This is a genomic window from Catenulispora sp. MAP12-49, assembly GCF_041262705.1.
Classification (GTDB): Bacteria; Actinomycetota; Actinomycetes; order Streptomycetales; family Catenulisporaceae; genus Catenulispora.
Genome location: NZ_JBGCCP010000027.1, coordinates 1 through 57,671, shown reverse-complemented (window position 1 = coordinate 57,671; position 57,671 = coordinate 1). Strand labels below are relative to the sequence as shown.

Genomic DNA, 57,671 nt, shown 5'->3' with positions numbered 1-57,671 from the left:
CAACAGGTCCGCGCGCAGCTCGGAGTGGCCGAAGCCGGGCAGGTCCACGGCGGTGAGGTGGGCGTGCTCGGCCAGGCGGGACCAGGTGGCGTCGTAGGCGAGCAGGTTCTCGGGCCAGGGGGCCAGCAGCAGCGCCTCGGCGTCGCGGGGTTCGGTGCTCTGCGCGTAGCGGACGGACAGTCCGTCGATGGTGCGGAAGGCGGTCTTGATCTCACTCATGGTCGCTCTCTTGCTTTCTGTGTTTCTTTGCTTCGGTGCTTCTTCGTGCTCTGATGACGGTGCGGTGTAGCGGGCTTGCTCAGCCGGCCAGGAAGTCCTCAACATCGGCGGCGAACTCCTGGTGGTGCTGGAAGAGGAAGCCGTGGGCGGCGTCGGGGTAGATCTTGATCCGGGCGTCGGGCAGCAGCCCGGCGAGCAGATGCGAGTAGCGCGGCAGGATCATCGGGTCGCTGTCGCCGTTGGCGACGAAAACCGGATGGGTGATGCCCTGGAGGCGCTGGAGCCGCGCGTGGTCGGGGATGCCCCAGCGGGTGACGGCGTCGTACTGGGCCTGGCGGGTCTGCCAGGTCGTCGGGGCGTCGTGCCTTTGATCGACGCCCTGGCGCGGGACCGGGAGCTGATCACGTTCGACAACACCGGCGTCGGCGCGAGCACCGGCCGTACCCCGGGCACCGTCGCGGCGATGGCCGATGACGCCATCGCCTTCCTCGACGCGCTGGATCTGGAGCGGGTGGACCTCGGGTCCCAGTTGTCGAGGTTGCCGCGGAAGTGCTGCAGGAGCAGCAATGGGGCGCCGCTGCCGATGCGGCGGTACGCGTAATCGATGCCGTTGGCCGCGTGCGCGACCTGGGTCGGGGCGGTGGAGTAGGTGTCCATGAGATTTAGATTATGACTACCATCTATTTAGGTCAAGCGGACACGCCGACGACCGGTCGTGAACCCTTTTATACGTGCACTGGCATCGCCGGAAGCCGAGCCGGAAGCCGACCGCGCCCCAGCCGGCCGCCCCTCAACCGACAGCCTTCCTCGCCGCGTCGAGAAAGCGCTCCGACAGCTCGGTCCCCTCGGTCGAGCGCGCGAGCAGCAGCGCCCCGACCATCGTCGCGAGCCGCGCCAGGCCGCCGTCCCCGCCTTCGTCCTCACCCTCGCCCTCGGCGGCGATCCATGCGGCGAAGTCGCGCACGCCGTCGGCGTACACGCGGCGTGCCGCGGTGTCGGGCTCGCCGCGGGCCATGTCGACGGCCAGGGCCGCGGTGGGGCAGCCTTCGCCGGGGTTGTCGCGGTGCTCGGGTGACAGGTACCAGTCGGTGAGGGCTCGGCGGGCTTCGGCGTGGTCGCCGTCGTGGTCCGCCTCGGTGCGGGCGCGTAGCCGTTCCTGGTTCGCGAAGGCCAGGGCCGTCGCCTCGGCGACCAGGGCCTCCTTTGAGTCGAACTGCTTGTAGAAGCCGCCGTGGGTCAGGCCCACCGCCTTCATCATGTCCGCGACGCTGACGTCGGTGCCGCGTTCGCGCAGCAGGCGGGCGGCGGCGGCCACCACGTTGGCGCGGTTCTCCTGGGCCTGAGCCTGCGATACGCGACCCATCGGCGGCCTCCGTCGGGTTAGATGATGAGTGTCACCTATTGTAGGCGGTGTTCCCCGCGCCGGTCTCCTCCTTCTCCAGGGTGGCCCGCAGGTCGATCAGCCGGATGCTCCCGATCTCGTCGACCAGCGCCGCGGCCTCGTTCCAGATCGCCGCGGCGTCCTCCGTGCGGCCGAGGTGGGCCAGGGCCCGGCTGAGCCGCAGCAGGCTCTCGGCCTGCCCGGGGCGGTCGTCGATCGAGGCGCGCAGTTGCGCGGCGTCGGTCAGCAGCGACACGGCCTCGGCGGCGCTGCCGTTGGCGTCGTGGGCGACGCCCATCGCGTTCAGCACGTACGCCTCGATGTAGGGCGTGGCCGCCTTGCGGGCCTGCGGCAGCGCCTCCTCCAGACACGCCGCGGCCGCGCCGTGCCGGCCGTCGGCGGCCAGCGCCTCGGCGAGGTCGGCCAGGCCCGCGGCCAGACGTTCGGGCATGTCGATGGTGCGCAGGACGTCGACCATCTTCTGCTGGACGCGCACCGCCTCCCGGGTGTCCCCCGCCTTCAGCAGGACCCAGCCATGCGCGTTGTACGCGATGATCAGCAGCTTCGGCTCGCCGACCTGCTCGGCGGCCTCGACCCCGAGCCGAGCCGACTCCAGCGCCTCCTCGTGGCGCTCGAGGTGGCCCAGGGCGTAGGCATGGATGCTGAGCATCCGGGCCCGCGCCAGCGGATCCGCGTCGCGCTTGGCGGACTTCAACGCGACGCCGAAGGTCGCCGCCGCCTCGGCCCAGCGGCTGCCCTGGGTGAAGAACAGCACCAGCTGGGAGGCGAGCACCCAGGCCTCCGGGCCGGACAGGTACGCCTCGGCGGAGGCCACGGCGGCCTGCAGGTTGGCGAGTTCGTCCACGAACCACTGCCAGGCCACGTCGCGGCCGGCGAAGCCCGACACCTTCTCCACCGCCGGGATCCGGGACAGCAGGCCCCACTTCGCGGTCCGGGGCGCGAGCTGGTCGGCGGCCGCCGAGGCCGTGTGGCAGTACCAGTGCAGCAGCCGGCCGAGCGCCGACAGGTGGTCCGAGAGGTACTCAGGGCTCTGATCCGCGGGCATCGCGAGCTCGCGGGCGAAGTCCCGCAACAGGTCGTGCAGGTAGTAGCGGCCGTGGCTGACGCTGTCCACCAGGTGCGAGTCCAGAAGGACCTCCAGCGCGTCCTCCACGTCGTCCAGCGAAACACCGGCCAGGGCGGCGACCGCCTCGCCGGTGATGTCCGGGCCGCCGACGAGTCCCAGGAGCGTGAACACCCGGGCCGGTGACGTTTCCGGGCGGGTCCCGGACGGCAGGCCGTGGAAGCTCACCTCGAAACTGGCGCGGGCCGCCAGATCGCCGATGCTCAGCTCGTCCAGCCGCTGGTGCTCGTCCGCCAGCCGGGTCGCCAGCGTGCGCACCGGCCAGGAACGCCGGGCCTGGAGCCGGGCCCCGACGATGCGCAGCGCCAGCGGCAGGCCGGCGCACACCCGCAGGATGTCGCCGGTCGCCTGCGGCTCGGCCCGCAGACGCTCGGCGCCGACCAGTTCCTCCAGCATGCTCAGCGCCTCGGAGGCGGACAACGGCTGCAGGTCCAGGCGCGCCGTGGCCGGCAGATCGGCCAGGCGGGAGCGGCTGGTGACCAGGACGGCGCAGCCGGGCGAGGCCGGCAGCAGCGGGAGCACCTGCGCCGCGGTGCGCGCGTTGTCGACGACGACCAGGAACCGTTTGGCGTGTGTCAGGCTGCGGAAACGCGCTTGGCGGGACTCGGCGTCCACCGGCACCGAATCCGAGGGGATCCCGAGGTCCACCAGCCACTGCCGCAGCACCTCGCCGGGATCGCGGGTCGCGGCGTCCATCCCGTGCAGGTCCACGAACAGGCTTCCGTCGGGGAACAGGCCGGACACGGTGTGGGCCGCGGCGATCGCCAGCGACGTCTTGCCCAGACCACCGCCGCCGGTGATCACCGCGACCGGGACCTGGCCGGCCCGGCCCGACCGGACGGTGACCGCGTCGCGCAGGAGCCGGATCTGCTCGTCGCGGCCGGTGAAATCGCCGATGAGCGCGGGGAGTTGTGCGACGGCGGTAGTGACCGTGACAGGGGCCGGGGCCGTTTCGGCAGCCGATGAGGCAGGAGCCGCCTCGCCGCCTGTATCAGTATCTGTATTCGCCGCACCCGCCGCACCCGCCCTGCCCGCCGTGCTCGAGCCGGAAGGAGAGCTCCAGTCCAACGCAGGATCCTGTTTCAGCATCCGCTGATACAGCTCCCGCAGCTCCGCCGAGGGCTCGACGCCCAGCTGCTCGTCCAGCAGCGACCGCAACCGCTGGAAGGCGTCCAGCGCGTCCGCCTGCCGTCCCGAGCGGTACAACGCCAGGCCCAGCTGCCGCCACACCGGCTCGTGCAGTGGCTGCGTCGCGGTCAGGTCCAGCAGCTCGCCGACCAGTTCGCGGTGCCGTCCCAGGTGCAGGTCCGCGTCGATGCGGACGGTCTGCGCCAGCAATCGTTCCTCGCGCAGCGTGTGCAGCCGGGTCGCCAGATCCAGGCCGACCATCCGGCCGGCCAGCGGTTCGCCCCGCCACAGTTCCTGCGCGGCGGTCAGGGCTTCCGACGCCTCGGCCCACTCCCCCGAGCCCGCCTGCCGCCTGCCCTGCCGCGACAGATCCAAGAACTCTGCGACGTCGAACTCGGCGCCGTCCAGATCGATGAGGTAGCCCGACGGCCGCGTGGCCAGGCGCTCGGCGGCCACCGGTCCCAGGAAGCGCCGCAGCCGGCTCAGATGGTTTCTCAACGAGTCCACGGCCGCCATCGGCGGGCGCTCGGGCCACACCGCGTCGATGAGGACGTCGAGCTGGACCGTGCGCGGGCTGTTCAACAACAACACGACCAGCACCGTCTCGGGGATGCCCGGCGGCAGCGCCGCCACCCCGCCCCCGTCGTCGACCGTTGTCGGTCCCAGTATGGCGAAACGCACGACTGTGCCTCCCGTTGTGCCAACAAGCCGCCTGCCCCACAGTCTTGACAGCGCTCACAGGGTACGCCGTGGCCGCCCCCGCCGTTTGCTCATTCGTTCAGTCGCCGGTCATTCCCCGCCCCGTCGTGCGTGCTCAACAACCCGTTAAGCCAGCTGGATTCTGATTTCTCCGATCACCGAGTCAGGGAGTTCCATGTCCAAGCAGCACCACCACCCGTCCATAGCCGCCCGGACCCGCCGGCGCGGCGCACTCACGGCCGCGGCCGTTCTAGTCCTGGCCGGGCCGCTCGGGGCGTACACCGCCGCCTCGGCCCAGGCGCACACCGCCCCGAACGGCGACTCCGCCTCGGCAGCCCTGGCCGGTCTGGCCGCTCCGGCCGGCTCGGCCTTCGTCAGGGGTCTGGGTCAGGAGCAGTGGACCACCAAGAGCGTCGCGCCCGGCGTCCGGGTGAGCACCATGACCATCAAGAACGCCGGTGTGACGCCGTTCTGGACCGTGACCGTCGAGCAGCCGACCACCAGCGCGATCACCGGCAACCCGGCCAACGCCGAGGTCGAGTCGCAGTCCTGGGCCCAGAACGCCGCGGCGCAGCTCCAGACCAAGGGCATCCAGGCGCGCGTCGAGGCGGTGCGCTGGCCCGGCTACGCGGACACGCAGCACGGGCTGATGGGCTACCGAGTGCGGGTCGGGCAGTTCCCGACCCAGGCCGCCGCCGGGACCGAGCTGGCCGCGGTGAAGGCGGCCGGGTTCACCGCCATCAGCGAGTGGACCGGGTACGACGTCCAGACGCCCGCGGACGTGGAGAACATCCACGTCGCCGTGATCAACCCGCACACGTTCGGCGGCACCGTCGAGGCCACCCACGACGGCAACGTCGCCCAGCGCCTGACCACGTCCTCGGTCGCGGCGCAGCTGGGGTCGCTGGTCGGGGTGAACGGCGGGTTCTTCATCACCTCCAACGCCGACGGCGTCCAGGGCACGCAGTCCGGGCTCGGCGTCTACGACGGCAAGCTCGAATCCCTGTCCTCCGGCGCACGCGGCGCGCTGGTGATCCAGGACGGCGGCAAGCGCGTCCAGGTGGCGAACCTGAGCAGCACGGCGGCGGTCCGCTCCGGGGCGTCGTCGCTCCAGATCCAGGGCGTGAACCGGGTTCCGGGGCTGCTGCGCGACTGCGGCCGTACCGGCTCGCTGCCCACGACGCATCCTGTGCAGGACATCACCTGCACCGAGGCCGACGACCTGGTGCTGTTCACGCCGGAGTTCGCGGCCGCGCTGCCCGGCGGCGCCGGCACGCAGGTCGTGCTCGACGGCTCCGGCAAGGTCCTCTCTGTCGGCGCCCGCGGCGGCTCGGTCCCGGCCGGCGGCAGTGTGCTGCAGGGCATCGGCAGCTCGGCCGGCTGGCTGAGCGCGCACGCCGTGGTCGGGCACCGGCTCACCGTGGACGAGTCGGTGACCGACGCCTCGACCGGCCGGCGGCTGCACCTGGGCGCCGGGGACAGCGTCGTCAGCGCCGCGCCGGCGCTGGTGCGCGACGGACGGATCGACATCGACGCGGCCACCGAGGGCGTCGTCGACCCGCGCGACCTGTCGTACAACTACCAGTGGGCCAACGCGCGCCAGCCGCGCACGATCGCAGGCGTCGACGCCTGCGGCGACCTGATCCTGGTGACCGTCGACGGCCGGCTGACCGCCGGCAGCGAGGGCTTCACGCTGTACGAGGAGGCCGAGTTCATGCGCTCGCTGGGCGCGGTGCAGGCGTTGAACCTGGACGGCGGCGGTTCCACCGCGATGGCCGTGGACGGTCAGCTGGTCAACAACACCTCGGACGCGACCGGCGAGCGGCCGGTCGGGGACACGGTCCAGGTGCTTCCGTAACACCGGCGGGGGGCGAGGCTGGGCTTCCGGCTTTGGGCTTCCGGCTTCCGGCCTCCGCTCCTGGCTCGTCAGAGTTCAGAGTCCTGCTTCAGTCAACACCGCCGCGACGGTCTCCTCGACCGTCGCGGCGGTGTCCTGATGCAGGAACCTGATTCCGAACCGCGGGGCCGCCTCCGACTGGCTTGCCGCGTCCGCGACGAGGTCCCGCACCGCGCGGTGGCCGGAGACGACGATCGTCGTGCTGTTCGCGAGCAGGCCCGTGAACACCTCGCGGCACCACAGGAAGGCGGCCTGCGCCGCGGCGGTCTCGTCCGCGCCGGCGAGCAGGACAAGAAGGTCCGGGCGGTACTCCCCGATGGCCCAGTCCGCCAGCGCCGGGTTGTCGGCGTGGCCGAGCAGCGGCTCGAAAGCATCGCCGTGGACCGGCGTGAAAGCCGCCCTGGCCTCGTCCAGCACGGCCGGCTCGTCCGCCGAGGCCGCGACCCGGTAGCCGGCCGCGAGCAGCGCGCAGGCCAACTCGCGGCCGACGGGTTCGCCTATGCCGACGACCACGGCGGTCCCGGACGTTCCGATCGCTCGGCTCATACGGAACGTTATATCAGGACCATGCGAAAAGGCCCGGCACCGGGGTTCTCCCCGCCTATTGCACTCGGGGTTCCATCCGGGCGGGCCCGGCCGACAATCGGCTCGCAGAAGGCGACAACAGGGTCGATTATTTCGCGTCATTCATCGGGGATATCCCCGTTCGCCATGCGCCCTCTAAGTTGTTCAGGCCTTGCTGTTCAGGCCTCGCTGTTCAGGCCTCGATGAGCGAACCGATGCGCTTGAGCTCGTGCCGGGCCAGGGCCAGGTTCGCGCGGGAGCGGTCCAGCGCCAGGTACAGGAACAACGTGCCGCCGCTGCTCTGGAGCAGGCGGATCACGTGGTACTGGCCGGACAGGGTGATGAGGATGTCCTCGACCGTCTCGTTGAGCCCGAGCCGGGCCAGCGTGCGCATCTTGGCTCGCACCACCTCGGTGTTCCCCGCGGCGGCGACCTCCAGGTCCAGCGCCGGGCCGCCGCCCAGGAAGCCGAGCGCCATGCCGCTCTCGTAGTCGACCAGGGCCACCCCGAGGGCACCGTCGACCGTCATGGCTTCTTTCAGTGCGCCTTCGATGTTCATGGGACTTCCTCACTCCGGAATTCTGTTCACGGCCGTTGATCACGATCTCGCACGCATAAGGATCCGAGCTCGCCCGTCGCGCTTGCGGACGACTAAAGTAACGTGGCACATATCGCGAAGTGAAGGGGTTCCGGTGCCCAGACTCGAAATGTCGCTCTCCGCAGCGTGTGAATCTCCTGGAGTGATCGGGGCTGCATTGGTGGATGAGGTCACGGGTCTGGCATACCGCTCGGCGGGGGACTTCTCAGGAGTCGGCCGGCCCCACGAGATCGCCGAACTCATCGCCCTGATCACCGAGGGTCTGCACGGGGCCGGGGCACCCGGTGAGCTGGAGAGCGTCGTGGTCACCGGCAGCCGGCTGCACGAGGTGCTGCACCCGGTGCCCAGCCGCGCGCCGATGAACACCGCCGTCGTGGTGCTGGCCCTGGACCGCGAGCGGTCGAACCTCGCCCTGGCCGTCCGGGAGGCCGCCGACCTCGCGGGGAGCATCCTGATATGAGCGTCCCGGCTTCGGCGTCCGGTGTCGCCGCGCCTGCGCACGCGACCGCGCCCGCGCCTTCGCCCGCGCCGCGGAACGTCCCGGCACTGCTGGTGAAGCTCCTGGCCGAGGACTTCACGGGCGCGGTCGAGGTGTCGGGGTCGCCGGGCGGAACGATCCATCTGCGGCTCGGGCTGGTCATCGCGGTGGACACGCCGAACGCCCCGTCCGTCGAGACGCTTCTCATCCGCTCGGGGCGTATCGACGAGGCGGGCTGGGCCGCTGCCGTCACGCAGCGCGCGACGGCAGGAGAGGCCGCCGACGTCGATCTGAACGCCGTCCTCACCGGACGCGGCCTGATCGGCCACGGGGAACTCGAGGCCGTGTGCATCGCGGCCGTGTACGACGCCGCCTTCGCCATGGCGCTCAGTCCGGCGGAGGGCTGGACGGTGCACGAGGCCGCGGTACCACCGGAATTGGTGACCTGTCCCGGGGAGTCGCCGCGCACGCTCGCGGAGGAGACCACCCGCCGCATCAACGCCCTGACTCAGGCCTGGGGCGCGCCCCTGGCCGAGCTGGCCGCGGTCCGGTGCCGGCCGGCCGCGCGGATCGATCCGGGAGCACTCAGCACGCGCCGGCAGGCCGTCCTGCTGGCCGCCAACGGCCGGCGGACGCCGCGGGACATCGCGTTCTTCCTGGGCTGCGGCGTCTTCCCGGCCATGCAGGACATCGCCCGCCTGCGGGCGCGGCGCCTCGTGGAATGGGAGGCGCCCCGCACCGCGGCACTGCCGATCACCGCACGCGTCACGACGCCGGCGGAGGTCCAGGTGGGCGGGACGCACATACTGCCGCGCCGGACGCGCCGCGACCGGCACGGCGAGAACGGGGCAGGAAGTGAAACCACAGAAGGGAAGGACAGTTCATGAGTGACACGGACCACGAAGCCGACGACACAGACCCGCTTGCGACACGCGATCCCCTCCTGCCACGCCGCGTACCGCGCACGGCCGAGAAACCGGGCCTCGGCATGCACAGCGTGACACCGCCGACCGACCAGACGGTGCGCCATCTCCTGGACGTCCTCAAACGTCTTCCCTGACCGTTTCCGAACCTGTCACCCGCCGACCGCCACATCGGCCGCGCGACGTTCAGCCGCACGGCTGCACATGCCGAGGAGCATGCTGTGAAGCCACCGTCATCGTCCACCGCCCTCGTCAGCGAACTCCAAGCTCTGCGCGAGAAGGTCGTGGGCATCACCGACAGCATCATCTCCACCGCCGACGGACTGCTCGTCGCCTCCGACAGCGATTCCGGCGAGCAGGAATCGCTCGCGGCGCTGTGCGCGGCGAGCATGGCGCTGGGCTCGCGCACCGCCGCGCATCTCGGGCTCGGGGGTCTGCGGGAATCGGTCGTCCGCGCGGCCGGCGGGCACGTCGTGTTCGCCGCGGTCGGGGACCACACGCTGCTGGCCGTCGTCGGCGACCAGGGACTGGATCTGGTGAGCCTGCGGCGGGAGCTGCCGGGGGCCGTCGACGTGCTCGGGAAGCTGCTGGCGGGGTCGGCCGCGGGCTGAGGAGGGCGGCGGGGTCGCCGTACGGGCCGCGGGGCCGCGGGGCCGCCGGGCTGCCGGGCTGCTGAAGTCGGGCAGGCTTGAGTAGACGCAACGTTGCGTCTACTCTGAAGCCATCGCCCGGGCTTCCGCCTGGCCCCGTACAGAAGGCACCACGCATGATCGACAAGCCACACCGCAGCAAAGCCCTGCTGGTCGCCGGGTGCTTCTTCATGGAGATGCTCGACGGCACCATCGTCACCACCGCCGCCCCGCGGATGGCGCGCTCGCTGCACGTCAGCTCCGCCGCCATCGGACTGGTCATCACCTCCTTCCTGCTCACTTTCGCCGCGCTGATACCGCTGAGCGGCTGGCTCACCCGGCGCTGGGGCACCCGGCCGGTGTTCCTGACCGCGATCGCCGTGTTCACCGCCGCCTCGCTGGGATGCGCGCTGAGCACCACCCTGCCGGTGCTGATCGCCATGCGGGTGCTGCAGGGCTTCGGCGGGGCGATGATGGTCCCGGTGGGCCGGCTGATCGTGCTGGCCGGCGCCGAGAAGTCCGACCTGATGCGGCTCATGGCCTACATCGTGTGGCCCGGGCTGATGGCGCCGGTCGTGGCCCCGCTGGCCGGCGGACTGATCACCACCTACGCGTCCTGGCCCTGGATGTTCGGCATCAACATCCCGCTGGGCGTCGTCGCCTTCGCCGTCGCCTGGCGCCTCGTCGAGACCACGCCGACGCAGCACCCGCCGCGCCTGGACCGGCTCGGCGTCGTCCTCACCTGCGCTGGCCTCGGCGGCCTCACCTACGCCGCGCACCTGTTCTCCGACGCCCACATCTCCTGGGGCACGGCCACCGCCACCGCCGTGGTGTCGGCCGCACTGCTCGCCGCGGCCACCCGGCACCTGCTGCGCACCGAGGCGCCGCTCGTGAATCTCAGGGTCCTGCGCATCGCCACGCTGCGCGCCTCGGTCAGCGGCGGCTCGCTGTTCTGGATCGTCGTCGGCGCCGGCCCCTTCCTGATGCCGCTGCTGTTCCAGAACGTCTTCGGCTGGAGCGCGGTCAAGTCCGGCGCGGTGGTGCTGTTCATCTTCGTGGGCAACATCGGCATCAAGCCGGCCACCACACCCCTGCTCAACCGGTTCGGCTTCCGACCGGTACTGGTGGTCTCCACGCTGGTGATGGCTGTGGCGATGGCCGCGGTCGGCCTGCTCACGGCCGGGACGCCGATCGTGCTGACCTGCGCGCTGGTACTGGTCACCGGGATCGCACGCTCGGTGGCGCTCACCGCCTTCAGCACCGTCGCCTTCAGCGATGTGGCACCGCAGGAGATGCCGGACGCCAACGCCATCAGCGCCACCGCGTTCCAGATGTCCGCGGGCCTGGCGATCGCGGTGAGCACCATCGCGCTGCGCGCCGGCGGCCCGCTGGGACATCTGCTGCCGGGGACGCCGAGTGCGCGAACCGCCTACACCGTCGCGTTTTTGATCCTCGCGCTGTTCTCGTTGAGCGTGACCATCACGGCTCTGCGAATGCATCGCGATGCCGGTGCACGCGTGCGAAGCGTGCGCGCGGCCGTCGCACGCCCCTGACCCCGCGTCCTAGATGTACTGACCCCGGCGTCCGGATGTCGGAAACCCTCTCTACGATGAGCGCGAGTTTGATCGAAGACGGGCGTGGAGGGGAATCGGTGAACGTGGACCAGCCGGACATGGATGTGCTCGCTGAACAGCTCATGCCATATATCCGCCTCGCGCTCAGTGCGCACGGCTCGGACCCAGACGCGGACGGCACGAAGGCAGCGCGGCTGGGACAGCTGCTTCTGACCGGGCTGCTGCGTCACGAGCCCGGCCGTGGGCAGTTCGAGCAAGCAGTCGCCGGGCTCGCAGAGGACTGCGACGACCTGGAAGCGCAGTCCGTGCTGAGCGCACACGTCATACGCATCCTGAGCGAGGACGCCGAGCTGGCAGCGGAGCTGGCCGGACTGGTGCCCGAGGCTGCCGGCTTCACCCCGAAGGTCATGACCGAGGTCGTCGACGCCGACCTCGTCGCGCGGGGAACCAGCCCGTTCGCCGTCACCGCCGAGGAGGACGGCTCAGCCTGCACCGTGGTCGCGCTGACGGACCCGGAGAGCGGCTTCGCGGCCCTCGCGTCAGTGACGCCCGCTGCCGGCGTGATCGGGCTGTCCGCTGAGGGCGAGCGATCGTTCGTGGGACGGCAAGAGCAGATACGTGCCATGGCCGCCGCGCTGGAAGTCGGCGCCGCCGTGGGCCTCACCGGTCTGGGCGGAACGGGCAAGTCCTCCCTCGCCGAGCACTATGCCCTGTCCCGGCAGGAGGAATTCGACCTTGTCTGCCGGATCGCCGCGCCTGATCCTCAGGCGCTTGAGACGGGCTTGGCGACTCTGGCGGCACAGATCTACCCGGCCATCGCCGACGTGCCGATGGCGGTGGCGGCCCAGTGGTCCCGGGGGTGGCTGGCCACTCACGACAGGTGGCTCGTGGTGCTCGACGACGTGACGGACCCGGAGCACGTGGCCCGGCTCGTGCGCGACCACGATCGCGGCCGGTTCCTGCTGACCAGTCGGCACGCGGAGGGCTGGAACGGCGTCGCCGAGCCGGTGCGGCTGGGAGCCCTGGACCCGGCCGAGGCGATCGAGCTTTTCACCCGGGTCGCCGGCGGCCGTACTACGGATCTCGATGGCGTATCCGAGCTCTGCGAAGAACTCGGCCGCCTGGCGCTCGCCGCTCCTCGCCGTTGAGACGGATGCTGTCGGACACCCTGAGACACGGCGGTTGCGGGACTTTCTGGCAACCCGGCCGGACGGCGACTGACGCCTCGCCGCGAGGATGCCCGAACGACGGTCCCCCGTCCCGGTGAACTGTGAATTGATGCCCGCTATGGGTGCATATGCCGGGTACACCCCGTTCGTGGCAGGCAAGGGGCCTGCCGGGGAACGGGAGGGAATCCATGGCCGATGTGTTCACCGTGTGCTTCAGCGGGACATCCTGCACACGGGACGAAGGGGAGGTGTCGCGCCCGGGCAGCGACAAGAGGATATACAGCCCTGATACGGGCTACATCCCGGTCCGCATCCACCTGGAGCTGACCGGCAGCCTGACGGCGACCAGCCCCAGTATCACCGTGCGGGGCTGCGGGGAGAACGACTGGGCGGTGCCGCGCGACAACAGCGAGCCGCTGGTCCTGACCGGTCCGCTCAATGTTCCCGCCGATCTGCTCAAGGCCACGCAGAAGTACTCCGGCGGCAATCAGCACTCGACGGTGACCGCGCTGTCGGGCAAGGACGCTCCCGCGCTCGCGCTGCACGCGGCGAACCTCGCCGCACGCAGCGGCGCGAAGGCGTTCAACTTCATCGGGCACAGCCGCGGTGCCATGGAGTGCGTCATGGCCGCCTGGTTCCTGCAGGCGTACGGCTCGGCGGAAGTGCAGAAGATCCCGGTGCGGATCGTCGCGATCGACGCCGTTCCGGGGCCGGGCGACTGGTATGGGATCATCACCCAGCTGCCCCCGAACGTCGCCGACTATGTCGGCGTCACGGCGTGGGACATGCTCGACAACGGATTCACCGGGTTGGTGCCGCGGCCCAACGCCAAGATGGCCGGCACCTCGCAGACCCTGAGGCTGGGCAGCGGCTGGCAGGACCTGGCCGACAACTACCAGCTCACCGATCCGCTGGCGGCGGCCAAGAACGGCATGCGCCAGCCCACGAACTACCAGCTGTTCGCCTGCCGGGGCCGGCACGCGACCGTCGCGGGCAACATGACCAGCAACGGCGCGTACGACCCGGCCGACGTCAACGCCAGCGCCGAGCGGGTGCCGGAGCTGGTCTACCGGCTGGCCCGGGCCTACCTGACCAAGTGGGGCTCGGACTTCCGGGTGGCGTCGGCGGTCGACACCTACTCGCTGCCGCTGCGGCAGGAGATCAACCTCGACCAGGCGGTGTTCGACAACATGGCCGGCGGTCCGCTGCGGGACAGCGTCCGGCCCAGACGCCCTTACGTACGTCAGGTCTCGTCGATCTCCGGGAGTAACCCGTTCAACACGTACTACCTCGAGGACGTCGTGGGCGACCCGCCGTATCGGCAGACGTATCCCGTGACGGCGGCGCGCACCGGCGCCGGCTGGGTCGACTGGACTTTTCTGTAGAGAGGGGGGAAGTCATGAGTGAGATCGACAACGTCGAAGCGCAGATCCGGAACTACTACCACCAGCGCTCCGGACGCAACTACCTGCGCCTCATGGACACGCCGCGGGTGTGGGGGCTGCCGTTCGGGCAGGCCATCATGCCGCAGGCGTGGAACCGGCAGGGCGACTTCGAGACAGCGCTGGAGGAGGTCGTCCAGAACGCCCGGTACCGGTGCGACATCTCGTCGCTGAACACTCCAGACCCGGCGTGGGCCGGCATCGTCCTGGGCGCCATGGACACCGCGCTGAGCACGCGGATGGGCCGGACCGCGCCGACGCAGTTCCGGTTCCTGTTCGGCCAGACCCCGCTGTATCCGATCACCGAGACGCCGTACTACACGCTGTTCAAGCAGGCGCTCATCCGTCTGGTGCGGGACCGCGGCCACGCCTGGGAGCGAATGCCGGACATCTGGCTGGGCCGGTTCTACTCGCTGCGGGAAGGGTTCCTGGACGCGCTGCAGCTGAAGGTCTTCGGCAACGACAGCATGTTCGCCGGCGACGGGTCGAAGATGACCTGGAACCACTCCAAGATCGTGGTCTGCGACAGCATCACGACCCTGGCCGGCGGCCACAACCTGAACATGGACCTGTTCCGCAGCTACCCGCCGGTCCACGACGTGTCCGCGGTCGTGCACGGCCCGGGGGCGGCCGGCACGCAGGGTCTGCTGGACCAGCTGTGGGCGGCCGGCGGCGACCTGCTCTCGCAGGAGCAGCTGGACACCGCGAAGCTGACGTGGAACAGCCGCGATCCCGCCAAGGTCCGGCCGGCCAATCCGCTCGCCGCCAAGGACGTGGCGGCGTGGGTGACCGCCCAGCAGGCGGCGCTCGTGCGGTGGCACGAGTCCAACCCCACTCCCCCGCCGACCCCGCCGCCTCCGCCGCCGCCGCCGAGCGACTTCCACACGCGGGATCTGCAGCAGCTCCCGGAGCTGGTTCAGGACTGCTTCCCGCTGCGGGTCGTGCATCCGCCGTACGCCGGGCTCACGGAGTACAAGGCGGCCACCGGGATGCTGGCGCTGGGCAAGTACTGGCGCACTACCTCGGACTACCAGGACGCGTCCGAGATCATGAAGAAGGAGCTGATCCTGGGTGCCAAGCGGTCGATCAAGATGTCGCAGATGGACCTGGTCAGCGCGTGGAAGAAGAACTGGTCGGACCACCATGTCTGCCAGTGGGTTCTGCAGGCACTGCTGGCGAACAAGGAACTGACCGTGCAGGTGGTCGTCTCGCCGCTGGACGCCGGCGCCGGCGCGGAGGGCGACCAGTACTCGTTCGGGTCCGGGGCGGTCCGCACCTTCGACCTGATGAAGTACTACATGACGCACGACGTCGCGACCGACCGCCTGCTGCCGGACCCCGGCGGCCTGCGCGCCAAGGCGTTGCAGCGGTTGTTCGTGGCACCGTTCTACTACACCGACCAGGTGCCCGCGGCGAACACCATCGAGGGCGACACCTACAAGTGGCCCAACCTGCCCAAGGAGGGGTACACGGCCACCCTCAAGCAGCCGCCGCTCAGCGAGGAGCCGCCGAGCCACGGCGTGATCGGCAGCGCGGCGATGTCGGTACTCAACGCGAGCGGCTACATCTACAACAAGGTCCCGTCCGCCCCGGGCAACCACGCCAAGGTGATGATCATCGACGACGAGGCCTACGTCGTCGGATCGGACAACCTCTACCCGGGCTCGCTGGCGGAGTTCGACTACCTCGTCGAGGGCGCGGACGCGGTGGCCGAACTGCTGAAGGTGTACTGGGAGCCGCTGTGGAAGTACGCCGGTCCGCACGCGCGGACGGCGGACAACGACCCGCCGGCGCCGGTGTTCCGGCTGGGGCCTGCGGGAGCCAGCGGCACCGGCACCCCGTTCGACGACACGTCGTCGACGCAGCGGATCTCCAGCATCGACGTGTACTCCGGCGAGATCGTCGACGGAATCCGCGCCACGCACGCGGACGGCAAGGTCGACCCGCTGCGCGGTGGCAACGGCGTGCCGCCCGGCAGCGCGACGAAGACGACGGTCAGCTTCAGCGAGACGGACCCGCTGGTGGGGGTCTCTGGTGAGTGGGGTACTTGGTACGGCGGGAGGTACATCACGAAGATCCGGTTCCATCAGCGCAGCGGTGCGGTGAGCCAGGTGTTCGGTAGTGGGACGAGTACGTCGGACACGCAGGCGTTCGCCTTGCAGGCGCCGAGTCCGCAGAGCCAGGAGGCTACGGGGTTGTTCGGGGCTGTTGCGGCGGCGGACAACAATACGGCGGTGTGTTTGGGGGCGATTGGGATCGTGGTGCGGTAGGGGGTTGATTCGGTTGTGACTGGTTCGGGCGCCGCGTATGCGACGGCGGCGCCCGGGCTGGGTGGGGTTCGGGCTGGGTGGGGTTCGGGCGGTGTGAGTTCGGGCGGTGTGGGGTTCGGGCGGTGTGGGGTTCGGGTGCGGTCTGCTTGTGGTTTTTGAAGCTTTTTACGGCTTCGCACATGGTTTGCGGGATCCGCTGGTGGCGCGGTTTGGTTGAGGCAGGTCGTGTCGCGCTGGCGGCCGGCGGTCGTGGCCGGGCAAGGGCGCGCGTCGGTCCGAGTCACTGCGCACGCGTTTGGTCTGGCGGGCGGCGGCCGCGTTTGGTGGGCACCGAAGATCAAGATCAAAGGCAGGTGCCTCCGGCGGGCCTCTACAGCGGGGGGCGCCCCCTGCGGACCTCCTGAAGGCGGCGGCCCGCGACTGTTCGGCTTTGTCTTCGTGCGTGGGCGCGCCGGGTTGCCTGCTGGCGGTGTTGCTTGTGGTCGCCGTGTTCCGGGTCCCCCGCCGCGTCGTCGCCTGAAGGAAGCAGACCGGTCCGGTGGTATCAAGTCGGATCACACGCTGCTGTGGTCCGATTTCGTCCGACTTGACACCACCGGACCGGCCAGCTTGGCTGCGCCCGCCGACGCGGCGGGGGACCCGGAACAAAGACCCCTCTATGGTGTGCGGGATCCACCTGTCACACGGTGGTCGGCCGCGACTGGCCTGCTTGCGTGAGCACGGTGTGACACGTGGATCCTGTTTCCCATACAGGTGGGGTTGTCTCGGTTCCCTCGTCGCTGTCGGCGGGCTCTGCCAACCATTCCGGACTGGCGGTGTCAAGTCGGACGAAACCGCACCACAGCAGCGTATGATCCGACTTGATACCGCCAGGCCGGGATGGTTCCGTTTACGGCGACGACAGCGACGAGGGAACCGAGACAGTGGCGACCAACACTCGGACCGCCACCTGCGCGGGGTCTGGTGATCCCTCAGAGCCGAGGCCCCGGCCGGAGGCCCCTGCCTTTGACTTCAGGCGCCCACCAAACGCGGCCGCCGCCCGCCAGACCAAACGTATGCGCAGTGACTCGGACCGGTGCGCGGTCGTGGACACGCCAACTGCCGGCCGCCAACGCGAAAACAAGTGGCACTACCGAACCGCGCCACCAGCGGATCCTTCTTCAACCCGCGCGAAGCCGTCAGAAAACGCCGTTGACTGTCACCCACCAACAAACCGCACCCACACCTCAAAGAAATGCGCGGCCCGTATCAGCGCACCCTGACACCGATCAGACAGGTGTCGTCGTCAGTGTCGGCGTTGCTGTGCAGCAGCAGATGCTCCAGCTGCTCCTCTAGCGAGCCCATGGCCGGCTGGACGATGGTCAGCAGGTCCTGTAGCGACTCCTCTATGTCCCGGTCCCGGCGTTCGATCAGGCCGTCGGTGTACAGCAGGAGGGTGTCGCCCGGTTGTAGGTGCAGTGTCTGCTCCTCGTAGCGGGCGTCGCCCAGGGCTCCCAGGAGGACTCCCTCGGGCATTGGTGGGACCGTCGTTTTGCCGTCGCGGACCAGGAGGAGGGGTGGGTGGCCGGCTCGTGACCAGCGGAGGGTGCGGTCTTCGGGGTCGTAGATGCCGCAGATGACGGTTGCGGTGACTACGCTGCCCGACATGTGGTGGGCTACTGTGCCCAGCCAGTTGAGCATTTGGGCCGAGGTCGCTCCGGTTGCTGCCAGGCCGCGTAGGGCGTTGCGGAGGGCGACCATTTCGGTGGCGGCGTCGATGCCGTGGCCGGCTACGTCTCCCACCACGAGGAGGACGCGCTGGTTCGGTAGGACGACGGCGTCGTACCAGTCGCCGCCGACCAGGTGGCCCTTTTCGGCCGGGCGGTAGCGGGTGGCGATCTGCAGGCCTCGGTTGTCGATCAGGGTGGGGGCCACCGGCATGATCGCGCGTTGGAGGCGCAGGGTCAGGCGGTTGCCCTCCTCGACCTCGCGTTCGGTGTGCTCCAGGCGGTCGCGGGTGGCGGCCAGGGCGATCTCGGTCCAGTGCTGGGCCGAGACGTCCTGGCAGGCGCCGCGGACGGCGGTCATGGTGCCGTCCTCCAGGACCGGTTCGGCGACGATGCGGATGTAGCGCTGGACGCCGTCGCTGCGCAGGAGGCGGAAGGCGGTCGAGGCGGGCGCTCGGTGGTGCAGGAGGGTGCGCACGAAGCGGGAGATCGCCTCGACGTCGTCGGTGTGCGCGTGGGCCGCGAGGTCGCGCAGCGACACCGGTTGGGCGGTGGTCGGCAGGGCGAACAGCTCGAGCAGCTCCGCGCTCCAGGTGACCTCGCCGGTGAGCAGGTTCTCCTCGAAGCCGCCCATCCGGCCCAGGCGTTGGGCGTGCTGGAGCAGCCGGGCCAGGCGGGCCTCCTCGTCCTCGGGGTGCCAGGTGAGTACCAGGTCCGAACCCAGGCGGCTGATACCGACGGTGAGGGAGGTGGAGACCGTGATGTCCGCGATCAGGGAGCGCAGTACGACGCGGTCGTGGTGGACCGGTTCGCCGGTGGCGTGGACGTGCTCGATGCGCTCCGAGAGCCCGCCGTCCTCGGCCGCCATCGGGTAGGCCTGCAAGAACGGCTGCCCCAGGATCGCCGCGGAGGGCCGGCCCACCGGGTCGACGAAGCGCGCGTTGGCGTGCGCGATCAGGAAGTCGGTCAGCCGGCCGGCCTCGTCGTGCTGCGGCTGCAGGATCAGCGCCGGTTCCAGCAGGCAGTCGAGCAGGTCCACCAGGCCCGGGTCGACCGCGCCGCCGCCGGTGCCGCCCTCCTCGGCGGCGGGGATCACGTCCAGGGTGTGCGCGCACAGCTCGGCGAGCGCTTCGAGCTGGCGGTGCACCGGCTGTGGCAGTTCCCCGACCGGGCCGGGCCAGCAGATCTCCAGCACGCCGAGCAGCCGTCCGCCGAGCTGCGCGGGGATCGCCACGCGCGTGGCGTCCGGCCCCAGCGTCCGCGCACCGATGCTCGGCGCGCGCCGGGAGTCGGTACCCGCACCGGCGCTCCAGTGGGTGGTCCGGGTCCGGATGGCGCGATGCGCCTCGGTCTCGACGCCCGGCGGGGTGTGGTGCCAGCTGCGGGCCTCGGCGGCGTTGAACCCGGAGTGCCCGGCCAGCAGGAGCGAGCCGTCGGCGGCGAGCGCCCAGATGGCGACGGCGACCGCGCCCAGCGGCGCCAGCGCCTGCTGGTGCAGCGATCCGGCCGCGGCGTGCACGTCGGAGGCGGTGAGCACGCCGGCCTCGGCCGCTCGCAGCCGGACGTTCAGCGACACCGCGCCGGAGCTGCCGGAAGCGCCGAGGGAATCAGGACGCTGGGACGCCTTCCCGATCCGCGCGACCTGCCCGGCCGGATCGCCGGCGATCTCGTTGACGATGTCCGCGGCGAGCTCGAGCACCGGCAGCCCGCTGCGCTCGGCGAGCTCCTCCAGCTGGCGCGCCGATGCCGCGGGCGCGATGCGCAGGCGCTCCATGAGGATGCCGCGGGCCAGCGCCATCAGGACCCTGACGTCGGCGCCGGCCTCGGCGTCGTGGAGCGCGGTCTGCAGCCGGTCGACGGTCGCGGCCAGGCGGCCGACGCCGACGCCGGCGGGGAGGAAGACCTGGGGCTCGAACCCGTCCGGGGACGGCCGGTCCTCCCGCACGCGCTCCACCTCTTCCGCCGGCCCGCGCTGGCCGCTCTGGCCGCTCTGGCCGCTCACAAGCCCAGGACCCGCTGAATGCTCTCGATGAGCACCGCGGCGTCCACCGGCTTGGTGACGTAGTCGTTGGCGCCGGCCGCCAGGCTCTTCTCCCGGTCGCCGTGCATGGCCTTGGCGGTGACCGCGATGATCGGCAGGGCCGCGTGCTCGGGCATGGTGCGGATGCGGGCCGTGGCCTCGTAGCCGTCCATCTCCGGCATCATCACGTCCATCAGGATCACCTCGATGAGCGGGTCGTTCTGCAGCGCCTGGATGCCCTTGACGCCGTCCTCGGCGTCGACCACGCGCATGCCGTGCATCTCCAGCATGCCGGTGAGGGCGAACAGGTTGCGGGCGTCGTCGTCGATGACCAGGACGCTGCGGCCGGCCAGGCGGCCGCCGCTGTCGGGGAGCTCGGCGGGCCGCTCGCGGCCGGGCTGGGCCAGCGGGACCACGTCGTCGGGGTTCTCGGCGCCCAGGTGCAGGACGATGCGCTCGCGCAGCTCGTCCAGGCTCGGCAGCAGCTCCAGCGGGTAGAGCTCGGCGTGGGCGCGCAGCATCTGCTCCTGCTCGGGCCGCAGCGTCCTGTTGTGGTGCGCCAGGACCGGGATCGAGCGCAGCGCCGGGTCCGCGGCGCGCGCCTGGAGGAACAGCGCCGCGCCGTCCTGGGCCATGTCCAGTTCCAGGACCACGCAGTGGTGGGGTTCGGCGGCGAGCATCGCGGCGCCCTCCTGCGGGCCGACCGCCGTCCTTATCTGCACGCGGGCCTGCGGGCCCAGCCGTTCCCGGCCGGCCAGCAGGTCGTCGGCCGCGCTCTCGGCGACCAGCGAGAGCAGGCCGCGGGCCCGGTCCTCGACCACCAGCAGGCGGCGGGGCACGGTGCCCTCTATGGCGCGTTCGGCTGCCGGGCGCCGGGTGCCGGCCAGGGCGAAGGCGCCGGTCTCGTCGGCGAACTGGACCAGGTCCGCGCCCGGGATGGCGCCCTGGCCGCCTTCGAGCGTCACCAGGTCGGCCCACTCGGGGTGGGCGATCGGGAGGTAGAGGGTGAAGGTGCTGCCTTCGCCCAGGACGCTCTCGGCGGTGATGGCGCCGCCGAGCAGCTGGGCGATCTCCCGGCTGATCGACAGGCCCAGGCCCGTGCCGCCGTACTTGCGGCTGGTGGTGCCGTCGGCCTGCTGGAAGGCGCCGAAGATGGTCTCCAGCTGCTGATCGGGGATCCCGATGCCGGTGTCCTTGACCCGGAAGGCCAGGGCCGGGCCGTAGTCGCGGGCGCCGACCGGGAGTTCGCCGGGGGCGGCCGGTTCGATGCTGAGCTCGACGGCGCCGGACTCGGTGAACTTCACGGCGTTGGACAGCAGGTTGCGCAGCACCTGGCGCAGCCGGGAGTCGTCGGTGAGCATCTCCCCGGGCATCCCGGCCGCGGTGCGGACCCGGAACTCCAGGCCCTTCTGCGTGGTCAGCGGGTGGAACGTGGCCTCGACGTAGTCCAGCAGCCGCTGCAGCGAGACCCGCTCGGGGTCCACGTTCATCTTGCCGGCCTCGACCTTGGACAGGTCCAGGATGTCGTCGATCAGCTGGAGCAGGTCCGAGCCGGCGGAGTGGATGACGCCGGCGTACTCGACCTGCTTGGGGGTCAGGTTGCGGTTGGAGTTCTGCGCCAGCAGCTGGGCCAGGATCAGCAGGCTGTTCAGCGGGGTGCGCAGCTCGTGGCTCATGTTGGCCAGGAACTCCGACTTGTACTTGGAGGCCAGCGACAGCTGCTGGGCCCGGGTCTCCAGCTCCTGCCGGGCCTGCTCGATCTCCAGGTTCTTGGTCTCGATGTCGCGGTTCTGGGTGGCCAGCAGCGCGGCCTTCTCCTCCAGTTCGGCGTTCGAGGTCTGCAACTGCTCCTGGCGGACCTGCAGTTCGCCGGAGCGGGCCTGCAGTTCGGCGGCCAGGCGCTGGGACTCCCCGAGCAGCTCGTCGGTGCGGGCGTTGGCGACGATGGTGTTGACGTTGACGCCGACGGTCTCCATCAGCTGTTCCAGGAACGCCCGGTGCACCGGGGTGAACCGGTGCATCGAGGCCAGCTCGATGACGCCGAGCACCTGGTCCTCGACCACGATCGGCAGCACGACCAGGCTGGCCGCGGCGGTGCGCCCCAGGGCCGAGCCGAGCTCGACGTAGTCGTCGGGGACGTCGTCGATGGCGATGACGCGCTTGCTGCGCGCCGCCTGGCCGACCAGCGACTGGCCCAGCCGGAAGCGGGTCGGCCGGTGGTCGCCGGGGTCGCCGTAGGAGCTGATCAGGCCCAGCTCCGTGCCGCCGCCGTCGCCGGCCTCCTCGGCCAGGAAGAACGCGCCGTACTGGGCGCCGACCAGCGGGGTGAGCTCGTCCATCACCAGCTCGGCCACCACCGCCAGGTCGCGGCGGCCCTGCATCAGGCCGGAGATGCGCGCCAGGTTGGACTTCAGCCAGTCCTGGTCGCGGTTGGCCCGGGTGGTCTCGCGCAGCGACTCCACCATGGAGTTGATGTTGTCCTTGAGCTCGGCCACCTCGCCGGAGGCGTCGACGGTGATCGAGCGGGTCAGGTCGCCCTCGGCGACCGCGCTGGTCACCCCGGCGATCGCGCGCACCTGCCGGGTCAGGTTCCCGGCCAGCTCGTTGACGTTCTCGGTGAGCCGCTTCCAGGTCCCGGACACGCCCTCGACCTCGGCCTGGCCGCCCAGGCGCCCCTCGCTGCCGACCTCGCGGGCCACCCGCGTGACCTCGGCGGCGAAGGAGGAGAGCTGGTCGACCATGGTGTTGATGGTGGTCTTGAGCTCCAGGATCTCCCCGCGCGCGTCGACGTCGATCTTGCGGGTCAGGTCGCCCTGGGCCACGGCGGTGGTGACCTGCGCGATGTTGCGCACCTGGTTGGTCAGGTTGTTCGCCATGAAGTTGACGTTGTCGGTCAGGTCCTTCCAGGTCCCGGCGACGTTCGGCACCCGGGCCTGCCCGCCCAGGGTGCCCTCGGTGCCGACCTCGCGGGCCACCCGCGTGACCTCGTCGGCGAACGCCGACAGCGTGTCGACCATGGTGTTGATCACCCCGGCCAGCGCCTGGACCTCGCCGCGGGCCTCGATCGTGATCTTCTGCGACAGGTCGCCCTTGGCCACCGCGGAGGCGACCTGCGCGATGGAGCGCACCTGGCCGGTCAGGTTGGAGGCCATGACGTTGACGTTGTCGGTCAGGTCCTTCCAGGTCCCCGACACGCCGCGCACCGTGGCCTGCCCGCCGAGGTTGCCCTCGGTGCCGACCTCGCGCGCGACCCGGGTGACCTCGTCGGCGAACGCCGAGAGCTGGTCGACCATCGTGTTGATGGTCTCCTTCAGCTCCAGGATCTCCCCGCGCGCGTCGACGCGGATCTTCTGCGACAGGTCGCCCTTGGCCACCGCGGTGGTCACCTCGGCGATGGAGCGCACCTGCGCGGTGAGGTTGTCGGCCATGACGTTGACCGACTCGGTGAGGTCCTTCCAGGTCCCTGAGACGCCCTTGACGTCGGCCTGGCCGCCCAGGCGCCCGTCGGTGCCGACCTCGCGGGCCACCCTGGTGACCTCGTCGGCGAAGGACGAGAGCTGATCCACCATGGTGTTGAGGGTGTTCTTCAGCTCCAGGATCTCCCCGCGTGCGTCCACGTCGATGGTGCGCGTCAGGTCGCCCTTGGCCACGGCGGTCGCGACCTGGGCGATGGAGCGCACCTGCGCGGTCAGGTTGCCGGCCATGAAGTTCACCGAGTCGGTCAGGTCGCGCCAGGTGCCGGCGACGCCGGGCACCTGGGCCTGGCCGCCGAGCATGCCCTCGGTGCCGACCTCGCGGGCCACGCGCGTGACCTCGTCGGCGAACGCCGAGAGCTGATCCACCATCGTGTTGATGGTGCTCTTGAGCTGGAGGATCTCCCCGCGCGCGTCGACCGTGATCTTCTGTGACAGGTCGCCCTTGGCCACCGCGGTGGTCACCTCGGCGATCGAGCGCACCTGGTCGGTGAGGTTGTTCGCCATGAAGTTCACCGACTCGGTGAGGTCCTTCCAGGTCCCCGAGACGCCCTTGACGTCGGCCTGGCCGCCCAGGCGGCCCTCGGTGCCGACCTCGCGCGCGACCCGGGTCACCTCGTCGGCGAAGGAGGAGAGCTGGTCCACCATCGTGTTCAGGGTGTTCTTCAGCTCCAGGATCTCGCCCCGGGCGTCCACGTCGATCTTCTGCGACAGGTCGCCCTTGGCCACCGCCGTGGCCACCTGGGCGATGTCGCGGACCTGGGTCGTCAGGTTCCCGGCCATGGCGTTGACCGAGTCGGTCAGGTCCTTCCAGGTCCCGGACACGCCGGGGACCTCGGCCTGGCCGCCCAGGCGGCCCTCGGTGCCGACCTCGCGGGCCACCCGGGTCACCTCGGAGGTGAACAGCGACAGCTGGTCGACCATGCCGTTGAACACGGTCGCGATCTCCACCAGGAGCCCGTCGCCGTCCTCGGGCAGCCGGGTGCCGAAGTCGCCGTCGCGGACCGCCGTCAGCCCGGCCAGGAGCTGGCTCAGACCGGGCGCCTCGGGGTCCTCCGCGCCGTTGGCCATGCCCATCCGCACGGTGGTGGCACCACGCTCAGCCCTGTCGTCCATCAGTCGTCCCGCCTCTTTGTGCCTGGCGCCTTCGCGCTGTTACCCGATCCGGCCGCGCCCCTCAGGCCGCGCCCAGCATGACATCGCCCGATGTCCCCCGCGCTGCCACCAGACATCTTCCTCCCCCGCCGGTGCCCGCGGCACTCGGTCGGCGGTGGCAAAAAGATCAGGGCTCTGATTCCTCGGCCGGCCGGGCCCGGAGCGGGAACAGCTCGGTGGTTCCCGACAGCTCGATCACCCGCAGGACCGGCCCGGAGGGGTCGGCCAGCTCGAACGTCGCGCCCGCGGCGGCGGCCGCGCTCCGGCCCTCGACCAGGGCCCGCAGTCCCATGGAGTCCAGGAAGGTCACCCCGGCGCAGTCCACGACCACGGCGCGGCCGCCGCCGGCCAGGTCCACCAGCAGCGCGGCCAGGGTGGAGTGCGCCGCGAAGTCCACGTCGCCGACCAGCACCAGGCGCACGTGGTCGCCGTGGTCGGCGACCGTGTGGCCGAAGGGGTTCATGTCACGTTCCTGCGGTCGGGGCCGGTGCGTCGGTCCGGCGGGCGGCGGAGGCACGGTGCGGACCGATGGTGCGGACCGCGCCGTCCCGGGCGGCCGGGAAGGGCGCCCGCACCGACTTTAGAATTAATCGTTTACATGTGGCAACATTTGACGCGGCGCCTGCGCATCGCGGTCGCCTGGGCCGGCGCACCGCGTCCGGCGGAGGCGAGGAGCGGCGAGGGGAGACGAGTGGACGGTCAGGCTGCGCTGCTCGCCTGCTCACCGGCCGGTTCCCCGGGCCCGAGCCGCTGCTCGATCGCCCCGCGCAGCCGGCCCAGATGGGTCGACAGGCCCGTCAGCGAATCGGCCGGCAGGCTCTGCATGATCTCCTGGAGCTCGCGCACCCGGGCCGAGCGGACCTCGGCGAGCACCCGGCGCGCCCGCGGGCTCAGCCACAGCTCCACCTCCCGGCGGCTGCTGGCGCTGGGCGTGCGCCGGACGAGCCCGTCGGCCTCCATGCGGTCGCACAGGCGGCTGGTGGCCGGCGGCCTGGTGCCCAGCGCCTCGGCCAGGGCCCGCAGGTTGATCCCCTCGCACCGTTCGATGGCGCGCAGCGCGCGCAGCTGGGACGGCGGGACCGGGCCGCCGGGCAGCGATTCCAGGCCCCGTCCGTGCAGGGCGTCCAGCAACTCCACGACCGCGGCCGCCGTCTCGGCGACCGTCTCGGGCGGGGGCGGGTCCTCGTGCACGCCACCACTGTGCCACTCACGAGCCGACGCGACCAGCGCGCTCCCCCGGTTTTCAGCCAAGCCCTTAGGATCAGGAACTGAAGTGATCGATTACCCGACCGTCGAACGCGCGCTGCGCACGGCCGATCCCGAGGCGCTGCCCGAGGCCGTCCGCGCCGTCCTGCTGACCATGGGCGTCGGCGACGTCGAGGTGCACCTGGCCGACTACGCGCTGCGGGTGCTCACGCCCCTGACCGACACCCGGCAGACCGGGACGGTGCCGATCCACGCCAGCGTCGAGGGCAAGGCGTTCGCCAGCCAGCAGCCGCAGTTGCGGCGCCAGGGCGACGGCACCACGGCCGTGACGGTGCCGGTGACGGTCCGCGGCGACCGGCACGGGACGCTCACCGCCTCGCTCCCGGCGGGCGACTTCGACAGCGCCACAAGCCCCGGGAACGCCGAGGTCGAGAGCCTGCAGGCGGTCGCCCGGCTGCTCGGGCACGAGATCGTCGTCGCCGAGCGCGACACCGACCGCTACCAGCAGGCCCGCCGCGCCAGCCGGCTCACCCTGGCCGCCGAGACGCAGTGGCAGCTGCTGCCGGGCCGCTCCAGCCGGCGCCGCGAGTACGCCCTCGGCGCCCAACTCGAGCCGGCCTACGCGATCCGCGGCGACAGCTACGACTGGGCCGCCACCGGCACCGACCTGACCCTGGCCGTGGTCAACGGCATGGGCGAGGGCACCGCCGCCGCCCTGCTGACCTCGCTGGCCGTGAACGCCCTGCGCAATGCCCGCCGCGCGGGCCTGGGGCTGGCCGACCAGGCGGTCCTGGCCGACCAGGCCGTGTACGCGCAGCACCGGGGCGACATGTACGTCAGTGCCCTGCTGCTGTGCTTCGCCTACGACACCGGACAGGTGACCGTGGTCGACGCCGGCTCGCCGCAGATCTGGCTGCGCCGCGGCCGCTCGGTCGAGCGGGTGGACCTCGAGGCGCAGCTGCCGCTGGGGATGTTCGAGGAGACCGCGTACCGGCCGCAGACCTTCCAGGTGCTGCCCGGCGACCGGCTGGTCATCGTCAGCGACGGCGCGCACGGCGCGCGCTCCCCCGCCGGCGAGATCTACGGGGACGCGGCGCTCCAGCGCGGGATCAACTCCTCGGGGCTGCTGCCGGCCGAGGACGTGCCGACCGCGATCCTGCGCGAGGTGGCCGATCACCGGTCGGCCGAAGCCGATGACGATGTCGTGGTGGTGTGCGTGGACTGGTATGGGCGGTCGGGCGAGTAGGTAGCGCCTGACATCACCTGACATCGCCTACTGGCTGTCAGCTGTGATCGTTCGGGGCCGACCGGGCAGGATCCATCCGCCCGGTCGGCCCCGACTCAGATCAGTTCTCGGATCCGCTGCCGAAGACTCTGATCAGCTGCCGAAAACCTGGAACTCCCACAGGCTGTATCCGTATTGCGTGGCGCGTGCGGTCCCGTACATGCGCACATAGCGTCCGCTGCCGGAGACCGTGAGGTTCTGCGTCCCGCCGGTGCCGGCCGTCGTGGAGTAGATCGGCGTCCAGGTCGTGCCGTCGGTCGAGGTCTGGATCTGGAAGGCGGTCGCGTAGGCCGTCTCCCAGTTCAGGGCCACCTTGCACAGCGCGTGCGTGGCACCGAGGTCGACCTGGACCCACTGCGGGTCGGAGAACTGCGAGGACCAGCGGGTGCCGGTGTTGCCGTCGAAGGCGTCGGCGGCCGGGGTGCCGGCGTTCTCCGCCGAGGAGGCGACGGCGGGCTGGTTCAACGCGAGGTTGGTCGTGCCGCAGGTGCCGCCGCCGTTGGAGGATCCGTAGACCTGGAACTCCCAGAGGCTGTAGCCGTACTGCGTGCTGCGGGCGGTGCCGTACATCCGGATGTAGCGGCCGGTGCCGGAAACGTTCAGGGTCTCGGTGCCGCCGGGGCCGGACGTGGTGGAGTAGATGGTGGTCCAGTTCGTCCCGTCAGGGGAGGTCTGGATCTGGTACGCCTTGCCGGAAGCGGTCTCCCATTGCAGGACCACCTTGCAGATCGACGTCGAGGCGCCGAGGTCGACCTGCAGCCACTGCGGGTCGGAGAACTGCGAGGACCAGCGGGTGCCGGCGTTGCCGTCCACGGCGTCGGCGGCCGGGGTGCCGGCGTTCTCCACCGAGGAGGCGGTGGCCGGCTGGTTCAACGCCAGGTTGGTCGTGCCGCAGGTGCCGCCGCTGGAGGTGACCGTCCAGCTGAAGGAGGTCGATCCGGAGGCGCCGGTGCCGTCGGTGGCGGTGACCGTCACATTGGAGGTGCCGGCCGCCGTCGGGGTGCCGGAGATCAGGCCGCTGGCAGAGTTGATCGACAGGCCCGCCGGCAGGCCCGAGGCGCTGTAGGTCAGGGTCTGGCCGGACGCCGAGTCGCTGGCGTTGATCTGCACGCTCGCGGCGCTGCCCACGGTGCCGGTCTGGCTGCCGGGGTTGGTGACGGACACGGTGTGGCCGCCGCCGGTGCCGGTCGGGAACGTCCAGGTCTGCTGCGCGGAACCGGTGCAGGCTTCGAGGTCCAGCCGGGTGGCGCTGTTGCCGCCGGGATCGGTCAGGCACAGGCCGGAGTTCGGGTTCAGCAGTTCGCCGTTGGCCTGGTGGGTCCAGTTCTGCGCGTTGGTGCCGTTGCACGGATACCAGTCGACGTTCGTGCCGCTGGTCGTGCCGGCGGAGACCACGTCGAGGCAGCCGCCCTGGACGCGGACGGTGCTGTCCGTGTACGGAGACCAGGACTGCCCCGCGCTGCCGTCGCAGTTCGCGGCGAACAGCGGGTTGCCCTCGGTGTTCAGCGAGTTCTGGTTCGCCAGGCACAGCCCGGGGGAGTCCTTGACGGTGCCGGTCGCGGTGGGGGTGCCGGTCGGCGTGGAGTTTCCGCCCTTCTCATAGACCGCGACCCATGCCGCGCTCAGGGAGGCGCCGGAGGTCGTGGCGGCGGTCGGCGTGGTGGTGCCGGAGACGCCGTCGGGGTAGTTGCCGCCCATCGCCAGGTCCCAGATGATGAAGAACCCGTGGTCGATGGCCGACTGCCAGGCGGCGGTGCCGACCGAGGCCTCGGTGATGGTGCTCTCCACGACGCCGTCCATCAGGAACTGCATCTGCTCGGCGCTGGTGTTGGTGCGGTCGACGATGACCGAGTAGGTGTGGTAGCCGGTCTGGCAGCCGGAGCCGGCGCCGGGGCAGGCGATGAGCGCGTGCCCGGGGCTGTTGGCCGAGTCGTGCAGGGTCTGCGAGGCCTCATTCAGGCCGTTGACGTCCTCCATCATGTCGATCTCACCGGACTGCGGCCACCCGCCGCCGGCCCGCATCGGCGAACCCAGCGCCCAGAACGCCGGCCAGTACCCGAGCCCGCCGGACGGGTTCGGCTGCTCGATCGAGGCGCTCATCTCCAACTCACCGCCGGCCGGCGCCTGGAAGTCGTCCCGCGTGCTCTCGATCCGGCCGGACGTCCACGTCCCGCCATTGTTGATCGCCTTGAGCACGAGATGGCCGTTGCCATCGAGGTAGACATTGTTGGTGGAACTGGTGGTCTGCTCCTTCTCGCCGGTGCCGTACCCGGTCCCGATGTCGTAGAACCAGTTCGACGCCGACGGCGCCGACCCGGCAGGCCCGGCGAAGTCGTCGCTGAACACGGTGCTCCACCCACTCGGCGGCGGAGGCGCCGTATCAGCAGCCGCCGACGGAGCCGTGGCCACGGAGACCGCCAAAGCGCCGGTCAAACTCCCGGCGATCAAGGCGACCGCCGCAAGCAGCGAACGGAACCGCGGCGGTCCGGATGAGCGCCGGGCCTCCCGGCCGGCGAGCGCGGTGACGAGCATGGCGTTGTCCCTCCAACGTGAAGAGCACTTACTCGGTCTCGGTCTTCCGGCACGGGGCATGGCTGCGCCCGGTCGGACAGGGGGTGGGGCGAGGGTGGCGAACCCTGTGAGAGCGCTCTCTAGGCTTGAATGTTGCGGCCACGTTAGGGACCGGTCAAGACGCAACCGGTTCCGGAACTGGTTTCGGAACCGGTTCAGGGGTGCCGGCCGGTGGGTGCGGCGTTCAGCGGCTGGTGCCCCGCATCCTGGACCGCCCTATATCAGGCAGCTAATGTGGCAGGGGCAATGTGAACATCTGGCATCTAAGGGGCGTTCGATCACAATGACGGAACTCTCTGACGTGGTCGCGTTTCGGGACCTGCTCGCCGGCCGGTGGGTCGGGCCCGCGATCCATGCGGCCGCGGTGTTGGGGCTCGCCGATGTCATGGCCGGGCGGTCGATGGGGGCGGAGAAGGTCGCCGGGGCTGTCGGGGGCGAGGTGGACACGGTGCGGCGGTTGTTGCGGGCGTTGACCACGATCGGGCTCGTCGAGCAGGAGGGGGACCTGTTCCGGGTGACGTCGATGGGTGCCCTGTTGGCCGCCGACTCGCCGGTGCGGCTGCGCGATCAGGTGCTCTTGACCGGTGGGGAGGGGGCGCTGCGGGGGTGGGGGCAGTTCGCCGCTGTGGTGCGGACCGGGGACACCGCGACGAAGATCCTCGACGGGGTGGATGATCCGTTCGCTTCCTTCGACGGTGAGGCGCGAGCCCGCTTCGACGCGGCGATGGCCGAGGGGACGCGGCAGATCGCCGCGGCCGTGGAGCGTGCCTATGATTTCGACGGTCTCACGTCGCTCGTGGACGTCGGCGGCGGGTACGGGACGCTGCTCGCGCCGATCCTGCACGCCTCGGCGGAGCGGACCGGTGCGGTCTTCGACCGGCCCGGTGCTGCCGACGGCGCGCGGCGGATCATCGAGCAGGAGAAGCTGACCGAGCGCTATCGCTTCATCGGCGGTGACTTCTTCGCCGATCCGGTGCCGGCCGGCGCGGACGCCTACGTCCTCAAGAGCGTCATCCACGACTGGGACGACGAGCGCGCCCTGGCCATCCTGCACGCCTGCCGCCAGGCCATGCGCCCGGACTCGCGGCTGCTGCTGATCGAGGTCGTGCTGCCGGACCAGCTCGACCAGGTCGCCGAACATCGGCGGATGGTCTGGGCCGATCTGAACATGATGGTGGCCACCGGCGGCCAGGAACGCAGCCGCTCGCAGTACGAGGCGCTGCTCGCCGAGGCCGGGCTGCGGCTCGAGCGCATCGTGCCGATCGACACGCCGACCATGATGAGCGTGATCGAGGCTCGGCCGCTATGAGAGGCCGCTCCGAAAGGCCGCTCTGAGAGGCGACACCCGCGTCCAACGCGGCGGCGGTGGCAGCCGCTGCGTCAAAAGCGGGCCGACCTCACCAAGGCGTACCGGGATCGGCTATCTGCAATCGCAGTTCACTGGTATACCGCTCCCCGTCCGGACCGGGCAGCCAGGCCTCCTGGGGCGAAGGCAGCATCTCCACGAAGCGGATCCACCGGTCCGGGTCCCCGTCCTGCGACGTCCGGCGCACCGTGGTGGCCAGCACCGCCGACAGCACCGGACTCGTCAGGTCCACATAGAACGGCTTGAGCTCCCCCGGTACCGACACGAACACGAACCTCGGCAGCCCCAGCCGCCGGGCCAGGTCCCGGACCCTGGCGAACACCTCGGCCTCGCTTCCCAGCCGCCGCAGCGGTTCCAGCTCCGACAGCGGCATGCTCCAGGACTCCCGGACCACGACCAACTCGTCCAGCAGGACCCGCGGGACATGCCGGTGCCGCGCGCCGATCAGCTTGCAGGCGTCGACGATCTGCTCGGCGAGCACCATGCCGAGCGCGTCGACCACGCGGAACCGCCGCCGTCCGTCCGCGGTCCGGCACCACAGGCCCTCCGGCGAGTCGACGACCCGCAGTTCGGCCATGCTGGTCCGGCGCTCCGGGTCGCCGCCCGGGTGGTGCGCCAGGGACAGCCACCACTGGCGGTCGTCGGGGATCGCCGAGACGGTCCGGGCACTGATCCGCGGATAGCCCTTGACCGGCACCAGCATCACCCGGCCGGGCGGCAGCGCGAGCGCCAACAGCCGCGACAGCTCCGCGGGGTCCGGATGCCGTTCGACCATGACCGCCGATTCCAGGGTGTTCCACGCCGGATGCAACTCCCCCAGCACGAACCGCGCCTCGCCGCGCGCCAGCGCCTCGGCGTCCCGGGCCGCGATCTGGATGTCGGCGCCGTGCTGGCCGGCCTGGATCCAGCCGGGCCCGGACGCCGGGAACAGTTCGCGGGCGGCCGGCCACAGGTCCGCGCTGCTGCGCACCACTTCCGTCAGGCCCTCCGCCGAGCCCGTCGTCAGGCCCGCATCGATGCCCAGCAGCGATTCCCATCCGCGGACGAACGCGTCCAGCGCCGGTTTGAACTGTTGCTGTCCGGCGGCGAACTGTTGCCACACCACGAAGGACAGCTGTATCCCCTCCGGCTGCGCGGGTCCGCCCATCGCCTCGAAGGTGTGCCGGAACGCCTTCTCATAGCTGGCCGCCACCTGCGAGGTCAGCCACCGCACACTCCACATCAGCAGGGAAAGCGGCGGACCGAGCCGGTCCAGGAGCCCGGGCCCGAAGGTGATCGCGGCGTCGCGGCCGGTATCCAGGAAGACCAGGCGCCGTCCCGCGTAGTCCTGGCCCGGCCGACGGCGCGGCGCCTTCGCCGTGATCGCTGTGAAGGCCGCGTCCAAGGCCCCGAGCGCGCCGTCGAGGGCCGCCACGCCCTCAGCCTGCGCGACCGCCGACACATGCTGCTCGATCCCGTCGAGCTGCGCGGTCAGGCGGGTCCTGATCGGCTCCTCGCCGATGGCGGCCACGGCCGAGCGCAGCACGCTCTCGGCGCGCAACGCGGTCGGCGGCTCCAGGTCCCAGAGCAGCCAGCCGGCCGTGACAGCATCCTGAATCGCACCGTACACCGCCGGCTCGGAGGCGAACATGCCCGCGCCGACCAGACGCGCGGCCACTTCGTGGGCCGGCCGGAAGCCGTCGCACGCGCGCAGCAGCAGCCACTGCGGCTCGGCCAGCGGCACCGGCGGTCCCTGCGTGATGTAGAGATGGCGATCGGCCAGATACGTGGACGGATTCGGCCGGGGCGGGACCCAGCGGCGCACGGCCGGATCGGCGCAGAACGCCGCGGCGAGCTCGTCCGCCGCCCAGGACTCCAGATGCACGGAGCGCGCCCCGGTCAGCCCCTTGCCGAGCTCGACCCGGACCAGCGGTCCGGCCGGATTCAGCCGGACCCAGCACACCGGGCCGAAGAATCCGATGGTGTCATTCTTCGCACAGTATCGGGCCAGGTACCGCGCCGTGATCCGCTCCTTGCGCCGGACCGACTGGTTCAGCGGCCGGCCGGGTGCGGCGGCCAGCGGCCGGATCGATTCGCGCAGGATGTCGGGGTTCTGCCACGCGATCGCGGTCTGCAGGTCGGGGCGCGCGGCGGCGGCGACCAGCAGCGCGTGTTGACGGGCCTGGGCCGCGGCGGTCGCGGCGGCGTCGGCGCTCCCGGCGTCGACGGCCGCGGCGTGGTCCGGGTCCCCGAGCGCCACCAGGGCGCCGACCGGGAAGCCGGCGCCGCGCAGGACGGCGGCGGGCCAGACTCGCAGCGGGCCGCCGGGCAGTGGCAGGAGTTCGTCAGAGATTGACGAAATATCGGCCATCGGATTCGTGTCGCCTCCTCATCGGGACGGTGAACGTCCCGGGTAGCGGTATCAGGGTTTCCCCTTCAGTCCTCATACGGATGCGCTTCCGGCCTGCGGCTGGGCGACTCGCTCACCAGCGGCGGTGCGGCCGGCTTCCGCCGAGGATTATCCGGCCGGGGACGGGATATGTACCATATCCGTCTCAACCACGATTAACTCTTCTTGACCGTGACCAGGCGGGCCGATGATGCTGGCCGGGTCAGACCTCGCATATGTGTGCCGATCTCCACGCCGTCGTCGAGAAAGGAACCCGCCGCCCATGGCACGACTCAGTGAAATCGCGATCCTGAGCGACACCGTGCACTGGTTCGACGGCGACGGCCTGGATTCACCCAAGCCCCCCGCGGATCGTCCGGGCGACTTATCGGCGTTCACCGGATGGCAGCCGGCTCCCCCGGTGCCGTGCCCGATCGCGGCGGCGAAGGCGGCCGGCACCCAGCCGGCGCTCACCCTGGTCGCCCCGGACGCCTCTGACGCATCTGACGCATCTAAAACCTCTGACACCCCCGACGACTCTGACGACTCTGACGCCCCGCAGGCTCCGGCAGCGCCGGCGGGCTCCGAGGACCTCGTCGAGCTGCTGATCGGGGACCTGCTCCCGGCCGACTCGCCGCGCCTGGCCGGCGAGGACACGCAGCACGTGCAGATCCTGGCCGAGGCCTACACCGAACTGCCCCCGATCCTCGTGCACCGGCGGACCCTGCGCGTGATCGACGGGATGCACCGGCTGCGCGCGGCGATGCTGCGCGGCGAGCAGACGATCACGGCCCGGATGTGCGACGTCGAGGCGGACGCCGCCTTCGTGATGGCGGTCGAGGCCAACGTCTCGCACGGCCTGCCGCTGTCCCTGGCCGACCGCGAGGCCGCCGCCGCCCGCATCCTGCTCTCGCACCCGCAGTGGTCGGACCGGGCCATAGCGAACGTCACCGGCCTGTCGCCCAAGACCGTCAGCGGCATCCGGCGCCGCGAGGGCGACCTGCCCGAGGCCCCGACCAGCCGCATCGGCCGCGACGGACGCTCGCGCCCGGTGAACGGCGCGGACCGCCGCCGCCGCGCCAGCGAACTGTTCGCCGCCAGCCCCGACGCCTCGGTCCGCGACGTGGCCACCGAGGCCGGCATCTCCCCCGGCACCGCCCGCGACGTCCGCGACCGCATGCGCCGCGGCGAGGACCCGCTGCCCCCGGGACAGCGCAACGTCGAGGTCCGGCCGCAGTCCATGACCCTGGAACGCCATCTGCGCCGCTGGACCTCCAGCCGCGTCAGCCAGGTCCGCGACCGCGGCACGGTCCTGCGCAGCCTGCGCCGCGACCCCTCGGTCCGCTTCACCGACTCCGGCCGCGAAGTGCTGCGCTGGCTCGACACCCGGGCCGGCGGCGCCGGCGGCTGGGAGTCGGTGGTGTACCTGCTGCCGCCGCACTGCGCGTTCATGGTCGCGGATCTGGCGTGCGCGATAGCGATGGAATGGCTGGAAGTCGCCGAGCAGTTGCGCAGCGATCCCGAGTAGAAGGTCAGCAGCGAATCAGGGCCGGTCCTCAAGGGACCGGCCCTGATTGCTCACTCAGGTTGCTCATTCACGGTGCTCGTTCACGGTGCTCGTTCAGGCCACTCAGTCAGAAAGCCGCGATTCGCACCTGCTCGGTCGCGAGGCGCGCCAGCTCGGCCTTGTTCACCTTGCCCACCCGGGTGTGCGGGAACTCCTTGGTGAACGCCACCTGGTCCGGCAGCTTGAACGCCGCCACCCCGCGCTCCAGCAGGAACCTGCGAAGCTCGGCCAGCGTCAGCGGGGCGTCGGCCCCGTCGGCGGCGATGACCCAGGCGCAGCTCTTCTCCCCCAGCACCTCGTCCGCGACGCCGACCACCGACACGTCCCGCACGCCGGGATGTGCCAGCAGATGATCCTCGACCTCGGCCGGGGAGACCTTCTCGCCGCCGCGGTTGATCACGTCCTTGATACGACCCTCGACCACCATGTCGCCGGCCGGGGTGAGCCGGACCAGATCGCCGGTGTGGAACCATCCGTCGGCGGTGAAGGTGCGGGCGTTGTGCTCCTCGGCGCGGTAGTAGCCGCGGATGGTGTAGGGGCCGCGGGTCACCAGTTCGCCGATCTCGCCTTGCCCGACCGGCACCCCGTCGGCGTCGACGACTTTCACCTCGTCGTCGTGTTCGCACATCGGGCGGCCAGTGCTGGGGAAGACCACGTCGTCGGGCTCGCCGGGGCGGGTGTAGGTGAGCAGTCCTTCGGCCATGCCGAACCAGTGGGTGACCTCGCAGCCCAACTCGGGGCGGATCCGGCGGGCCACCTCCAGCGGCAGCTTCGCCGAGCCGATCTGCAGCAGCACGCCGGAGACGTCCACGTCGAACAGCGGTGCCGCGTCCAGCCACAGCTTCACCAGCGGCGGCATCAGGGTCGTGAGAGTCACCCGGTGCCGGGCGATCAGCCCGAACGCCTCGTCCGGCGCGGCCCCGCCGGCCAGCACCGTCAGGCCGCCGGCCAGGTAGGTGCCCAGCACGCCGGGGCAGCCGAGCGCGGCGTTGTGCGCCACCGGCAGCGCGGCCAGGTAGGCGCTGCCGGAGCCCACGCCGAGGCCCTGCGCGGTGGCCCGCAGCTGGTAGGCGTAGTCGTCGTGAGTGCGCGGGATCAGCTTGGGCAGCCCGGTCGTGCCGCCGGAGAGCAGGAAGAAGGCCACGTCGCCGGGGTCGGGCGCGGGCAGTTCCCGGACCGGCGCCTCGATGGCGCCCAGCGCGAGGAACTCCTCGGGCTCGCCGGCCACGATCACGTGCTCCAGCCGCACCCGGCCGCACACTTCGCGGGCCAGCTTCCGGTAGTCGAACCCGCGATACCGGCCCGGGACGACGTAGGCGACGGCATCAGACATCTGACACAGGTATTCGATCTCGCTGGCCCGGTGCGCCGGCAGCGCGTAGACCGGGAGCGCGCCGAGCCGGAACAGCGCCAGCGACAGCGTCAGGAACTGCGGGATGTTCGGCAGCTGCACCACGACCCGGTCCCCGGGACGCAGCCCGAGGTCGTGCAGCCCGGCGGCCATGCGGTCGGCCACGGTGTCCACGGCGGCGAACGTCCACTCCTCGCGGCCGGACACCAGCGCGGTGCGGTCCTCGTTGCCGGGGACCGCGTCGCGCAGCACGTCGCCCAGCGCCTGTCCGCGCCAGTAGCCGAGCCGGCGATAGCGCTCGGCGTCCTCGGCCGGCCAGGGTACGCATCCGGTCAGCATTCTCAGGCCTCCTGGCGGTCGCAGCGTTGGAATGAGGGTTCTGCTACGCGGGCGTCAGGATCATCGGCACGCTGGCGTAGCCACGGAAACTGGGGCTGGGACGGCGGATCGCCGGGCCGTCGGGCCGCACGTCGGCGAACCCGCGCACCAGGCGCCCGAACACCGCGACCGCCTCGGCCCGGGCCAGCGCCGCGCCCACGCAGTGGTGGATGCCGCCGCCGCCGAAACTCAGGTGCGGGTTGGGATCGCGCCCCACGTCGAGCCGGTCCGGGTCCGGGAACCTGGCCGGGTCCCGGTTGGCCGAGCCGATCAGCAGGACCAGGATGCGGCCGGCCCGGATCGTGCGTCCAGCCACCTGCACCGGCTCGCGTGTCAGGCGACTCTTGACCTGGACCGGCGCGTCGTAGCGCAGGAACTCCTCGACCGCCGAGGGCACCAGCGCCGGATCGGCACGCAGCCGGGCCAGCTCGCCGGGGTGCGCCAGCAGCGCCGCGCAGCCGGTGGCCAGCAGGTCGGTGGTGGTGGCGAAGCCGGCGAACAGCAGGAAGACCACGTTGTCGACGAGGTCGTCCAGGCTCGGCGCGCCGTCAGCGGAGCTCTGAGAGGAAACCAGCCGCGAGACGAGGTCGTCGCGCGGGGCGCACCGGCGGCGTTCGAAGAGGTCGACGACCAGCGTGCGCAGCCACGTCACGGCCTCATGCGCGGCGGGTCGGTCGACCTCGGGCAGGAAGGTCGCGAAGGCCCGCGACAGGGCCAGGGCCCGTGGCCGGACTTCGTCGAGGCAGTCCGGTTCCAGGCCCACGAAGTCGGCCAGCACCCGGATCGGCAGTACGTGCGCCAGATCCGCGACGCCGTCCAGACGTGCGCCGTCCCGCGCCGGGGCCAGTGCGCGCTCGACGATCGCCGCGATCGTCTCGCCGCGTTCGCGCACCGCCAGCGGCGTGAACGCCTGCCCGATGAGCCGGCGCAGCACAGTGTGTCTCGGCGGGTCGCGGTTGAGGACGATCCGGCCGAAGAAATCGGCCAGCGGTCCGGCTCCCAGCGCGATGCGGTGGTAGTCGGCGTCGTATTCGCTGCCCAGGCGCGGATCGCGGACCAGTTCCATCACGTCGGCGTACCGGGTCACCACCCACTGCGCCGGGCCGCCGCGACACAGCGCGCCGCTCTCGCGCAGCCGTGCGTAGGTCGGATACGGATCCTGCTGTACGTCCGGGTCGAGCGGATCGAAGCGCGGGGCAAGGATCTGGTTCATGACGCCTCTCCCTACGCCGGCACCACGGTCAGCGGCACGTTGGCGAAGGCCCGGAACCCGGGCCGCAGCTGCCGCACTGCGGGCCCGGCCGGCTCCAAAGCGGCCAGCCGGCCGATCCGGTCGAAGACCGCGCACAGCTCGGCGCGCGCCAAGGCGGCCCCGATGCAGCGGTGGTGTCCGCCGCCGAAGCTCTGGTGCGGGTTCGGGTGCCGCCCGACGTCGATGCGCGCCGGGTCGTCGAACTGCCGCTCGTCGTGGTTGGCCGAGCCCAGCAGCAGGACCACGATCCGGCCGGGCCGCAGCACGCGGCCGCCGAACGGGATCGGGACCAGCGCGTGCCGGAGTTTGACCTGGATCGGCGCGTCGTAGCGCAGGAACTCCTCGACCGCCGAGGGCACCAGCGCCGGGTCCTCGCGCAGCCGGGCCAGCTGGTCCGGCAGTTCGGAGAGCACCTGGCAGCCGGTCGCGATGGTGCTCATCGTGGTCTCGTAGCCGGCGAACAAGGTGAACAGGACGTTCTCGATGATCTCGTCGTCGGTGAGCCGGTCGGTGCCATCAATGCCATCAGTGCCGTCGCGGGCCGCCGCCAGCCGGGAGAGCATGTCGCGGCCGCCGGGCGCCGCGCGGCGCTCGTCCAGCAGAGTATTGAGATAGTCGCGCAGCCACATGACCGAGTCGTGGGCGGCCTGGCGTTCGTCCGGACCCAGGACGGCGGCGAAGGCCTTGGCCACGTCGATGGCGCGCCGGCCGACCTCGGTCAGGTCGCCGGCGTCGATGCCGACCAGTTCGCCCAGCACCCGCAACGGAAGCGGATGCGCGAGGTCGGTGACGGCGTCGAAGGGTTCGCCGTCCATGGCCGGGGCCAGCAGCTCCTCGACGATCCGGACGATGGCCGGGGTCAGGTCGCGGGCCAGTCCCGGCGAGATCGCCCGGCCCATCAGGCGGCGCAGCCGGGTGTGGTCCGGCGGGTCCTGGTTGAGGATGACGCGCTGGAAGAAGTCGCTGGCCGGACCGCTGCCGATGGTCGGACGGTGGTGGTCGTCGGAGAAGTTGCCGGACAGCCGCTTGTCGGCCATGAACCTGGCCACGTCGGCGAAGCGGGGCACGACCCACTGGCCGGGGCCGCCACGGCCGAGCGGACCCGCGGCGCGCAGTTCGGCGTAGACCGGGTAGGGATCGGCGACGACCGCCGGGTCGTAGAGGTCGAATTTGGGCGGCAGCACGGATCCTAGTGACGGCACAGGTCTGCCCTCCCGCCCGGCAGCGGGCCGGGCCCTGGCGCGCCGAGCCGGTCCGCGACCAGCTCCAGCACGGCGGTGCGCTGCGGAACGAGGTAGAAGTGGTCGCCGGCGAACTCGTGCAGCGCCCACGCGCCCGCCGTGGCCGCCGCCCAGGCCTTGGTCGCGACCGGACTGACATCGGGGTCGTCGTCGCCGATCAGCGCTTCCACCGGGCAGCGCAGCCGGCGGTCGGGATCGGGGACGTAGTGGGCGGCGGCGCGGTAGTCGCCCCGCAGGCCCACGAGGATGGTCTCGCACGCGCGCGGATCGTCGATGACGTCGGCCGGGGTGGCGCCGAGCCGGCGCAGTTCATCCAGCAGGCTCTCATCGGACAGGTGCGGGCGGCGGCGGGCTTGCGCGTCGCGGGCCGGCGGGCTCGACAGGAACAGGGCTCTGATGTCCAGGCCCTGATCCTCCATCCGCAGTGCGGTCTCGAAGGCGACCAGGGCGCCCAGGCTGTGGCCGAACAGGGCGATGTCCCGGTCCAGGCGGCCGTCCAGGGCCTTCAGGATCGCCTCGGCCAGCTGGTGCACGTCGTCGATGCAGGGTTCGCGCAGCCGGTCCAGGCGGCCGGGGTACTGCACCGCGACCAGTTCGACGTCCGGCGGCAGCAGGGCGCCCCAGGCCCGGAAGAAGGTGGCCGAGCCGCCAGCGTGCGGGAAGGCGACCAGGACGGTCTGCGCCTCGGGCCGCGGGTGCGCGATGCGCAGCCAGCGTCCGCTGGCGTAGCGGCCGGGGCGGGGCGCGCTCACAGCTCACCCTCCTCGAAGCCTGATGCGTCCTGCGGCCCGGCCACCGTCTCGTAGATCTCGATCGCCTGCACAGCCGCGGCGGTCCGCAACCGTTCCACGGCCCACAGCGGATCCAGCACGTCCGCGGCGAAGTGCACGCCGGACGGCACGGCACCGTCCAGGACCGCGCACGCCGCCAGCGCGACGGTGGCTCCGGTGAGCTCGCTGGCGCCGTGGCCGGAGAGCACCAGAGCAGCTCGGGTCCCGTCGCGCGCGTCGAGGTGGAACACCAGGCGCTGATGGGGATCGCGGCCGAGCAGGTCCAGGTCGGCGGCGGCGGTGAGGCGGTCGATGCCGTCATCGCTCCCGTCGTTCTTGTCGCCGGCCGGTTCGGCGAGCGCGGCGAGCAGGTGCTTGCCGAGGAAGACGTTGTAGAAGGTCAGATCGCTGATCCGCAGTCGCCGGGCCAGGCGCTCCATCTCGGTGCTGAGGTAGGGGTGGGCGGCGGCCGCGTCGGGGAAGTGCGGGAGGTCGACGTCGAACAGCGGGGACAACGTCTGCTCGCTGCGGCGGCCGGCGCGCCAGGCCTGGTTGGGGCGGCCGAAGCCGTTGTGGAGGGAGGCGAGGTAGTCGGCGGCGGCGACGGCGGTGAAGCGGTCACGACCGCCGACGTAGCCGGTGAGCGAAGTCAGCGCGGCACCCGTGCCGACCGCCAAGGCCCGAGGCAGCAGTCCGGTCAGGCCGGGAAGCATGCCCGCTGACAGGACAACGGTTTTCGCGACCGTGTCTACCTCGGCCAGGAGATCGTGGACCGGATCATCGCCGCCGGGATCGACATAGTGCGAGCCGGCAGCCAGCGCCGCACGCGCGACCCGGTCCAGGACCCGGTAGGAGGGCCCGGCGCAGTTGACCGTGACCTCCACCTGGTCGCAGAACGCTGCCAGGGCATCGCCGTCGTCCAGGTCCAGCACCACGTCGGCGCGCGCCGCATCCCGTCCCGCGACCAGCACCGGCCCGCGTCCCCAGGCGGCCAGCTGCGCGGCGGCGGCGCGGCCGACCGCGCCGTAGCCGCCGATGAGGCCGACGGCCGCCTTCACGGCGCCGGCCGAAGCTGGGCGGCGAGGGTCAGCACCGAGGGCCCTTCCAGGATCAGCCGCAGCAGCACGGCGAAGTCCACCGGTTTGGCCTCCGGGACGTGGTCGAGCAGGGCGGTGGTGAGCCGGGTGGCCAGCAGCGAGTCGCCGCCGGCCTCGAAGAAGCCCAGGGTGCGGCCCACGCGGGGCAGGGCCAGGACCTCCTCCCATTGGCGGGCGATCCGGCGTTCCAGGTCGTCGGCGAGTTCATCGGCTTCGCCGGTGTCGCCGTCGGCGCGGTCCTGCGCCGTCTTCGGGATCAGGCTGCCGAGGCGCTCGCGGTCGGTCTTGCCGTTGGCGGTCAGCGGGAGCCGGTCCAGGACGTGCACCGCTCCGGGCACCATCGCCGCAGGCAGCCGGACCGCGGCCTCGTCCAGGATCCGGTGCGGATCAAGGCGGATCCGGTCGGTCTTGACCTGCTCGGCGTAGACGCGAAGCCCGGTCCCGGACAGCGCGTCGTCGTCGCGGGGCAGGGCGAAGGCCAGTTCGTCGCCGGAGCGGGCGAGCAGGCGCAGCCAGTCCTCGTGGCCGACGAAGGTCTGGTCCTTGCCGCGCCGCAGGTCGGCGAAGTCCCCGGCGCTGCCCTCGTCGATGAGCAGCAGCTCCATCGAGGTCATGATCTGGTAGTGGTCGCGGGTCATCTCGGCGAACAGCAGCCAGCCGCCGGGCGCGAGCAGCTCGCGCAGCGTGGCCAGCGTCCGGCCGACGTGGTGGGTGGCGTGCATGACGTCGCCGAGCAGGATCACGTCGAAGGAGTTCGCCGCCATCCCCTGGGCGCGGTAGTCGGTGTCGACGTCGAACGTGGCGTACCGGACCCAGGGGTAGGCCTGGAAGGTGGTGCGCGCCGCGCCGAGGAAGAACTGGGACAGGTCGGTGAACAGATAGTCGACCTCGTACCCGGCCAGAGCGGGTATGACGTCGCGGCTGGTCCCGCCGACGCCGGCGCCGACTTCGAGGATACGCAGCGGCCGTGTCCGCTCCGGAGAGCCCGCGAGATGGCAGATCGCGGCGGTCAGGACCTGGTTGGCCCAGCGGTTGAACAGGGTCACGTTGTACAAGGACTCTGTGACGTCGGTCCGTCCCTGGGGGAACAGCAGTTGCACGGCGTCGGCGCCGTCGCTGCGGAGCACTTCGGGAAGCCGGCCGGTGCTGGCCTTGAAGTAGTCGTGGACCTTGACCGAGGCGGGGTCGAAGCGGGCCTGGAGGGCGTCGGCCTCGTCCCAGCCGGCGGCGATGGCGGCAGCGGCATCGGAGTCGTAGGAGGTCAGGCTGCTGTAGGTCTCCGTAGCCGGGTCGTAGCTCAGCAGGCCGTTGTCGGCCAGGGCCCGCAGCCAGCGCCGGACCACGCGCCGGTTGCGGGACGCGGTCTGCATCCGGTCCTGGACTTCCTGCGAGGTGTGCGCCTCGCCGGGTCCGAACAGGCCGCCTTCGCGGAAAGCGGCCAGCATCGACTGCAACGCCAGAGCGTCCAGGTGGCGCAGGTAGGCGACGTAGCCTTCGCGATCGACGTCCGCCACGACCTCCTCGCCGGCGTGTTCGGCGATCCGGGCGAGTTCGGCGCGCGCCGGGACGTCGGCGGTGACGGCATCGGCCGACCGGGGGCCGCCGGCGACGAAGCCGACGAGCTTGCGGTCGAAGGGCCCGGTGCCGTCCGTCACCACCGCGGCCTCGGCGACGCCGGGCTGGGCCAGCAGCGCGGCCTCGATCTCGGCCAGCTCGATGCGGTGGCCGCGGATCTTCACCTGCGTGTCCTCGCGGCCGAGGAACTCGATCTCGCCGTCGGGCATATAGCGGCCGAGGTCCCCGGTGCGGTACAGCCGCCGACCGGTGCGCGGATCGACGATGAAGCGGGCCGCGGTGCGTTCGGGGTCGCCGAGATATCCGGCGGCCAGGCCCACGCCGCCGATGTACAGCTCGCCGGTGACGCCGTCGGGGCAGTCGCGCAGCCAGGGGTCCAGGACGTGAAAGGTCTGATTCGCCAGCGGCTTGCCGTACGGGATGCTGCGCGCGCCCTCGGGCACCTCGCCGACCGGATGCCAGATCGACCAGATCGCGGCCTCGGTGGCACCGCCGAGGCTGATCACCGCGAGGCCGGGGATTCGCCGGCGGGCCCGGTCGGGCAGCGTCACCGGGATCCAGTCGCCGCTGAGCAGTGCCAAGCGCAGGGATCCGACGGCGGCTTCGGCGTCGGCATCAGCATCGGCGTCGGACTCCAGGTAGTCGGTGAGCATCTGCATCTGGGCGGGCACCGAGTTCCAGACGGTGACGCCGTTCTCGGCGACGACCTGCGCCCAGTGCGTCGGGTCGCCGCGCCGCTCATGGTCGGGCAGCACCAGCCGGCCGCCGGCGCCTAGGACGCCGAAGATGTCGTAGACCGACAGGTCGAAGCCCAGGTTCGCCAGGCCCAGGACGCTGTCACTGCGGCCGACGCCGAAGCGGGCATTGATGTCCTCGATGGTGTTCAGGGCACTGCGATGGGTGATCTGGACGCCCTTCGGCGCGCCGGTCGAGCCGGATGTGTAGATCACGTAGGCGATGGAATCGGGGGTGGCGGTCTCGGCCGAGATCACGTGAAATGCGGGATCGACGAGCGCCGCCACTTCGTCGATCGCATGGCGCCGGATCTGTGTTCGCTCAGGCCATTCGGGGCCGTCGAGCAGCCAGCTTTGGGTGAGGACGTCGCGCACGCCGGCGTCGGCGAGCATCAGGTTTCTGCGAGCGGGGGGCTGGGTGCTGTCGATGGGCAGATAGGTACGCCCGGCCAGCAGCGCGCCGAGCACGCCGATGACTTGTTCCGGCCCGCGATCCATCACGACCGCGACCGGGGCGTCCGACTCTGTTCCCAACTCCCGCGCCACGGCGGCAGCGCGCCCCAGCAATTCGCCGTAGGTGACCGTGCCCGATGCGCTGATCACGGCTGGCTGGTCCGGCCGGTTCCGGGCTTGGTCCAGCAATGCGTGGTGCAGCAAGGCGTTCTGCGTGCGTGCTTCGATCTCGGCGTCGCCGGTGTCGTTCGCTTCGCGGCGACGTTCGGCCTGTGCAGCCGGCAGCGGCAGCTCGGCCGGGATGTCCCACGCCGATTCCTCGGCGGCCAGGCGCAGCAGCAATGCTTCGAAGGCCTCGAACATGGCGTCGACCAGGCCGGGCGGGAACACGCCGTCGCGCACGTCCCAGTTCACCGCCAGCGCGCCGCCGCGCACCATGACCTGGCAGTCGATCCACACCTGCGGGGTCTGGGTGAGCCCGGCGGCCAGGGTCGCGTCGCGCCAGAAGCGGGGCTCGCGGCCCTCGTCGTTCAGGGCGATGGCGCTGGTGAAGACCACCGGCATCAGCGCGGCGGCACGTCCGCGGCGTCGGCCGACCTCGCGCAGCACCTCCACGCCGGAGTAGGACAGGTGGTCCATGTCGGCCCACAGCTGCGCCTGGGTCTGGCGGGCCCGCGCGGTGAAGGCGGCGTCCGGGTCCTGGGCGACTTCGAGCACGTCGACCGTCGTGAAGTCGCCGACCAGCGCCTCGACCTGCGGGTGCAGCGGGAGCCGGTTGAGCAGGGTGACGCTGAGGCAGAACCGGTCCTGGCGGGTCCAGCGGCCCAGGGTCTCGGCGTAGGCGGCCAGCACCGCGCCGGACGGGGTCAGCCCGCGCGCGGCGCAGTGTGCGCGCAACGCCGCCCACTGCTGCGGCGCCAGCTCGGTCTGCCGGCGGCGGAAGGCCACCGATCCGCGGGTCTGGGGCCGGTCCAGCATGGGCAGTGCGGGGGCGGTGGGCAGGGTGTCGATGCGCCCGCGCCAGTAGTCACGGGCCCGCAGGTAGCCGCGCCGGTCGCGGCGGCGGCGCTCGGCCACGGCGTAGTCGCGGTAGGTGACTTCGAGCTCTGCCAGGGGCTGCTCGGGGGTGTGGTAGAGCTCGTACAGCTCGTCCAGCAGCAGCTGGATGCTCATGAAGTCGGCGATCAGCAGGTCGAAGGACAGGTGCAGGACGGCGCCGGTGCCGGTCAGGCTGGCCCGGACGTCGAACAGCGGCCAGTGGTCGGGCTGGTAGTCCCGGCGGCACAGCTGCTCGCGGACCTCCAGCACTGCCTCGGCGGCGGCGTCGGGGACGTGCGAGCGCAGGTCCAGGACCGGCATGTCGTAGCGCGGGACCTCGGCCAGTACCTGCTGGTGGCCCCGCTCGTCGACGACCGCGCGGAGCATCGGGTGCCGGTCGATCAGGGCCTGCCAGGCGGCGGCGATGCGGGGGGCGTCGAACTCGGCGTCGTTGAAGACGGCTTCGAGATAGACCTGGCAGCCGACGTCGCCGTAGTCCAGGGCACTGCTGCGACCGAGTAGATATGCGGCCTGGACGTCGGTCAGGGGAAAGGGTGAGTGCGCGTTTGCCGGGTCGGGCACGAGCTGCTCGCCGGAGACGTCGTCCCGCAGGAACTCGGCCAGGGCGGTGCGGTGCGCGCGCAGCGTAGTACGGTCCTGGTCGGTCAGGGCGCCGACCGGGGCGCGGAAGCGGATCTGGCCGCCGTCCTCCCACAGCTGGACGCCGACTGATTCCAGGCGCGCGACGAGCGCCGCCAGATCCACATCGGTCTCGATCACGGTGTCGGTCACGGTGTCGGTCACAGGACCCCCTCCTCCATCGGCACCCCGTCGGGCCGGTCGGCGACCACGGCCGCCAACTCGCCGATGGTGGGCGCGTCGAACAGCTGGCGCAGTGAGATGTCCCAGCCGGTGGCGCGGCGCGTCTCCTGAATGAAACGGGTGGCGAGCAGGCTGTCCCCGCCCAGGGTGAAGAAGCTCTGGTCGCGGCCGACGTCGGCGACGTCCAGCAGCCGGCTCCAGATCTCCGACAGGGCCTGCTCGACCGGCCCGGCCGGCGGTGCGGCGGCGCCGCTCCCGACCGGGCGGCGCTCGGCGAGCAGCCGGGCGATCGCGGCCCGGTCGATCTTGCCGTTCGGGCTCAGCGGCAGGTCTGTGAGCACGGCGACGTGCTCGGGGATCATGTACGAGGGCAGACGTTCGGCGAGCACAGCGCGTAGGCGGGCGACGAGGTGGCGGATGTCGGTATCGCCGGCGCCGCTGCTTCGGGCACTGCCGGCACCGTTGGCGCCGCTGCTTCCGGCACCGCCGGCACCGGCACCGCCACCGCCGGTTCCGGCACTGTCAGCGCCGCCGGCACCGGCGCCCTCACCGCCGCCGTCGCCGGCCGCGACCGAGACCGCGACGGCCAGCTGCCGGCGGCCCCGCTCCCCGATGCCCACCGCGACCGCTCGCTCGACGCCGGGGCACGCGTGGCATGCCGCCTCCACCTCGCCCAACTCGATGCGGTGGCCGCGGATCTTCACCTGGTGGTCGTCGCGGCCGAGGAACTCCAGCAGCCCGTCGGGGCGGTAGCGAGCGATGTCGCCGGTGCGGTACCAGCGCGTGCCGTCGTGCTCGACGAACTGCCGGCGCGTCCGTTCGGCATCGCCGTGATAGCCCAGCGCCACCGAGGCGCCGCCGATCCACAGCTCGCCGGGCACCCAGTCGGGGCGGTCGCGGCCCAGGCCGTCCACGACCCGGCAGCGGACGTTGCCCAGCGGCGTGCCCCAGGGCACCGACACCCAATCAGGCGGTAGGCGATCTACCTGGTACCAGGTGGAGTGGATCGCGGTCTCGGTGGTCCCGCCGAGCGCGGCCAGCCTGCTGCCGGGGGCCTGGACCGCCAGGCGTCCGGCCAGGTCCAGGCCGGGCCAGTCGCCGCCGACCAGTGCCCAGCGCAATGCGCCCAGGCCGCCGGCGGACTCGTCGTCGGCCTCGGCGGCCATCAGCAGCATGTCGAGCAGCGCCGGCACGGTCTGCCACAGCGTGACGTCCCACCACCGGACCAGGTCCAGCCAGCGCCGCGCGTCCCGGCGCTCCTCCTCGTTGATCAGCACCGCGGCGCCGCCGACGGAGAGCACCCCGAACAGGTCGTACACGGAGAGGTCGAAGTCGAGCGCTGATACCGCCAGAATCCGGTCCTGCGGGCCGATCCCGCAGCGGGTGTTGATATCGGTGACGGTGTTCACCGCCGCCGCGTGCGGGATCAGCACGCCCTTCGGCGTGCCGGTGGAGCCGGAGGTGAACAGCAGGTAGGCCGGCTGGTCGCCGGAGACCTTCGGCAGCTCCCCCTCGCCGGGCGCGGCGGGAGCCCCGAAGACCACCTGGTCGATGCCCTCGGGCGGATCGGGCAGGTCGTCGTCGCTGATCACCAGGCGCACCCCGGCGGCGGCGTACACGTGGTCGCGGCGGGCCGCCGGCTGGTCGACGCCGACCGGGACGTAACAGCAGCCGGCCATCAGGACCCCGAGAACGGCGATCACCTGGGCCGGGCCCTTGGGCAGCGTGACGGCCACCGGCTCGCTCGGCCGGACGCCGGATTCCAGCAGTTGCAGGGCCAGGCCGCGAGCGCAGCCGGCCAGCTCGCCGTAAGTCATGGTGCTGTCGTCGCACCAAGCCAGGGCCAGCCGTTCCGGCGCGGCCTCGGCGCAGGCCAGGAACGGCTCGAACAGCGCCACCGACGGCACCGGCGTCGCGGTGTCGTTGACCCGGGCGCGGGTCCGCGCCTGCGCTGTGGGCAGGGCCGCCGGCAGCGGATCGCTCCAGTCGGAATCCGGATCCAGCAGCCAGCGGATCGCCGCGACGTAGGCCTCGAACATGGCGTCCAGGCAGCCGGCCGGGAACAGCGGCTCCACCGCGTCCCAGTTCAGCAGCAGCCGGCCGTCGTCCTCGGTGGCCTGGTGGTCCAGCCAGACCTGCGCGGTCTGCGAGATCATCCATGTCAAGGAGCCGAATTGCGCGCGCACGTCGGGGCCGAACAGATCGCCGAGCCCGAGCGCGCTGGTGAACACCACCGGCGCCGACGGCATCGTGCCGGGGCGGCGCCGGGCCAGGTCGCGCAGCACTGCGACGCCGGGATAGGCGGCGTGCCGGACGTCTGCGCGGAAGCTCTCCTGGAGCCGGCGAGCCTGCTCGGCGAACGCGGCCTGGTCGGTGCCGTCCACGGCCAGCAGGAGCAGTCCGGTGAAGTCGCCGATCAGGCCGGTCACGTCGGGGTGCACCGGACGCCGGTCGAACAGCGGCAGGTTCAGCAGGAAGCGCTGGTCCACCGACCAGCGGCCGACGACGTCGGCGAACGCGGCCGCCAGCGCCATCGCGACCGTCACCCGGTGCTCGCGGCACAGCTCGCGCAGCCGCGTGTACTCGGCCTCGGACAGCCAGTGCTCGCGCCGGCCCACGCGCGGGGCCTTGAGCGCGGCGGGATCGACGGCCAGCGGCAGCTGCGGCGCCGCGGGCAGGGTGTCGAGGCGGTCCCGCCAGTACGCCGAGGCCTGCTCGGCGGCCTGCTCGCCCTCGGCGGCGGTGTCGCGCTGGTAGCGCGCGGTGTCGTAGGCCAGGGGCGGCAGCTCGACGTCGGGATCGGCGTAGAGCCGGGCCAGCTCCCCGAGCAGGATGCGGAAGCTCCAGGCGTCGGCGACGAGCATGTCGACGTTCACGTGCAGCCGGCAGCGGCCGTCGGGCAGGCAGGAGACCTGGATGTCGAAGACCTCGCCGGAGTCCACGGCCATGCGCCGGTGGGACTCGCGGTCGCGGACCGCCCGCAGGGTGCGGGCGGCGTCCTCGGCGCCGGCGCCGCTGAGGTCATGGCGGGTGACGCCGGGCCACGGGCTGCTGGGCAGGATCTGCTGCCGGCCGTCCTCCAGGAACTGCGCGCGCAGCATCGGGTGGCGGCGGGTGAGCAGGCGCGCGGCGTGCTCCAGGCGGCCGGCGTCCAGGTGGGCGCTGTCGAACTCGCAGTAGAAGTGGCTGGCGACGGACAGCGGGTGGCCGCCCATGCGGCCGACCCAGTACGCGTGCTGCATCGTCGCCAGCGGGAAGGGCTCGCCGGCTTTGGAGGAGAGTCCGGGGGCTGCGATGTTCGCGCATTCTTCGAGGGCTGCGATGTTCGCGAGTTTCTCGGGAGCTGCGATGCGCGCAATTTCTTCGGGGACTGCGATGTTCGCGAGTTCTTCGGGGGCTGCGTGGCAGGCGTCGTCGGCGTCGTCGGCGGAGCCGCCGGCCCCCACCAGCTCGAGCCAGGCCCCCAGCGTCGGCTCGTCCATCAGCTCGGCCGCCGTGACCTCGGCGCCGGCCCCGATCAGCCGGTTGGCCAGCCGCATGATGCCGATCGAGTCCAGGCCCGCGCCGATCAGGTCCTCGGCGTCGTCCAGGTCGGCGCAGTCGTTCCCGAGCAGCGCGACGACCGCGTCCCGCAGCCCCGCGGGGGTCAGCAGGGCCGCGGACTCGATGCGCTCGGACGGATGTGTACTCATCGCCTCATGTCTCTCACTTCGCGGCGGACAGCGGCAACGGAGCCAACTGTGGATCCTCCACAGTCGCGCTCACTTCGAGGGGCGGTCCGCGCGGCCGGGACGTTGTGCTCGCGCCAGCCGAAGCCGGTCCGGCCGTCCGGGCCGCGCACGGCGGCCATCGAGCGGGTCAGGATGCTGTGACGTCCGTCGGGGGCGGTCAGGGTGAGCGGGACGGCGGCCAGGTCTTCGAACACGAACCAGCGGCCGTCGAGGGTGATCCGGGTGCCTGCTTGGGTTTCAGCGCCTGTGTCCACCTCGGCGAGGAGAACCGGACGTGCCTTTCCGCCGAGGGGCAGCAGGTAGCCATCCGGGGCGATACGACCGCGCGCCTCCAGCCGGGTGGCCTGGAAGCGTTCGCCGTCGTCGAGCCAGCCGGCACACCAGTGCCAGCCCAGCCGCCACCAGTCGCGGACGCCCCAGGAGTGGTCCCGCTGGCCGGGGCCGTCGACCGCCAGGGTGTCGCCGCCGACGGTGACCGCGCCGCGGGCCCATCCGGGCTGCTCGTAGCGGTTGCCGCGGCCGTACTCGTGCGGCGGGGCGGTCGGGGACCAGCGGATGTTGAGGGCGAAGCCGTCGCCGGTGGCGGTCAGGTGCCAGTCCTCGTCCGGTCCTGGGCCGACGCTCATCCGCAGAGTGCTGTCGTCGAGGCGGAAGGGGGCGTCGTCGGGAAGCGAGCCGGGGAGCTCGAGCGCGGCCCCGGCGACCTTCCGGTCCTGGCCCACGACGTAGGCCCACCACCAGGTCTGCCCCAGATGCGGATACTCCCCGACCCGGACGAACCCGCCGGCCGAGCCGTCCCTGGAGACGAAGTCGAAGTACCAGGACCGGGACCACAACGGCTGTGCCTGCTCGATACGCACGCGCCAACGGTGCGGGCCGTGCGGGAACGGGTCAACGTCGGCGGTGTCGCGCGGCGGCGGGGCCGAGCCATCCTTGGTGGCCGTGGCGAACGAGGGTGGTTCGAGCGGTGGTTCGAGTAGTGACCCGAGCGGTGGTTCGAGCACTGACACCGCCGTCCCGGCGCCGGTGGCCGTCGTCACCGGGGCCGGATCCGGGGTCGGCCGGGAACTGGCGCTGGCGCTGGCGAAGACGGGCTGGCGGCTGGTGCTGGTCGGGCGGCGGGCCGAGCGGTTGGCCCAGACTGCGGAGTTGGCCCAGGCTGCGGCCGCGATGCCAACCGAAACCGTGCATCTGATCCCCGCCGACGTCGGCGCCCCGGACAGCGCGCAGCGGATCGTTTCCGAGACCCTGCAACGCTTCGGGCGCCTGGACGCCCTCGTGAACAACGCCGGTCTGGCCCGCTTCGGCACGCTGGACCGCGCCACCGAGGCGGACGTCGAGGCGATGGTGCGGACCAACTTCCTGGGGCCGCTGGCCCTGATCCGCGCCGCCGCCCCGGAACTGTCACGCCGCGAGGGCAGCGTCGTCAACGTCGGCTCCATCGGCGGGATGCTGGCGCTGCCGGGGCGCGCGACGTACGGCGCGAGCAAGGCCGCGCTGCACCACCTGACCCGGTCGCTGGCGCGCGAACTCGCGCCCCGGGTGCGGGTGAACACGGTCGCCCCCGGCGCACTGGACACCGAGATCTACGACGACCTCGGCTTCGGGCCGCAGGAGACGGAAGCCCTGCGCGCGGAGATGATCCGGACCACGCCGCTGGGCCGGATGGGGACGCCGCAGGACGTCGTCCCGTGGATCGAGCTCCTGCTCAGCCGGGCGGGGGCATGGGTGACCGGGAGTCTCCTGGTCATAGACGGCGGGCGGTCTTGCTGACATGCGACCTGTGACATACGGCGTGCTCACCCTCGGCGACAACCTGGCCGATCCCCACACCGGCGCCACGCCGCCGGTCGAGCAGCGCTACCGGGAGATCGTCGGGCTCGCGGTGCGGGCCGAGGAGCTCGGCTTCGACGGCTTCTACGTGGGCGAACACCATTTCTGCGACTACACGGTCGCCTCACCGGCGGTGCTGCTGGCCACGATCGCGGCGCGCACGGAGCGGATCCGGCTGGGCACCGGCGTCGCGCTGCTGCCCAACCACGACCCGGTCCGCGCCGCCGAGGACTACGCGACGCTCGACGTGCTCTCCGGCGGCCGGCTGGACCTGGTGGTCGGACGCGGGCTGCTGCGCCGCACGTACACGGACTTCGGCCTGGACCCGGACGCCTCCCGGGAGATCTTCGAGGAGAAGCTGGGGCTGCTGGTCGAGCTCTGGTCGGGGCGGCCGGTCACGTGGAAGGGTGAGTATCGCAGCGCCCTGCAAGACGTGGTGCTGCGGCCCGCGCCGCGGCAGGGGCCCAGGCCGCCGCTGTGGATCGCCGGCGGATCCTCGTTCGGATCCGTGGACACCGCCGCGGACGGCGGCTTCGGCCTCATCCTGCCCGCGCTGGTCCCGCCGCCGTCGGTGTTCCGCCCGCTGGCCTCCCGCTACCGGGAACGCGCCGAGGCCTCCGGGTACGGCGCGGCGGCCTCCCGCCTCGGCCTGTGCAGCCACGTCCACGTCGCCGCCACCTCCCAGCAGGCGAAGGAGCGCTGGCGGCCGTACCACCTGAACTACTTCTCCTGGCTGCTGGGCACCCTGATGCCCTGGGGCGGCATGAACGTGGGCCGCGGCCGCTCGGAATTCGGCATCCCGGCCTTCGAGGACCTGATCGCCGGACCCTCGATCTGCGGCAGCCCGGCCGAGGTCGCGGACAAGATGGGGCAGATCTCGGAGATGCTGGGCCTGGACGGCTACCTGACCATGTTCGACCACGGCGGGATCCCGGCCGCCCTGGCGGAGGAGAGCATGGGGCTGCTGGCCACGGAGGTGCTGCCGCAACTGCGGGGGGCTGCCGCGGCCAGCGCGGGGTGACCGCGACCGAGTCAGGGGACGGACAAGCGGGCGGCAGGCGGCAGGCGATCGGCAGCTGGCGGCTGGCGGCTGGCTGCCACCTGCCGGCCGGCGCATTGCTGCTTCGGCGAGCAGCCTCCAGGCCGCTTCTGGCTGCCCGCAGATCGCCGCTCGCCGCTCGCCGCCATATTCGGGCCGCCACCGCGTGGCTGATTTCGCGCTGTGCGGCTGTCCCCTGCCCACTTGAGCCCCGAGCAACTGTGGAGCTTCCACACTCGAGCCCCGTCTCAGTACAAACGTCGCATGCCCACACTCGAAGAACAGACAGCAGTCCAACGCGTCGGAGACGGGAAGTACCGCGGCGAGGTGTCCACGGAGTGGAAGATGTGGGTGCCCGTCGGAGGCTACCTCGCGTCGATCGCGCTCCAGGCCGCCCGGGCGGAGAGCAACCTGGCCCGGCCCGCCAGCCTGACCTGCCACTACCTGGCCGAGGCCCAGTTCGGCCCGGTCGACATCGAGGTCGCCAAGCTGCGCGACACCGAGCAGTCCGAGTCGTTCGAGGTGCGGATGATCCAGGAGGGCAAGACCATCCTGGCCGCGCTCATCTGGGCCGTGCCGACCGGCTCCTACGGGCCGCACGTCAGCTGGCTGGAGCCGCCGGAGGTGCCGCCGCCGGACGACCTGCCCAACATCGTGCTGGACGACGACGTGATCGCCATGATGGGCGACGAGCCGTTCTGGAAGAACTTCGAGATCCGGCCGGTCCGGCTCGGGCACACGGTCCCGGTGGCCGAGGGCCTGAGCAAGGAGGAGCTCAAGCTCGCGCCCAAGCGGCACGCCCGGATCCGGGCCTGGGACCGGTTCATGAACGGCGCCACGTACCCCGACCCGTGGATGGAGGCCTGCCGCTACCTGATCATCTCCGACGTCTCGCAGTTCCCGACCGTGGCCACCCCCTTCACCCCGCCGCTGCCCTTCGTGGCGCCGACGCTGGACCTGACGGTGGAGTTCCACAACTTCGCGCCGGAGTCGGAGTGGCTGCTGATCGAGGGCGTGGGCAGCGCCGCCGCCGACGGCCTGATCGGGGCGCACGCGACGCTGTGGACCCGCGAGGGCGAGATCGTGGCCACCGCGAAGTCGCACATGACGTTCCTGGACCTGTCGGCCCCGGCCTCGCCGGCCGAGACCAAGACGTGGTTCGAGGCCACTGCGGCCGAGTGAGCAGCGCGCCTGATCCGGGCGCGCGCCTGATCGGCATCCGTCAGCGGAAATCCCGCCGGTAGATCAGGTACGTCGCCCGGATCCGCGCACCGAGCCGCTCGGCGGTACGCCGCGAGGCCCAGTTGTCCGCCAGCACCATCGTGTATCCCAGGTGCGTGGCCCCCATCCGGTACTGAGCCAGAAAGGACTGCGCGGTCAAGGCCAGACCCAGGCCTTGGCCGCGCATCTGTGCCCGGACCCCGACGCCGAAGAACCGCAGCCCCTCCCACGGCGCCAGCACCCGGCCCGGCGCCAGCCGCGCCAGTCCGGACAGAGTCGGACCGCACGAGGCGACGCCCATCGGCCGGCCGTCCCGGTAGGCCACCACGGAGAAGTCGTCCATGCCGCGGGGACCTGCGAAGGCGAAGGTCTGCTCGAACTCCTCCTCCGGGGTCGGCGTCATGCCCCAGCTGTCGGCGAACGCCTCGTTCCACGTCCGCGCGAAGTCCTCGATCCGCCGCTCCGGTGCCACCTCGCCCAGCGGCACCAGGCGGAACCCGCGGGCCCGCGCCTCTTCGACGATCCGCTCCCAGCGCGCCACGTGCTCCGGCGTCGCCTCGGCCACGTAGTCCAGGCAGGACTTCTCCACGCCGAACCCGGCCTCGTGCAGCAGCGTGTGGTACCCGGGCGGGTTGTGCCGGACCGGCAGCGGCGGCAGCGATTCGTAGTCGTCGACGACGAACGGCAGGTCCGGTCCGGCCCCGAGGCCGGCACGCGCCGCCGTGGCTCCGCGCGAGCGCAGCCAGTCGCAGGCCTCGTTCATCAGAGTCCTGATCGACTCGACCCGGCCCGGGAGCGCTTCGAACAGGCTCAGGTGCCCGACGCCGTCGTCCCATCGCCGCCGGTACGCGGCGTCGTCGACGGCCACGACGCGGGCGGCGATCCGGCCGTCCTCGCGGGCCACCAGCGGACGGACCTCGCGCTCGTGCGCATCAGGGCCCTGTCCGGAGACGAAGGGCAGCTGCATCGGGGCCAGCACGGGCCAGGAGGCCGTGCGCTCGGCGTTCACCTCGTCGGCGAAGCGCAGGAAGGCGGTCAGCTCACGCCGGGTTCGGGGCTGCTCGACGGTGACGGTCACCGGGCGATCGTCGGGCGGGCAACGGAGGAGCCGCAATGGCGGGCCGCTCCCTTGACGGTCGGTGGCCTCGCCGGACATAAGGGACCCTGTGACTGCGGACAGCAGAACGACAGCGGACAGCAGGACGACAGCCGACGGCAGAGCGACAGCCGACAACAGAGCGAGCTTCGACCCGGCGACGCACCCCTTCTGGCACGGCTTCGCGCCGATGGGCTTCGTGCTCGGCCAGGCCGGCCCGGACGACATGTGGGTGCGCGGCGAGGGCTCCTGGCTCGTCGACGCCCAAGGGAACCGCTGCCTGGACGCGCGCTCCGGCATCGGCAACATGAACCTCGGCTACAGCCGCGAGGACATCGCGCAGGCCATGTATCAGCAGGCCCGGGAGCTGCCGTTCGTGTGCACGATGCGCTGGGAGCAGGCGGTGCCGGTCGCGGTGGACTACGCCCGCGCACTGGTCGACGCCGCGCCGGCGGGCATCACCCGGGTCCGGTTCACCCACACGGGCAGCGCCGCGGTGGAGTCGGCCGTGCTGATGGCCCGCGGGTACCAACGCAACGTCGGCCGGCGCAAGAAGCGCACCGTCGTCGCGTTGGACGGCAGCTTCCACGGCAGCACCCTGACCGCGATGGCCACCGGCGGGCAGCGGATCCTGCACCGGTTCTTCGGGCCGATGCCCGAGGGGTTCGCGCACGTGCCGCTGCCGGACATGGCCTCGTGTCCGCGATGCCGTGACGAGGCGAGCACCGACAAGACCGGCACCAACCGGGCGAGCACCGCCGAGGCGACGTGCGGCTCCGGCATGCTGGCGGCTCTGCGGGAGCTGGACCCCGACCAGCTGGCGGCGGTGTTCGTGGAGCCGGTGAAGGGCGTCAGCGGCGTGCCGCTGCCGGACCACTTCCTGCGGGAGCTGCGGGAATTCTGCACCGCGCACGGGATCCTGCTCGTCTTCGACGAGGTCTTCACGGCCTTCGGCCGGACCGGCGCGATGTTCGCCGCCGAACTGTCCGGCGTGACGCCCGACGTGATGTGTTTCGCCAAGGCGATCACGGCCGGCTACGCGGCCCTCGGCGCGGTGGCGGTGACCGACGAGGTCTACGGCGCCTTCGACATCTCCTCCACATCAGCCTTCTCCCATGCCTCCAGCACCGACGCCCATCCGGTGGCCTGCGCCGCCGCCCTGGCCGCGCTGCGGGTCTATCAGCAGGAGGACGTGGTGGCGCAGGGGCGCGCGATGGGAGCGCGCTTGGCACACGCGCTGTCCGAAGCGCTGTCCGGCTCGCCGCGCCTGGGCGCCGTGCGGCAGCTCGGCGCCTACGTGGGCCTGGACCTGCTCGACGCCGGAGGACGTCCGGCCGGGATGCCGATGAAGCGGCACCTGGAAGCGCGCTGTCGGCAAGCCGGGCTGCTGATCGACTACACGCCCGACACCGTCATGCTCATCCCACCGCTGACCACTCCCCCGCAGGACGTCGACTTCCTGGCCGCGACCCTGGCCGAGGTGGTCCTGGCGTTCCGTGAATCAGACATCGACGAGTCCACACTGCGTCCGGCCACTTTGCGCGGGCACAGGTAGCAGGAGGCGGGGATATGGCCGCGCGGCAAGGATTCGACGTCGTCGTCCTCGGCGGCGGCACAGCCGGCGCGGTCGTGGCGGCGCGGCTCTCGGAAGACCCGGCACGCCGGGTGCTGCTGGTGGAGGCGGGGCCGGACTACCCGGCGGCCGAGACGCCGGAAGCGGTACGCGGCGCGGACTTCCTGCGCGCAGCAGGGCTGCGGCAGCTGCGCTGGCCGAACATCAGGGCCCTGTTGACCGAGGCCGGTCCGGAGCGGCCGTACCTGTGCGGACGCGGGATCGGCGGCAGCTCGGTGATCAACGGGCAGTCCGCGATCCGCGGTCTCCCGGACGACTTCGACAGGTGGGGCGTGCCGGGCTGGTCCTGGGCCGACGTCGCGCCGGTGTTCCAGCGCCTGGAGGACGACGCCGACTTCGGCGACCACCCCGGTCACGGCACCGGCGGCCCGGTGCCGGTGTCCCGGTCGCCGCGGCACCTCTGGGGGACGGCCAGCCAGGCGCTCGCAGCGGCGGCCGTCGGCCTGGGCCATGCTCAGGATCCTGATATTAACGCCCCGGGCAGCACCGGGGTCTCGCCGGTGGCCTGGAACCGGCGGGGCGGGATGCGGGTGTCGATGAAAGACGCCTACATCGAACCGGCGAGGGGACGCCCGAACCTGTGCATCAGGCCCGACACGCTGGCGGTGCGGCTGCGCTTCCATCAGGACCGCTTCGTCGGGGTGGATCTGGCGGGCGCCGACGGGGTCGACATGGTGCGCGCGGAATGCGCCGTGGTCTGCCTCGGCGCCGTGCACTCGTCGGCGCTGCTGCTGCGCTCGGGCATCGGGCCGGCGTGCGATCTGCGCGCGCTGGGTGTGCCGGTCGTCGCCGATGTTCCCGGGGTCGGCCTGCATCTCCAGGACCATCCGACTGTCTGGCTGAGGTTCCCGGCCGGTCCGGATGTTTCGGGGGCGCAGGCGCAGGCGTCACCGGGTCACTGTGCTCTGCGTTTCTCCTCTCATACGTGCGGTGCGCCAGAGGACGATCTGCAGATCTACGTCAGCGATCCGTCGGGGACGACAGCGGGGGTCATGGCCGCTCTGCTGGACCCGCGTTCCACCGGACGGGTTCGGTTGCGCTCCGCGGATCCGTCGGCCGAGCCGGAAGTGGCGTTCCGGATGCTGGCCGCGCGGGCCGACGTCGACCGGATGACCGCGAGCCTGATGGAGGCGGCGCGGATTCTGGAGCATCCGGAGTTCAAAGCGGTCATGGCCGGGCCGGCGCGGCTGGCCACGACGCCGGTCGAGGAGGCGTTGGCGGACCCGGATCTGCCGCGGCTGCTGCGCCGTGCCCTCGTCCCCTATCACCACGCGACCGGCGGCTGCCGGATGGGGTCGGACGCGGCGGCGGTGCTCGACCCGAACGGCGCCGTGCGGGGCGTGGCGGGCGTGATCGTCGCGGACGCCTCGGTGATGCCGCGGACGGTGCGGGCGCCCACGCACCTGAGCACGGTAATGATTGCCGAGCGCATCAGCAGCCTGATGCCGACCTAGAACATGCGGGCCTAGAACATGCGGGCCTAGTGCAGCGCCGCATTGATCCTTCGGGGGTCATGCGGCTTTGAGTGGGCTGCCGTCGTAGGTCCAGCGGTAGGGCTTGGCGTCGTGTTCGTCG

The 57,671-nt window shown here is 71.7% G+C and carries 39 protein-coding genes (1 of these 39 running past the window's edge); 18 read left to right on the top strand and 21 right to left on the bottom strand.

What is annotated here, in order from left to right; translation table 11 throughout:
- Together ABIA35_RS35865 and ABIA35_RS35860 are read right to left on the bottom strand one after the other, a co-directional pair.
- Positions 1-219, bottom strand: partial view of an alpha/beta fold hydrolase gene (locus ABIA35_RS35865; protein WP_370360901.1) — the 5' end (the start) only. Its footprint begins 597 nt before the window's first position; 219 of the gene's 816 nt are visible here — the first part of the coding sequence; it begins with the start codon at positions 217-219; the stop codon falls past the left edge of the window.
- Positions 220-298: 79 nt separating this feature from the next.
- Positions 299-484, bottom strand: coding sequence for an alpha/beta fold hydrolase (locus ABIA35_RS35860; protein ID WP_370360946.1), 186 nt, complete (start codon positions 482-484; stop codon positions 299-301).
- On the opposite strand from ABIA35_RS35860, the gene ABIA35_RS35855 reads away from it, so the two are divergent.
- Positions 476-820: an alpha/beta fold hydrolase gene (locus ABIA35_RS35855; protein ID WP_370360900.1), complete on the top strand. Its 345-nt coding sequence runs from the start codon at positions 476-478 to the stop codon at positions 818-820. The two genes, ABIA35_RS35860 and ABIA35_RS35855, sit on opposite strands and share 9 nt — an antisense overlap.
- 189 nt (positions 821-1,009) lie before the next feature.
- Here the strand turns inward: ABIA35_RS35855 and ABIA35_RS35850 are convergent, their stop codons facing one another.
- Positions 1,010-1,582: a TetR/AcrR family transcriptional regulator gene (locus ABIA35_RS35850; protein ID WP_370346164.1), complete on the bottom strand. Its 573-nt coding sequence runs from the start codon at positions 1,580-1,582 to the stop codon at positions 1,010-1,012.
- A gap of 31 nt (positions 1,583-1,613) precedes the next feature.
- Positions 1,614-4,553: a BTAD domain-containing putative transcriptional regulator gene (locus tag ABIA35_RS35845; RefSeq protein ID WP_370360899.1), complete on the bottom strand. Its 2,940-nt coding sequence runs from the start codon at positions 4,551-4,553 to the stop codon at positions 1,614-1,616.
- Positions 4,554-4,746: 193 nt separating this feature from the next.
- On the opposite strand from ABIA35_RS35845, the gene ABIA35_RS35840 reads away from it, so the two are divergent.
- The gene (locus ABIA35_RS35840) at positions 4,747-6,429 is read left to right on the top strand and encodes a phosphodiester glycosidase family protein (RefSeq protein WP_370360898.1); all 1,683 of its coding nucleotides are present in this window, start codon (positions 4,747-4,749) and stop codon (positions 6,427-6,429) included.
- Between the two features lie 75 nt (positions 6,430-6,504).
- Here ABIA35_RS35840 and ABIA35_RS35835 read toward each other — a convergent pair whose 3' ends face one another.
- Positions 6,505-7,014 carry a hypothetical protein gene (locus ABIA35_RS35835; RefSeq protein WP_370360897.1) on the bottom strand — a complete coding sequence of 170 codons (510 nt, stop codon included), beginning with the start codon at positions 7,012-7,014 and terminating at the stop codon, positions 6,505-6,507.
- A gap of 211 nt (positions 7,015-7,225) precedes the next feature.
- Entirely contained in the window at positions 7,226-7,591 is a 366-nt protein-coding gene (locus ABIA35_RS35830; RefSeq protein ID WP_370346154.1) for a hypothetical protein, read from the bottom strand.
- A gap of 199 nt (positions 7,592-7,790) precedes the next feature.
- Here ABIA35_RS35830 and ABIA35_RS35825 point away from each other — a divergent pair, with 199 nt between their 5' ends.
- The 8 genes from ABIA35_RS35825 to ABIA35_RS35790 all read left to right on the top strand — a co-directional run bounded on the left by ABIA35_RS35825 (position 7,791) and on the right by ABIA35_RS35790 (position 16,115).
- Entirely contained in the window at positions 7,791-8,090 is a 300-nt protein-coding gene (locus ABIA35_RS35825; protein ID WP_370360896.1) for a hypothetical protein, read from the top strand.
- Positions 8,087-8,995, top strand: a complete 909-nt coding sequence (locus ABIA35_RS35820) for a hypothetical protein (RefSeq protein ID WP_370360895.1) — start codon at positions 8,087-8,089, stop codon at positions 8,993-8,995. The genes ABIA35_RS35825 and ABIA35_RS35820 overlap by 4 nt, the downstream gene beginning before the upstream one ends.
- Positions 8,992-9,168, top strand: a complete 177-nt coding sequence (locus ABIA35_RS35815; protein WP_370346148.1) for a hypothetical protein — start codon at positions 8,992-8,994, stop codon at positions 9,166-9,168. Before ABIA35_RS35820 ends, ABIA35_RS35815 begins: the two co-directional genes overlap by 4 nt.
- Positions 9,169-9,252: 84 nt before the next feature.
- Positions 9,253-9,642, top strand: coding sequence for a roadblock/LC7 domain-containing protein (locus ABIA35_RS35810; RefSeq protein WP_370346146.1), 390 nt, complete (start codon positions 9,253-9,255; stop codon positions 9,640-9,642).
- Positions 9,643-9,797: 155 nt separating this feature from the next.
- Positions 9,798-11,213, top strand: a complete 1,416-nt coding sequence (locus ABIA35_RS35805) for an MFS transporter (RefSeq protein ID WP_370360894.1) — start codon at positions 9,798-9,800, stop codon at positions 11,211-11,213.
- A gap of 35 nt (positions 11,214-11,248) precedes the next feature.
- A complete protein-coding gene (locus ABIA35_RS35800) occupies positions 11,249-12,382 on the top strand; it encodes an NB-ARC domain-containing protein (protein WP_370360893.1) in 1,134 nt (377 codons plus the stop codon).
- A gap of 209 nt (positions 12,383-12,591) precedes the next feature.
- On the top strand, positions 12,592-13,788 hold the full coding sequence (locus ABIA35_RS35795) for a Tat pathway signal protein (protein WP_370343421.1): 1,197 nt from the start codon (positions 12,592-12,594) through the stop codon (positions 13,786-13,788).
- Between the two features lie 14 nt (positions 13,789-13,802).
- The gene (locus tag ABIA35_RS35790) at positions 13,803-16,115 is read left to right on the top strand and encodes a phospholipase (protein WP_370360892.1); all 2,313 of its coding nucleotides are present in this window, start codon (positions 13,803-13,805) and stop codon (positions 16,113-16,115) included.
- Positions 16,116-17,363: 1,248 nt separating this feature from the next.
- Here the strand turns inward: ABIA35_RS35790 and ABIA35_RS35785 are convergent.
- The 4 genes from ABIA35_RS35785 to ABIA35_RS35770 all read right to left on the bottom strand — a co-directional run bounded on the left by ABIA35_RS35785 (position 17,364) and on the right by ABIA35_RS35770 (position 25,660).
- Complete coding sequence (locus tag ABIA35_RS35785) at positions 17,364-19,823, bottom strand: SpoIIE family protein phosphatase (RefSeq protein WP_370360891.1); 2,460 nt, start codon at positions 19,821-19,823, stop codon at positions 17,364-17,366.
- A complete protein-coding gene (locus ABIA35_RS35780; RefSeq protein ID WP_370360945.1) occupies positions 19,820-24,391 on the bottom strand; it encodes a HAMP domain-containing protein in 4,572 nt (1,523 codons plus the stop codon). Before ABIA35_RS35780 ends, ABIA35_RS35785 begins: the two co-directional genes overlap by 4 nt.
- Before the next feature lie 205 nt (positions 24,392-24,596).
- Entirely contained in the window at positions 24,597-24,932 is a 336-nt protein-coding gene (locus ABIA35_RS35775) for an STAS domain-containing protein (protein WP_370343417.1), read from the bottom strand.
- A gap of 236 nt (positions 24,933-25,168) precedes the next feature.
- Positions 25,169-25,660, bottom strand: coding sequence for a MarR family winged helix-turn-helix transcriptional regulator (locus ABIA35_RS35770; RefSeq protein WP_370343435.1), 492 nt, complete (start codon positions 25,658-25,660; stop codon positions 25,169-25,171).
- 82 nt (positions 25,661-25,742) lie between these two features.
- On the opposite strand from ABIA35_RS35770, the gene ABIA35_RS35765 reads away from it, so the two are divergent.
- Positions 25,743-26,921 (top strand): PP2C family protein-serine/threonine phosphatase, encoded by a 1,179-nt coding sequence (locus ABIA35_RS35765; protein WP_370360890.1) that lies wholly within the window; start codon positions 25,743-25,745, stop codon positions 26,919-26,921.
- A gap of 132 nt (positions 26,922-27,053) precedes the next feature.
- Here the strand turns inward: ABIA35_RS35765 and ABIA35_RS35760 are convergent, their stop codons facing one another.
- Positions 27,054-29,492, bottom strand: coding sequence for a discoidin domain-containing protein (locus tag ABIA35_RS35760; RefSeq protein WP_370360889.1), 2,439 nt, complete (start codon positions 29,490-29,492; stop codon positions 27,054-27,056).
- 322 nt (positions 29,493-29,814) lie between these two features.
- Here ABIA35_RS35760 and ABIA35_RS35755 point away from each other — a divergent pair, with 322 nt between their 5' ends.
- Positions 29,815-30,840: a methyltransferase gene (locus ABIA35_RS35755; protein ID WP_370360888.1), complete on the top strand. Its 1,026-nt coding sequence runs from the start codon at positions 29,815-29,817 to the stop codon at positions 30,838-30,840.
- An 88-nt stretch (positions 30,841-30,928) separates the two neighbouring features.
- Here the strand turns inward: ABIA35_RS35755 and ABIA35_RS35750 are convergent, their stop codons facing one another.
- Entirely contained in the window at positions 30,929-33,247 is a 2,319-nt protein-coding gene (locus ABIA35_RS35750) for a lantibiotic dehydratase (protein WP_370360887.1), read from the bottom strand.
- A 301-nt stretch (positions 33,248-33,548) separates the two neighbouring features.
- Here ABIA35_RS35750 and ABIA35_RS35745 point away from each other — a divergent pair, with 301 nt between their 5' ends.
- Positions 33,549-34,793 carry a ParB N-terminal domain-containing protein gene (locus tag ABIA35_RS35745; protein ID WP_370360886.1) on the top strand — a complete coding sequence of 415 codons (1,245 nt, stop codon included), beginning with the start codon at positions 33,549-33,551 and terminating at the stop codon, positions 34,791-34,793.
- Between the two features lie 106 nt (positions 34,794-34,899).
- On the opposite strand, the gene ABIA35_RS35740 is transcribed toward ABIA35_RS35745, so the two are convergent.
- The 8 genes from ABIA35_RS35740 to ABIA35_RS35705 are packed head-to-tail and all read right to left on the bottom strand — an operon-like array spanning position 34,900 to position 50,134.
- Complete coding sequence (locus tag ABIA35_RS35740) at positions 34,900-36,522, bottom strand: (2,3-dihydroxybenzoyl)adenylate synthase (protein WP_370360885.1); 1,623 nt, start codon at positions 36,520-36,522, stop codon at positions 34,900-34,902.
- Positions 36,523-36,565: 43 nt separating this feature from the next.
- Entirely contained in the window at positions 36,566-37,774 is a 1,209-nt protein-coding gene (locus ABIA35_RS35735) for a cytochrome P450 (RefSeq protein WP_370360884.1), read from the bottom strand.
- A gap of 11 nt (positions 37,775-37,785) precedes the next feature.
- Positions 37,786-38,997, bottom strand: coding sequence for a cytochrome P450 (locus tag ABIA35_RS35730; protein ID WP_370360883.1), 1,212 nt, complete (start codon positions 38,995-38,997; stop codon positions 37,786-37,788).
- Between the two features lie 5 nt (positions 38,998-39,002).
- Positions 39,003-39,806, bottom strand: coding sequence for a thioesterase II family protein (locus ABIA35_RS35725; RefSeq protein ID WP_370343404.1), 804 nt, complete (start codon positions 39,804-39,806; stop codon positions 39,003-39,005).
- Positions 39,803-40,882 (bottom strand): saccharopine dehydrogenase NADP-binding domain-containing protein, encoded by a 1,080-nt coding sequence (locus ABIA35_RS35720; RefSeq protein WP_370360882.1) that lies wholly within the window; start codon positions 40,880-40,882, stop codon positions 39,803-39,805. The genes ABIA35_RS35725 and ABIA35_RS35720 overlap by 4 nt, the downstream gene beginning before the upstream one ends.
- Positions 40,879-45,525, bottom strand: a complete 4,647-nt coding sequence (locus tag ABIA35_RS35715; protein WP_370360881.1) for an amino acid adenylation domain-containing protein — start codon at positions 45,523-45,525, stop codon at positions 40,879-40,881. The genes ABIA35_RS35720 and ABIA35_RS35715 overlap by 4 nt, the downstream gene beginning before the upstream one ends.
- Positions 45,522-49,235 (bottom strand): amino acid adenylation domain-containing protein, encoded by a 3,714-nt coding sequence (locus tag ABIA35_RS35710; RefSeq protein WP_370360880.1) that lies wholly within the window; start codon positions 49,233-49,235, stop codon positions 45,522-45,524. Before ABIA35_RS35710 ends, ABIA35_RS35715 begins: the two co-directional genes overlap by 4 nt.
- Positions 49,232-50,134: a hypothetical protein gene (locus ABIA35_RS35705; protein WP_370360879.1), complete on the bottom strand. Its 903-nt coding sequence runs from the start codon at positions 50,132-50,134 to the stop codon at positions 49,232-49,234. The genes ABIA35_RS35710 and ABIA35_RS35705 overlap by 4 nt, the downstream gene beginning before the upstream one ends.
- An 82-nt stretch (positions 50,135-50,216) precedes the next feature.
- Between ABIA35_RS35705 and ABIA35_RS35700 the strand changes: the two genes are divergently transcribed.
- The 3 genes from ABIA35_RS35700 to ABIA35_RS35690 all read left to right on the top strand — a co-directional run bounded on the left by ABIA35_RS35700 (position 50,217) and on the right by ABIA35_RS35690 (position 53,328).
- Entirely contained in the window at positions 50,217-51,047 is an 831-nt protein-coding gene (locus ABIA35_RS35700) for an SDR family NAD(P)-dependent oxidoreductase (RefSeq protein ID WP_370343398.1), read from the top strand.
- Between the two features lies 1 nt (position 51,048).
- Entirely contained in the window at positions 51,049-52,128 is a 1,080-nt protein-coding gene (locus ABIA35_RS35695) for an LLM class flavin-dependent oxidoreductase (RefSeq protein ID WP_370360878.1), read from the top strand.
- Positions 52,129-52,410: 282 nt separating this feature from the next.
- Complete coding sequence (locus ABIA35_RS35690) at positions 52,411-53,328, top strand: thioesterase family protein (RefSeq protein WP_370343395.1); 918 nt, start codon at positions 52,411-52,413, stop codon at positions 53,326-53,328.
- Between the two features lie 40 nt (positions 53,329-53,368).
- Here ABIA35_RS35690 and ABIA35_RS35685 read toward each other — a convergent pair whose 3' ends face one another.
- A complete protein-coding gene (locus ABIA35_RS35685) occupies positions 53,369-54,445 on the bottom strand; it encodes an N-acetyltransferase family protein (RefSeq protein ID WP_370360877.1) in 1,077 nt (358 codons plus the stop codon).
- 88 nt (positions 54,446-54,533) lie between these two features.
- Between ABIA35_RS35685 and ABIA35_RS35680 the strand changes: the two genes are divergently transcribed.
- Together ABIA35_RS35680 and ABIA35_RS35675 are read left to right on the top strand one after the other, a co-directional pair.
- Positions 54,534-56,018: an aspartate aminotransferase family protein gene (locus ABIA35_RS35680; RefSeq protein WP_370360876.1), complete on the top strand. Its 1,485-nt coding sequence runs from the start codon at positions 54,534-54,536 to the stop codon at positions 56,016-56,018.
- A 14-nt stretch (positions 56,019-56,032) separates the two neighbouring features.
- Positions 56,033-57,550 (top strand): GMC family oxidoreductase, encoded by a 1,518-nt coding sequence (locus ABIA35_RS35675; RefSeq protein ID WP_370360875.1) that lies wholly within the window; start codon positions 56,033-56,035, stop codon positions 57,548-57,550.
- The last annotated feature ends 121 nt before the right edge of the window (positions 57,551-57,671 follow it).

Excerpts from the sequence above, each read along its gene's own strand:
- ABIA35_RS35695 (WP_370360878.1), top strand. The coding sequence starts at position 51,049 with ATGCGACCTGTGACATACGGCGTGCTCACCCTCGGCGACAACCTGGCC.
- ABIA35_RS35855 (WP_370360900.1), top strand. The coding sequence starts at position 476 with ATGGGTGATGCCCTGGAGGCGCTGGAGCCGCGCGTGGTCGGGGATGCC.
- ABIA35_RS35690 (WP_370343395.1), top strand. The coding sequence starts at position 52,411 with ATGCCCACACTCGAAGAACAGACAGCAGTCCAACGCGTCGGAGACGGG.
- ABIA35_RS35775 (WP_370343417.1), bottom strand. The coding sequence starts at position 24,932 with ATGAACCCCTTCGGCCACACGGTCGCCGACCACGGCGACCACGTGCGC.
- ABIA35_RS35745 (WP_370360886.1), top strand. The coding sequence starts at position 33,549 with ATGGCACGACTCAGTGAAATCGCGATCCTGAGCGACACCGTGCACTGG.
- ABIA35_RS35830 (WP_370346154.1), bottom strand. The coding sequence starts at position 7,591 with ATGAACATCGAAGGCGCACTGAAAGAAGCCATGACGGTCGACGGTGCC.
- ABIA35_RS35850 (WP_370346164.1), bottom strand. The coding sequence starts at position 1,582 with ATGGGTCGCGTATCGCAGGCTCAGGCCCAGGAGAACCGCGCCAACGTG.
- ABIA35_RS35740 (WP_370360885.1), bottom strand. The coding sequence starts at position 36,522 with ATGCTGACCGGATGCGTACCCTGGCCGGCCGAGGACGCCGAGCGCTAT.
- ABIA35_RS35750 (WP_370360887.1), bottom strand. The coding sequence starts at position 33,247 with ATGGCCGATATTTCGTCAATCTCTGACGAACTCCTGCCACTGCCCGGC.
- ABIA35_RS35795 (WP_370343421.1), top strand. The coding sequence starts at position 12,592 with ATGGCCGATGTGTTCACCGTGTGCTTCAGCGGGACATCCTGCACACGG.
- ABIA35_RS35805 (WP_370360894.1), top strand. The coding sequence starts at position 9,798 with ATGATCGACAAGCCACACCGCAGCAAAGCCCTGCTGGTCGCCGGGTGC.
- ABIA35_RS35760 (WP_370360889.1), bottom strand. The coding sequence starts at position 29,492 with ATGCTCGTCACCGCGCTCGCCGGCCGGGAGGCCCGGCGCTCATCCGGA.
- ABIA35_RS35675 (WP_370360875.1), top strand. The coding sequence starts at position 56,033 with ATGGCCGCGCGGCAAGGATTCGACGTCGTCGTCCTCGGCGGCGGCACA.
- ABIA35_RS35735 (WP_370360884.1), bottom strand. The coding sequence starts at position 37,774 with ATGAACCAGATCCTTGCCCCGCGCTTCGATCCGCTCGACCCGGACGTA.
- ABIA35_RS35815 (WP_370346148.1), top strand. The coding sequence starts at position 8,992 with ATGAGTGACACGGACCACGAAGCCGACGACACAGACCCGCTTGCGACA.
- ABIA35_RS35835 (WP_370360897.1), bottom strand. The coding sequence starts at position 7,014 with ATGAGCCGAGCGATCGGAACGTCCGGGACCGCCGTGGTCGTCGGCATA.
- ABIA35_RS35820 (WP_370360895.1), top strand. The coding sequence starts at position 8,087 with ATGAGCGTCCCGGCTTCGGCGTCCGGTGTCGCCGCGCCTGCGCACGCG.
- ABIA35_RS35780 (WP_370360945.1), bottom strand. The coding sequence starts at position 24,391 with ATGGGCATGGCCAACGGCGCGGAGGACCCCGAGGCGCCCGGTCTGAGC.
- ABIA35_RS35710 (WP_370360880.1), bottom strand. The coding sequence starts at position 49,235 with ATGAGTACACATCCGTCCGAGCGCATCGAGTCCGCGGCCCTGCTGACC.
- ABIA35_RS35840 (WP_370360898.1), top strand. The coding sequence starts at position 4,747 with ATGTCCAAGCAGCACCACCACCCGTCCATAGCCGCCCGGACCCGCCGG.
- ABIA35_RS35800 (WP_370360893.1), top strand. The coding sequence starts at position 11,249 with ATGTCGGAAACCCTCTCTACGATGAGCGCGAGTTTGATCGAAGACGGG.
- ABIA35_RS35790 (WP_370360892.1), top strand. The coding sequence starts at position 13,803 with ATGAGTGAGATCGACAACGTCGAAGCGCAGATCCGGAACTACTACCAC.
- ABIA35_RS35755 (WP_370360888.1), top strand. The coding sequence starts at position 29,815 with ATGACGGAACTCTCTGACGTGGTCGCGTTTCGGGACCTGCTCGCCGGC.